We start from the raw sequence: 54,069 nt of genomic DNA on the forward strand, positions 1-54,069 counted from the left end.
TTATACATGTCGTAACGGACAGAAGTGAAAATAATCGGCATGGGGCGTAAGAGAGGAGACTTTCGTGAAGCTGTCCCGCGTGCACAAAATGTTGGCTGGTGTCCTGATCATCCTGACGGGAATTGGTCTCTTTTTAGATAGCTTGCATATCATCTCGTTCGGTCTGTTTGATTTGTGGCCCATGGTCCTGGTTTACTTTGGGGTTCGCCTGTGGGGACAGAACAAACGGATCGGCGGGGGTATTTTATTTTCTCTGGGTATCATCATTGCCCTGGAAATGTGGTTCGGCATCGGGATCGACGACTTGTTTCAACTGGTGATTCCGGTTTTGTTTGTCTATTTTGGCTTTAGGCTGATCAGGGGAAAGACTCGGGACAAAGAGCCCCGCGTAGGGCAAAGGTTCAGTTCAGGAGAACCCTCAGCTGAAGCAGCCCAGCATGAAGGGCAGAATATTCCTGATCCTGTGTCAGGGGACCCCGCAAAAGTCATGGAAAAGGAAAATGCGGCGATCCTCCGCTACGGAAAATCATTACCCAAAGATTCCCGCAGTTCGTTGATCGGAGACTTTCATCTTACTTCCGGCCGATTTGAGCTCAGTCATCTGCAGGTATGGCACGGGATCGGAGATGTGGTGATTGATCTGTCGCGCGCGATGCTGATGCAGGAGGAAGCTCTGCTTAGCGTGGAGGGCTGGATCGGAGACGTCACCATCTATGTGCCCGTCGATCTGCCGGTATCCGTCTCGGCAGAGCTTTCCGTCGGCGATCTGGAAGTGTTCAGTAACCGTCAGGGCGGGATCAACCGCAGCATCATGATTCGCTCGGATCACTATGATCAGGCGATGCAAAAAGTGAATTTGCATATCTCGCTGCTTGTCGGCGATATCAAAGTCAAGTACATCTAGGAGGTACTGGCGAATGCGTCGACAGCGATTAGCGAGTATACAATGGCAAAGTGTCCGATACGGCATGGGATTATCCCTGGCGACGGTCACAGTCGCGTTTGTTTGTTTCTTTTGGTTCCATTATTTATGGAAAGACGATCCAGGGATTCAGCGGTGGTACACGGGGCTGGTGCAGGACTCGCAGGTGAATCTGTGGGTGGGAGAGTATCTGGGAATCCAGCTGCCCGGGGAGCCTGATTGGGTCATCCAGTCAGTAGCGATAGCGGTCTCTCTGCCCATTGGCGCGCTAATGGGATTGATCACGTCTTACATTTACGGCAATCTGTTAAAAAAGCGCATCAGTGTGTTGTGGGAAGCCGCGATGAAATTGGGACGAGGCATGCTCTCCTATCGCGTGCCCGAGCTGGGTGTCGATGAAATCGGAGAGCTCGGCTGGCAGCTCAATCGGCTCGCGTCCCAGTGGGAAGAGCAGGTAGCCTCCCTGCAGCGCTTGTCCAATCACAATGCTGCCTTGGCAGAACAGCTCAAGCAGGCGGCCGTGACGGAAGAGCGGCAGCGTTTGGCGAGAGAGCTGCACGATGCAGTGAGTCAGCAGCTGTTCGCGATCGCGATGACGACGGCAGCGATGAAGCGTTTGATCGAAAAAAATCCACAGCGGGCAGCCCAGCAGATTGAATTGGTTGAGGAAATGGCGGCAGCGGCACAGGCGGAGATGCGTGCGCTGCTGCTGCATTTACGGCCTGCCACGCTGCAGAATAAATCATTGAAAGAAGCCATTTTGGAACTGCTGGATGAGTTGACACGTAAAAATACCATGGAGATCACATGGGAGATTGAAGCGGTCGAAGGCTTGCCCAGTGGCATCGAGGACCACTTGTTCCGCATCTTGCAGGAATCCCTCTCCAATACGCTCAGGCATGCCAGGGCGACGCAAATCGCGGTCAAGTTGTTTACCTTGCAGGATCAGGTGCGATTGCGCGTGACAGATGACGGAGTCGGCTTTGATCCGGATGGGGAAAAGCTGACTTCTTACGGGCTTCGCAGCATGCAGGAGCGGGTAACAGAAGTGGGTGGATCGATGGAGATTTACTCGGCGAAAGGAAAGGGGACGCAAATCGAAGTGCGGATTCCCTTGATGTCACAGACGGAACGGGAAGGGTGAGTAATCCGTGATTCGGGTATTACTGGTAGATGATCACGAAATGGTACGGATGGGCTTGGCCGCTTATTTGTCGACTGAGGATGATATTGAGGTCGTCGCAGAAGCAGGCAGCGGTGAAGAAGGAGTGCGTCTGACTGTGGAGCTGCGACCTGACGTGGTTTTGATGGATCTGGTCATGGATGGCATTGGCGGCGTAGAGGCAACGAGAAGGATTCGTGAGGCATGTCCGGTCAGCAAGGTCATCGTGCTGACGAGCTTCATCGATGACGAGAAGGTGTATCCCGTGATCGAGGCTGGGGCCTTTAGCTACCTGCTGAAAACGTCGCGTGCAGCTGAGATCGCCCGTGCGATTCGCTCGGCGGCTGCCGGAGAGCCCGTCCTGGAATCCCGCGTGGCAGGCAAAATCATGGCCCGTTTCCGTCACGGGCAGGAAGCGCAGCCGCATGAACAGCTCACACCGCGAGAGCTGGAGGTGCTCAAGCTGATCGGACAGGGCAAGTCCAATCAGGAGATTGCGGATGAATTAATCATCGGCATCAAAACGGTCAAAACGCATGTCAGCAACATTTTAGCCAAGTTAAACGTGGAAGATCGGACGCAAGCAGCGATTTATGTGCATACCAACAACCTTGGTTGACTGATCGAAGTGACTCACCCGGAATAGAGGGTGAGTTTTTTTCGTTTATGTGGTAAAGATAGTAAGTAATAGATTTGGAAAGGAGGGGACGGGCTATGAGGCACAAACCCCAAACGCGCTCCAAGGTGCTTTCGGCTGACAATGGCGTAGATTTCGTCGGTGATGTCCACGGTTGCTACGACGAATTTACGGAATTGCTGAAGCGGCTGGGCTATGAGCGAAGCCAGGACGGTACGTTTCGCCATCCCCAGGGCAGGAAGCTCCTTTCCCTCGGTGATATTACGAGCAGAGGTCCATACTCTATCAAGATGCTGCAATTTTTCATTCACCACATTTCCATAGGCGTAGCGGAGATGGTGGATAGCAATCACGGGTGGAAGGTCGCCCGTTGGCTGGATGGCAGACCTGTGACACTCGCACATGGCGATGAAAAGGTAGAGGAAGAATTTCGGGCCTACCAGCAGGAGTTCGGCCCCAAGAAAGCCACTTTGCTGCGAGAGCAGAGTCGCAGGCTGCTCTTTTCGTCACCCTCCCACATGATGGTCAAGACAGGGGAAAAGCTTGTTGCTGTCGCTGTCCATGCAGGGATCCGGGACGATTACATAGGGTTGGAATCACCGGCGGTATATACGTTTTGCCGTTACGGGGATGTTGCCGGCACAGGGCCGGATGGTCGTCCGATCCGCAGAGAATGGGCAAAGGAGAGAAAGACCCATGATCCTCTGATCGTCTGGGGGCACGACCCTCGGCCTGAGCCGGAAAGAAGAAACGGCACACTCAATATCGACCAGGGATGCGTGTTCGGCGGCAAGCTGACAGCCTATCGCTACCCGGAGGATGAAGTGGTGAGTGTGCCTGCAAGGAAGAACTATTCGGGACTGGCGGATACGCCGCTCACGCGTTACACGGCAGATTGAGAGTCTTGTTTTTTGGAGCTGGTGGACGATTTCCCCGTCCACTGCTCGAGGGTGTTTTTGGTCGATGAATGGATACCGACGCTGGCGAGTCCTGCGGTGACGCCTTCCATCAGGGCTGTTTTCCAGTCAAAGCTGGGGGAGTACAGCCATTGGTTCACCATGTACAACCCGATAATCAAGACCACCGCTACCCAGCCGCGCAGCTTTTTGGGAATGCGCAATACATCGGATATGGCCGCGGTGGCCGCCAGGGCGAATGCGATGATCAAGCCCAGATCAAAACCCACGCGGCACCATCTCCTGTCATGATTTCAATTTTTCGTACAAGCGCTTAAGGATCACGGCCTCTGCCCACAGAGGGAGCGGGGTGTCAGCCTTGTTTCTCCAATCCTCGTTGGTCAACAGTCCCTGCTCAAATAACCAGTCGATTGCTTCCTGTTTCCAGTCAGGCACGTCGCTGCCACCTCCAGTGCTCGGGATTCCGTTGCCGCTTCCGGGATTTGCATTTCCGCCGCCTCCTGCAGCAGGCGGATTTGTTTGGGGAGGGCGGTACGTCAGATTGGCGTATTCGCAAAAAGCGCGAATGACTGCTTCGGCGAGGCTTTGCCAGTCTTTGGCGATTTTGTCCGCATCGACCGGATTATCTGCAAACCCGTATTCGATGATCACCGTCTCGACACTGCCCGTCTCGCGATTCATGTAGTAATAGTCTTGCTTGGGATTGTTAGGAAGGGTACGGGTAAAGATTCGCCGATTCGGCACACCTTCCGCTTCGAGCTCTTCTGCGATCAAGCGTGGAAAGGCAGCAGAGCTGTAAATGGAGTAGATGACCTCCGTCCCTCGCCCGCCGCCGGAATTGATGTGGTTGCTAATGCAATAGCGCGCCCCGCTGTTTCTGACGACTGCGGTTCGGTCTTCACTCTGCAAGGTAACGTCTGACGATCTCGTCAACGCTGCCGGTATTTGCAGTTCTTGAAAACGACGGTATTGATAGAGGGAAATGTTCAGGGTCATCGCCTTTTCCGTAAACTGAGCGCTGTTTCCTCCGCCTGGATCGACGCCACCGTGCCCAGCGTCTATGATGACGATAGGAGCCATGTTTTCATCACCTCTTCTCATCAGCATATGCACGGGAGGGGAAACATGCTGAGGGCAGGGTCATCAATTTCTTAGGCGAGAATGTACTTATCGCCCATCTATGGTACAATGAAAGGGTTCGTAATTACGCAAAGAGGATGGTAATGTATTGATGGCTTGGTACAACTGGGTAATCCCGATCGTTACACTTTTGCTCGGCCTGGTAGGCGGTTTTGCCGGTGGGACTTATTATCTGAAAAAGCAAATGCAAAACATGCAAATGGATGAAAAGCAGCTGCAAGCCATGGCTCGCTCAATGGGTATGAACCTGAATCAAAAACAGCTGAAGCAAATGAGCCGCACCATGAAAAATATGAAAATGCCAAATAAATTCGGGAAATAAAAGCGGAGGGATGTCGCATGGGTCCGACCCGTCTGCGCTACACGATGATCGGCTTTATCTTGGGCGTGTTCCTCGTGTATTTGAAAGATCTGCCTCTCGGGGAAGGTACCCGATTTGCAGCACCTTTTTACGGAGCGGGCATCGGCCTGCTAATTGACGGCATCATTCTGCGGATGAAGCAGAGAAAAGGCAAGGAAGAGTAGAGAAGCTTGGCAGACGCCAGGCTTTTTTGTTTGGGGAAAAAGGATAATGCCTGAATGGAAAAAAGAGACTGTCCATAAGCGCACCTCGTGCGGCAAAGAACAGCCTCCATGCTTGTATGTTACGGGGTGAAGATCAGCTCGTAGACCATTTTCGTGATGAGTGTGATGGAAACGATCAAAAACAGTGGTCGAACGTAGCGCACCCCCGTCTTGATTGCCATGCGAGCGCCGAGTGAGGCACCGAGCAGCATGGCGACACCCATGACGAGACCAGTCACGAACACGACCTTGCCCTCGAGGGTAAATACCGTGAGTGCTGCGATGTTGCTCGCCAGATTGAGGATGCGCCCATTTCCTGCCGCGATCACGAAGTCGTAGCCAAAGAGCAGCACCATCAGGAAAACGAAAAAGGAACCGGTACCCGGTCCGAAGAATCCATCATAAAAACCGATGAGGAAGGTAAACGGGATGCCCAGACTGAGAGTGAACTTGGTGTAGCCCTTGAAATTGGCAACTTCCCCGAACCGTTTATTAAACAGCGTATAAACGAAAATGAGAGCCATCATAATAATCACGAGCACTTTCAAGAGCTCCTGCGGAACAAACAACACCGTCTTGGCTCCGAAATAGGCTCCGACCAGCGAGACAGGGAAGAGCATGAACATGAGCTTTTTGTCAAATTTGCCATTACGGATAAAAGTGACCGAGCTCGTAGCCGATGAGATGGTTCCCGCGAGCTTGTTCGTTCCGAGCGCGAGGTAGGGGGGCATGCCGAGACCGAGCAGAGCAGGGAGGGAAATCAATCCGCCACCGCCTACGGTACTGTCAATAAAGGCGGCAACAAAGCCAAACAATGCAAGAAAAAGTATGGTTGATACATCCATTTCCACGTTGATCACCTAGATTCTCATGTTTGTAATAATCCAAGTCTAGCACGGTCGATCGGGTTTGCAAGAAGGAAATATCTGAAAGAGAAAATTATAGATTTCGATACTTTGCAAACCGATTTGTTGTAAAAGTGCGCGGTTTGCATTATAATAAAGACGAAGCTTGACCACTACATATCATGAGGAGGAATGTAACAATGGCACATCAATTGCCTGCATTGCCTTACGCACACAACGCTTTGGAGCCACATATCGACGCTCAAACAATGGAAATCCACCATGGTCGTCACCATGCAACTTATGTAAACAACCTGAACGCAGCTCTGGAAGCTCACGCTGACCTGCAAGGAAAAAGCGTAGAAGAGCTGATCAGCAACATCGACGCTCTGCCAGAAGGCATCCGCACAGCAGTTCGCAACAACGGTGGCGGACATGCGAACCACACTCTGTTCTGGGAAATCCTGAGCCCGAATGGCGGCGGCGCACCAGCTGGTGAACTGGCTGACGCAATCAACGCGGCTTTCGGAAGCTTCGACAACTTCAAAGCTGAATTCGCAAAAGCAGCGACTGGCCGTTTCGGTTCCGGTTGGGCTTGGCTGGTAGCGGATGGAGGTAAAGTAGCAATCACTTCCACTCCAAACCAAGACAGCCCTGTAATGGAAGGCAAAACGCCTATCCTCGGTCTGGACGTTTGGGAGCACGCTTACTACCTGAAATATCAAAACAAACGCCCTGACTACATCGGCGCGTTCTGGAACGTAGTAAACTGGGATGAAGTAAGCAAACGTTTCGCTGCTGCGAAATAATAGCTGCTAATCACGAGAAAAGGCTTGTCGCTGCTCTGGCGACGAGCCTTTTTCTTTTCGTTTTCGTATAAATTTTAGAAAAAATTAAAAATGTAAGTGTTTTCATTGACAAAAATGTATAGGATGCCTATAATTCCCTTTAGAATAAATTGTTAATCGACTAATACAGTTCACATACGGTTAGGCGGAGAAAATGGAGAAAACCCTTACCCGTAAACACATGCCCCTCAGGGGAGCAGTGTGTTTATGCTGTGTAAGGGTTTTTTCCTTTTTGTGTCTATATCCCTGGTTCCATCGGGAGGGTCGATTAACAGAAAAGAATAGAGAGGGGTCTGACAAATGAAAAAGAACAAATGGTTTCACGGGGTTGCAACTGCGGCATTACTGACATCCGTCGTGCTTGCGGGTTGCTCTTCCTCTGAAGGATCATCGGCTGGGGGCAGCGCAGATGGCGGAGGAAAAAAAGAGCTGGGTTCCATCGCGTTTTATTCGCCAGAAACACCTGACATGACCAAAGAAATGGGACAGGCTTTTGAAAAGCTGAAGCCAGGTTCTTCTGTTAACGTGCAATACGCGGGTACCAACGTCCTCGTAAACCGCATGATCGCGGAGAAAGACAACCCGATGGCTGACCTATGGTATGGCGGGGGCGGCTTCTTGCCATTCGAATCTGCAAAGGACAAAGGGATCATCACCTCTTACACTCCTGAAGCCATCAAGGATTGGCCAGAAGTTCAAGACGGCATCAAAGTTCGCGACAAGGATTGGAAGTGGATCGGGGCCGAGGTATTCGTATTGGGCTTCGTTTACAACACAGATCTGGTGAAGCCGGAAGATTTGCCGAAAACGTGGGACGATTTGCTCGATCCGAAATGGAAGGGCAAAATCCAAATGCCAAACCCTGCCGCTTCGGGGACAGCTACCCTGCTGGTTCTTAGCCAGTTGATGGAAAAAGGCGAGGAACCAGGCTGGGAATACTTCAAAAAATTAGTGGAGCAGATGAGCGCGATGCCGGATTCAGGTTCCGCTCCTACGAAAGCGGTTGCAAAAGGGGAAGCTCTGATCGGAATTGGCTTTGACTTCATGGCGTATGAAAACAAGGCAAAAGGCGAGAAGGTGGATTTCATCGTTCCTGAAAAAACGCCAATCATCGTGAACCCCGTTTCCCTGGTAGAGAATGGCCCTAACCCAGACGGCGGGAAAGCATTCATCGATTACCTGCTGTCCAAAGATGGACAACAAAAATTGGCTGACTGGTACCACATTCCGATCTCCAAAGAAGTGCAGTCCAAGACTCCTCTGACCCTGGAAAAAGTGATTCCGCACGCACAGGAGCTGGATGTGGAGTGGGTCGTACAAAACTACGACCGCGTGCGTAACGAATGGCGTCAAAAATTCCAATAAGAGGGGGATCTTCCAATGGGATCGGTGAAGATAGAGCATTTAAACAAACAATTTAACGGAAACACCGCTTTGGAAGATGTCAATCTGGAGATCCGGGAAGGCGAGTTTTTCGCCCTCCTGGGTCCATCCGGATGTGGAAAAACGACTACCATGCGTTGCGTGGCCGGATTCGAGACGCCGACCTCGGGCAATATCTACATCGGCGATCGAAACGTAAACCAGATTCCGGCGAATCAGCGCAACTGCGGGATGGTTTTCCAAAGCTACGCCCTGTTTCCCCATTTAAACGTGTTCGAAAATGTAGCCTACAGCCTGAATATTCGCCGTTTTTACGAAGGCGGTCTGGGTACAAAGCTATCGACACTGGCTCATTTGCTGAACCGAAGACTCGGCAAGGTAGACCGGATTACGGAGCAAAAAGTCAGGGATGCTCTGGATTTCGTGGAATTGGGGCATTTGGCAGATCGATTGCCTGGCCAGCTGTCAGGCGGTCAACAACAGCGTGTCGCACTCGCTCGTGCACTGGTGATGGAACCGGCTGTATTGCTGATGGATGAGCCTCTCTCCAATCTCGATAAAAAGCTGCGCAACGTCATGCGTGTCACGATCCGTCAGATTCAGCAAAAAGTCGGGATCACGACGATCTTTGTTACCCACGATCAGGAAGAAGCCATGAGCATGGCAGATCGTGTCGCGGTCATGCACGGTGGGCGCCTGGTACAGGTGGATACCCCAACCGCTTTGTACAGCAACCCTGTAAACAAGTTTGTGGCAGATTTCGTAGGTTCGTCCAACATCTTGAATGGAATGGTCAAAGGGGTGAACGAATCGGGGGAAACCGTGATCCGGATTGATGAAAACAGGCAGCTTCGCACCACGTACCCAACGACGAAAAAAGATGTGGAAGTCATCATCAGGCCGGAAAGCATTCGTCTTCTGACGAGCGAACATGCAGCTAGCGATGAGAACATCTTGGATGGAACGATTGAACTATCCACTTATTTGGGCCCGACGATCCGATACGACGTCAAGGTGGGCGAGCTGCGCTTTGAGGTTGATACGGTGTTTGAAGCGGGAAGTCCAATCTTGCCATCAGGAACAGCGGTGAAGCTGCAAATTGATCCGAATCGCGTGGTGGCGTTATGATGAAGCGCCTATTCGCAAAGCTTAACGGCTTAACGGCTCTCAAGTGGTTCATCTATCTTTTTTTCTTTGTTTTCCTGCTTGTTCCGCTCTTTTCGATTTTGCTTGTCAGCTTTACGGGTCAACCGGTGAACATTTTCGGCAGCTTTACCAGCCAGAAAATATTTGCATCGACGATGAAGAAGCTTTCGAATCTTTCCGTGGAAGCCTACACGTCGATATTTAGTGAAGGAAACAGCTACTTCGCCGCTCTGATCAACAGCTTGAAGCTGGGAACAGGTGTCGCTGTGCTGGTAACCGTGATCGTGCTGCCGATCGCATACGCCTTCGCCCGCACGAAGATGCCGTTTAAGCCTTTCTTTGCGGCGTTGTGCACCATCCCATTGATCATGCCTACCTTCATCTCCTCCCATGCCTTTATCCTGATGTTCGGAAAAACAGGCTGGGTGACGCAGCTCTACCATAGCTTTGGAGGAGAAGGTGTCATTTTTGATGTGCAATCGATGCTGGGGATCGTTCTGGTTCAAGTCTTTTTCTTTTTCCCGTACGCATTGTGGCCGATGGTGGCGGCTTTCAAAATTTGCGATGTCACGTTAGAAGAGGCCTCGCAAAACCTGGGGGCAAAAAGCTGGTACACATTTTTGCGTGTCACGCTGCCGCTTGCCGTACCTGGCATTGTCTCCAGCATGCTGCTGATTTTCACGGTGAGCTTCTCCGATTTTGGAACACCGATTATTTTGGCGCCAAAGGAATTGAATCTGATCGTCGTAGAGTCGTACCGTGAAATCGCCGGATTCTTTAACTGGGCGGGCTCGGCGGTACTGACAGTCATCATGCTGCTTGTCGCGGCCTTCTTCTTCTGGCTGCAGCGTCTCGTGATCAAAGGAAGGGAATACGGCACGATCTCCGGCAAGCCGACCAAGCAAAAGCTCAATGACCACAAAGGAACCATTACCGGACTGACGATCTATACGTTTCTGATCATGCTCGTGCCGACGCTGGCTCTCGGGTCGATCTTTCTTTCCTCGATCGCGACCACATGGGGCCACCATGCGCTGCCTGACGGCTACACTTTGAGCCACTATAAGACGATCTTCAGCACGTCCGGCAAGAACATATGGAACAGTATGGTGCTCGCTGCGGGTACTCTGGTATTGAGCGTAGTCATTTCGACCTTTGTCTCTTATTTCGTGGTACGCCGCGGATCAGGAGGACTCGACTTCGTTTCTTCCATTCCCCTGATCGTACCTGGCATCGCTCTTGGGATTGCCTTGATCCAGACCTTTAACACAGCGCCTATTCATTTGACAGGAACCGCTCTGCTGCTGATCATCGCTTATACGATTCGCCGGATGCCCTACATGATCCGTTCGACGATGAGCTCGATGATGGCGATTCGCAAGGATATTGAAGAGGCGGCTGTCAGCTTGGGGGCATCCTCTTTGATCGCAGCGATCACGGTCATTGGACCCTTGATGCTGCCGGGGATTGCGGCAGGAGCCATCCTGGTTTTTGTCACGGTTATCAAAGAAACCAGCATCTCGATTCTTCTGGCTCCCACAGAGTGGGCGCCGATGAGCTTGGCTGTGTTCCAAAACCTGCTGCGCGGTGAATATTATACGGCATGCGCGATGGCGATCTTGATTATCGTGATCGTCATCATTCTCCAGGCTTTGGCGAAGAAGCTTACGAAAGATCAGCTCTACTGATGGTGGACAGAACAGAAGGCAGGAGTGTGTGAGGATGAAAGGATTTATTTTCGATCTGGACGGAACCGTCTACCTGGGAGACCAGCTCATTGATGGGGCGGTGGAAGCGATCCAAGCGTTGCGTGACAGAGGGGATAAGGTCGTCTTTCTCTCCAACAAGCCGATTGCCACCCGCCAGTCCTATGCGCACAAATTGACAAAGATGGGGATTCCGACGAGCGTGGATGATATTCTGAACTCATCGCTGATCGTTGCACGCTATCTCAAGAGCGTGTGTCAGGGCGAAGATAAAGTATTGGTGATTGGGGAAGAGCCGATCCGCGATGAACTGCGCGATCACGGCATAGCCATGAGCGACAATCCATCGGAAGTGAGCTACGTCGTTCTGTCGTGGGATCGTCATTTTACGTATGATCGACTCAATGATTTGTATCAGGCAGCCGTTCGCGGAGCCGTCGTGATCGCATCCAACCCGGATCGCACTTGCCCGCTTGAGGATGGACAGATTCCGGATACAGGCGCATTGATCGGTGCATTGGAAGGAGCGACGGGTCAGCCGATCCATCTGGTGGTCGGCAAGCCTTCCAGGATCGCGGCAGAGGCAGCGGTGCAGCACCTCGGTCTGGATTATTCAGCTTGCTACATGGTCGGAGATCGACTGGAGACGGATATCAAAATGGGCAACGACACGGGGATGAATTCGGTTTTGGTGCTGACCGGAATCAGTACCCGCGAGATGGCCGAAACCAGTGAATATAGCCCGCGCTATATTCTGAATAGTATTAAAGAGATCGTTAACCTCTAAGGTAAGCATGCTATAATACAGGGTAAGGATTCCAGTTCAATGGAGGTTAATGGAATGTACCCGATTGTTGATCTGGTTGAATGCCAGACAATTGCCGCCGTTCAAGACGAACAGCATTTGGAAATCGCGATCCAGAGCGAAGCGAACATTATTTTCTTGCTCACGGGATCGATTTTCAACATCAAGGAACTGGTGGATCGAGTCAAAGCCGTCGGTAAACACGTATTTTTACATATGGAGTTTATTGAAGGCATCGCAGCGGATAAAAGTGGTGTCGCGTATGTCGCCAAGAATATTGCACCGACCGGCATTATTTCGACGAGAAGCAACCTCATCCGGGTGGCGAAAGAGATGAATCTGATGGCCATTCAACGGATCTTCCTGATCGATCGCAATGCTGTGATCAAAGGGATAAAGGTCATCGAGCAATCTTTGCCTGATGCTGTGGAAGTAATGCCGGGTGTGATGCCCCGTGTGATTCAGGAGATGACAAATTTGACGCCTCTGCCGATCATTGCGGGCGGGTTGATTGATACCAAAAAAGAGATTAACGACGCGCTGGCAGCGGGAGCACTGGCTGTCTCCGTCGGAACAAATGAATTGTGGTCCTAGTACCCTAGCATTTTCATAAGGGAAGAGAACAGGAGAAACCCCTTTGGAGAAGCTGCAGCTTGACGTGTTCAAGTTGCTCTTTTTCATGGGGGTTTTTCTATTTTTTTGCACAACCAGTACATGGGAGAAGAGAGGGAGAGCGCAGATGGACACTCATTTTTCTGCGAATAATCGGGCTGCTGTCCTCACCAGAATGGCAGAAAAAGAATTGGACCTGCTCGTTATTGGAGGAGGGATTACGGGAGCGGGGATAGCACTGGATGCGAGCCAACGCGGGATTCGCGTGGGACTGCTGGAGAAGAACGACTTTGGATCAGGAACAAGCAGCCGTTCGACGAAGCTGATTCACGGCGGATTGCGTTATTTGAAGCAAGGAGATGTGAAGCTGGTGCAGGAGGTAGGCCGTGAACGTGCCATCCTGTACAAAAACGCACCGCATCTGGTTATCGCAGCGCCAATGCTGCTCCCTGTATACAAGGGAGGGACATACGGATATCTGGCATCATCCGTCGGTCTGTACATCTACGATTGGCTGGCAGGAGTCGAGCGAGGGGAACGGCGCAAGATGCTGAGCAGAGAAGAGACGCTGCGCCTGGAGCCTCTGCTGAAGGAAGAAGGGTTGAAGGGAGCCGGCTTCTATTACGAGTACCGGACTGACGATGCGAGACTCACGCTGGATATCATGAAGACGGCGTGGAGCAAAGGGGCATGCATCGTCAATTATGCAAAGATGACGGAGTTTATTTACCGCGGCCAGCAAGCTGTCGGGGTCAAGGCAGTGGATCGGCATTCCGGCAAGACGTATGAAATCTATGCGAAGAAAATCGTCAATGCAACGGGTCCTTGGGTGGATGACGTTCGCAAACTCGATAACTCGCTCAAAGGAAAGCGCCTTTATTTAACCAAAGGTGTTCATTTGGTCGTCGAAAAGGAAAAGCTGCCCGTTACGCAATCGGCTTACTTCGATACGCCGGATGGACGCATGGTATTCGTCATTCCTCGCGGCCATATCACGTATGTAGGCACTACGGATACCGGCTACAAGCTGGACATCGATCAGCCGCGTACGACGAAGGAAGATCGCGACTACCTCCTGAGAGCTGTGAATGCGATGTTCCCTGGCGTAGAGCTGGGAGAGAAAGATGTCGTCTCTCATTGGGCTGGGCTTCGTCCGCTCATCTATGAGGAAGGAAAAGGACCGTCTGAGCTGTCTCGCAAAGATGAGATGTTCATCTCGGATTCAGGGCTGATCACCATCGCTGGCGGAAAGCTGACAGGATTTCGAAAAATGGCGGAAAAAGTGGTGGATTTGGTCGCCGAGGATTTGTCAAAAGCGCAGGGGCGCCCATTCGGCGTTTGCAGTACGGATCAAATCGTGATCAGCGGCGGCGAGCGCATGGGCCACACCGACTATGCGGATTGCAAGCAAGGGCTTTTGCAGACGGGCATTTCCAAAGGGGTAGACGTCGCGACGGCACAAGAATGGATCGATACCTACGGAACAAACACGATGCGAATCTACAGCCGCTTGGAAGCGGTCCAAGAGAAGGGAAGACCGTTACAGGAAGAGCAGCTTCTCCGGGCACAGCTGTCGTACGCGATCGAAGAAGAGATGACTACTACTGCAGTCGATTTCCTGCGATTGCGTACGGGCTGGACTTATTTTCAGGTGAAAAAAGCGGAGGAGAAAGCAGATGCGGTCATTCGCCTGATGGGCGAAAAGCTCGGCTGGACCGAGGCTCATCTGGAAAAGGAACGTGCGGCTGTCGACGATTTGCTGGAGACGATTTACAAGCTCCCAGCAAATGAAGAGGAGATTGAACGGGAATCCACCCCCCATCCAACGAGAAAAGCATTGTAGGCAAGTTGTGGAGAAAAAGCACCCGAGGCAGTCAGGTTCTTTTTCTCCGCTTTTTTGCGGCCTCACCAAACAAGCTGACGAAATTTGTTTCAGGCATCATCAGGGAGGGAGTGAGCGGGATGAAGCAGACAGTGGGAACGAAATTGTTTGCCGGTTTTTTGTGCATGCTGGTCCTCATGGCCTCTTTAGGCTGGCTCGGGTTGCGAACGGAAGAACAAATCAACGGCAAGGCGGAAGAGATCAACGAGAGCTGGCTTCCCAAGACAATCGCCATCATGAATATCAAATATCAGACGGAGCATTTTTTTTCGTTGCAAATTCAATACGCGAGTACGACCGACTTGAGCAAAAAGGGCATTATCGACGCAGAGGCTCAGCAGACACTGGGGCAGATCCAAAAGCAATTTGAAGTGTATCAAAGCTTTCCGTTGAGTACAGAGGAAGAAAAGTATTTTCAGTCCTTGAAGGCTGCCTGGTTCAATTACCAGCAGGCGTATCAGACTCTGGTGGAGCAGTCGGGCGCAGTCTCGCTAGCGGATTTGCTCAGGGAAGCAGACACCATGTTCCAAGTGACGGAGGGGTATTTGGAAAACCTCGTACGCCTGTGTCAGGAAGGAGCGGCAGCTGCAACGAAGCAGGCTGCATCTCTGCATGAATCGGGGAGGATGCAAGCGCTGATCAGCATGGGGGTTTCGCTGCTTATCAGTCTGCTGCTCTCGGTCATGCTGACCAGGCACATCCGTCAGCCATTGCTGCAAGTCGTACAAGCCGTCAAGCTGGTCACGAAGGGACAGCTGGGCAAAGCGGATCTCGTCGTGAAAAACAGGGACGAGATCGGGGAATTGGCCAATCACGTCAATGAAATGCGTCACAAGCTGCGGGAATTTGCCATGCAGGTGCATGCAACCGCCGGACATGTTACATTCTCTTCCGACCAATTGAGCAGACACGCGCAGGAGACGCTGGAAGCGAGCAACCAAATAGCTTTTGCCATGGAGGAGATCTCTGCGGGGAGCGACGCCACTGTCGCCAGCGCTGAAGAGAGCGCAAAGGCTATGGAGGAAATGGCAGTAGGCATTCAGCGTGTAGCAGAATCGACCGCTCTGCTGGCAGAAACGTCTGTCTCGGCTGAGCAAGATGCGAGGAAAGGTATCCACTCATTGGTAAGAGCAACGGCCCAGATGAATGCCATCACTGCTGCGATGGACGAGTCTGTTAGCGTCATTCAGCAGTTGGGTGAAAGCTCGCAGCAGATTCAGCAAATCGTCGAGATGATCACACAGATAGCGTCTCAGACGAATCTGCTCGCCCTGAATGCCGCGATTGAGGCAGCACGTGCTGGGGAGCACGGGAGAGGATTTTCTGTCGTGGCAGAAGAAGTCCGGCAGCTGGCAGAGAGCTCCGACCGTTTTGCCAAGCAAATCGCCGCCCTGATCAAAAACGTGCAGGGTGAGGCGGATCAAGCCGTCGTTTCCATGCAGCGAATGGCCGGGGACGTTCATGGCGGCGCGGCAGTAGTAAAGGAGGCCGAGTCCGCTTTCGAGCAAATTACTCGCGGAATGGGCCAGATTGCGAGTCAGGTGCAGGAGGTGTCCGCGATTACGGAGGAGATGTCAGCGAGCGTCGAGCAATTGTCTGCCTCCTCGGCGCAGACCGCTTCCGTGGTAAGAGGGGGAGCAAAGCAGACGCATTTGATTGTGGGGGCCACGCAGACTCAGGTGCGGGCTTGCGAAGAAGTGACCTCCGCCACTCTGTCGCTAAAGACGCAGGCAGAGGAGCTGAAGCGGGCAGTGGAATGGTTTCGATAAGGAAAGTCGACCCTCAGGAGTTTCTTCTGAGGGTATTTTTGTGCAAGGCCATGAATACGAAAACAAAAGGAAAAGATAGAAATAGGAAAAGGGATAGGGTATAATACTTACTAAAAGTAACTAAGTTTAAAAAATAAAGAGGAGAGTGTTTCATGATGATGCCATCCCTGTTTATCGCTCACGGTGCACCTTTGCTCGCGATCGAAGACAATTCCTATACACAAGCGCTCAACCATTTGCCAAATCTGCTTCCTCGTCGGCCCCGAGCGATCCTGATGTTTTCTGCTCACTGGGAGTCGTTCACACAAGAAGTGGGGGTCATGGAGACGTTCCCGACCATTCACGATTTTGGCGGTTTTCCGCAAGCTTTGTACGAAATCCAGTACCCGGCAAAAGGGGATCGTGAAATTGCAGAGGAGACAGTAGCGTTGCTGCAAGCCGCAGGTGTCCCAGTCAGCCTGAATCAGTCGCGTGGACTCGATCACGGACATTGGGTCGTGCTGAAAAAAGTGTACCCGGATGCAGATGTTCCGGTCGTATCGCTTTCAGTGAACCCGAATTTGACCATCGAGCAGCAGTATGCCATCGGAAAAGCGTTAAGTCCCCTTCGCGCGAAAGACGTGCTGATCATCGGCAGCGGCAGCACGATTCACAACTTTTCCTACCTCGACATGCGGGAAACCTCCAATGGAGCGTTTGAATGGTCCCTGCAGTTCGAGGAATGGCTGAAGCATACATTGACCGATTGGAACGTAACGGATTTGGCTCAGTATCGCACCCTGGCACCCCACGCCGAAAAAGCGGTTCCCGCCTATGGCAGCGAGCACTTTGTTCCGCTCGTGTACGCGATGGGCGCGGCAGACGATGAGCGCATCGCCAATCGCCTGCACATGAGCTTCCGTTACGGCAGTCTGAGCCATACCATCTGGCAGTTCGGGCAAGCAAAATAATGACAGTGTGGATGGAGGATGTGTATCGACAGTACAAACCACTTCTGTTTACCCTTGCCTATCGCATGCTGGGATCGGTGGCAGAGGCCGAGGATATTGTTCAGGAGACCTTTCTTGCTTTGACACAGAGCGGCGTCGAGGACATCCACCATTTGAAAAGCTATTTGTGCAAAGCAGTCACAAATCGTTGCCTGGATACGTGGAAGTCAGCTCGCTGGAAGAGGGAGCAGTACGTTGGGGAATGGCTGCCGGAGCCGTTGGCAGATGGCTCTTTGGAGAATGATCCCCTTCAATCTGTCCTGATGGAAGAATCGATCTCATACGGACTTCTCGTCTTGCTGGAGAATCTTTCGCCGGATGAGCGGGCGGTTTACGTATTGCGTACGGCGCTTGGCTACGATTACCGGGCCATTGCCGAAATGCTCGACAAATCCGAAGCAGGGTGCCGCAAGCTGTTCAGTCGTGCCCAGCAAAAGCTCGATGGCGCAGGAGAGGGCTTGCAGGTAGCCGTACAGCCGGAGCGTTCAAAGAGATTGGTAGAACAGCTGATCGCGGCCATGTCCCGCGCAGATGCAGGAGCACTGGTGCAATTGCTGAGCCAGGATGCCGTACTCATCACAGATGGAGGCGGAAAAACCCGTGCAGCAATCCATCCGATTCGTTCCGATCAGCGCGTAGTCGCTTTCCTGACCGGCGTGTGGCGCAAGTGGGAGAAAAACGTCCAGATCCAGGTGGTATCCATTAATGGCCAGCCAGGCATTGTCGTCACAGCTGAAGGCCAGCCGACCAGAGTCATCAACGTGGTGCTGAATCCCGATGAGGATCGAATCGAACGGCTATACATGATGATCAATCCAGAAAAGTTGAAGCATTTTTCCCTGTGAGCACGTTTTTTGGTCACAAAAACGGAGCGTCACTCGTCTTGGAGATTGAAACGACATTCCAAACAGAGGGGAAAGATGATCATGAAAGCCAGAATGAACTATAGATCCGCCAATCCGGGAGCACTCAACGCGATGCTGCAGCTGGAGAAATTCGTCCAGGAGAGCGGATTGGACAAAAAGCTCATCGAACTGATCAAAATTCGCGCCTCCCAAATCAACGGCTGCGCCTTTTGTCTCGACATGCATACCAAGGACGCGCGCAAGCTGGGTGAAACCGAACAGCGCATCTACTTGCTCAATGCTTGGAGAGAAGCCGGGTTCTACACGGATGCGGAACGCGCGGTGCTGGCACTGACAGAAGCGGTTACCCTGATTTCAAAAGGCGGCGTATCTGATGAAATTTATGCAGATGTCCGCGAGCATTTCGATGAGCAGCAATATGTGTCCTTGATCATGGCGATCAACACCATTAATGCGTGGAATCGGATTGCGATCTCGACCGGGATGACGGCTCCATTTGAAATGTAGGCACCGAGCATGAAAAGAGTGGCAAGGGGAGGCGGGTTCTCCTCTCGCCGCTCTTTTTTGCGAAGGCAGCCGCCGTGCGTGACTTGCTGACATGTGCTACAATGATAGTAGGCGGGGTGAATACCCAGTCAGTTCAACGAGAAGGGTGTGTGTAGCGTGATTATCCAATTCATTCGTCTGCGCTAACTTGGTGTACACTCAAGGGCTCATTCATTTTTTGCGAAAAGTGTGTGGGTTTATTTGAGTTTGCCTTTTGTCAATTAGCGTGCAAATACGAATGAAATGGGGAATGATTCATGCAACGCGAAACCATCCATCCTATCAACGGAATTGAAATTTGTGCAGAGAGCTTCGGCAATCCCAATGATCCGGCCATCTTGCTGATCATGGGAGCCATGTGCTCGATGGTGTACTGGGATACAGAATTTTGCCAGCGTCTGGCGGATACGGGCCGTTTTGTCATTCGCTATGACAATCGCGATGTGGGACGCTCCACGACATACGATCCGGGAACATCCAATTACACGGTAGCGGATATGGCGAGTGACGCAGTGGGTGTACTCGATGCCTACCAGATCGAAAAGGCCCATTTGGTCGGGATGTCACTCGGAGGAATGATTGCCCAAGTGATCGCGGTTCATTATCCGCAACGTGTGCAGTCATTGACATTGGTTGCATCCGGCATTTTTGGCTCCGATCAGAACGACCGCAACCTGCCTCCCATGGATGAGAGCATTCTTGCGTACCATGCCAATGCTGGCAGCTTGGATTGGACGGACGAAAAAGCGGTTGCGAGCTATTTGGCGGAAGGATCGGCTTTGCTGTGCGGTCCCGCCCATACCTTCAACAAAGAGCGCGCTTTCGCCCAGGTCACTGCGGAGATCAAGAGAGCGAGAAACTTGCTCAGCATGTTCAATCACGCTCTGCTCGTGGGGGATGATGAATTTGAAGGCAAGCATGCGGATATAAAGGTGCCGACTTTGGTGATCCACGGTACACATGACCCGGTGCTTCCGTTCGAACATGCACGGGCTCTCGTGAGGGAAATCCCTGAAGCTGCCTTGCTGACCTTGGATGGGTCGGGACATGAGGTGCATGAGGACGATTGGGATACGATCATCCGAGCGGTAGCTGCCCACACGAAATAAGCGGAAACAAAAAAGGGTTACCGTCTGGCGATTGCCGGTGGTACCCTTTTTCTTCGTTTGGACAGGGACCCGATCAGTCTTGCTTTTTGCTGTCTTGCCCGATTGTCCGTCCGGGATAAAAGTGCTTGTCTTCAGGCAGCGGGTTTCCTTTGGCGGTGATGCTATCAGGCCTAATCCGAAACACGGCAGTCACGCTGTTCATGGATGAACGGTATTTGACTACATGCTGCAGGGAAAGCGGCTCCGGGTAGTAGCCGGGGACGTACTTGTCGAGCATGGCCTGCATGGCGTCGCGCATTTCTTCCGGGTCCTGTACGCGCTCGATTGTTCCCGACAGAAAGACGCTCATGTAAGCCGTGTCCGTATGAGCGGGGATCGGGTCGGCGATCGTTCCATATTCCTCGCAGACGCTGAAGCATACGCGGTTGTTGGCATTGATCAGATCCACCTTGCGTCCGGAGTCTGCGCCATGAAAGTAGATGTGGCCATTCCACCAGCAAAAATTCAAGGGGATGATGTACGGCTCTGTTCCATCGGTCAGACCCAGATTCCCTACCTTGGCCACTGCCAGAAAGGCGTCAATTTGGTCTTGATCGGTCAACGTACGTTTTGAATAGCGAATAGGTATCATCGTGGTCCCTCCATCTGACAAGCAGGTTTCCTTCGAATTTGCTAGCCTTATCGTAGCGGGATTTTGCCATGGTCAAAAGGGGCAGTTTTCAAGTGCTATGGCAGGTCAGACGAAAAAGCCGCCCAATCATGGATGGGCGGCGTGCGTATTATCCGAGCTGTCGGTTGGGGTCCATTTTTTTGGTCAATTGGTCTTCACCGCGATGGATCCAGCCAACGAACGAATCGCGGATTTCCAAATCATATCCGAGGTAAACCACGGCGACAAACATGTAGTGGCTCTTTCCTTGAAAACGCGAGCGGTAGCGCAAATCGATCCATTTCACCTCGTAGCCAAATGGTCTTTCGGTTGTCTCGACATGAACATGGTGAGTAAACGAGAGAAACGACTGCACCTTGCGACTCTTTTTCGCCGCTTCGATCACCTCTGTTTCAGGTTTGATCGAAAACGTGTCGAGAATGATCACATCACCGGAATGGATTTCCCCCACGTACCAATGATGCTCCGTTTTGGCTACGAAAGTCCAATGTGTCCACGAAATCGTGGGAATGATCGTGTAGACGCCCGCTTTTCCAATGCGCTGACGAACCAGCTCAGTGGTGCGCTTTTGTGCTTGGATGCGCCAGTAGTAATAGAACGCGATGATCACGTAAATCCACAAAAACAATCGGCCCGGCTCAAGCCCTGCAGCCCAAAGCATGAAGCCTACGAGATGAGCGGCGAATATGAACGGGTCAAAAATAAAAATGGCGTTGAGAGCGACCCATTTGTCTCGAAACGGATACAGCCCTTTGGTTCCATAGGAATTGAACAAGTCGACAAATACGTGCAGACAGACCGCCAGAAAGATCCAACCCAATAAGTGGAGCCACGAGGTTTGTGGCATAATGGCCTGAATGAGGGCAAACAGCGCACCTGTCCAGAGAAACAGCGCAGGAACAGAGTGTGATACGCCCCTGTGGTTGCGAACGTAAGCCGCGGTACCCCGCAGTCGGATCAGGCCATCCAGATCAGGTGCTTGCGATCCGATGACAGTTCCGAGCATGACGGCTTCCGCGAGTCCCGGAGTAGTTGCTACGACAGGATCGAGATAGGCGAGACCGGCCAATCCGAAGCCCATGGCAAAGTGTGTGGCAGTATCCATGGAATCGTCGTACTCCTCCTTTCCTCCTTGGCTGTATTGATTATTGTTTATTATAGCGCGCGTAGCAGGAGATTTCCCGCCCCATTTGAAAAAAATTGTGATCTTGTTCCGGTTTCCTCAAAAAAGTATGATGATAAAGGGTTGACCTCAAAAGGGGGACGTCATGGTGCTCACCGTATTCATGGAATATAAGCTGGATTCTGCCAAGCGGGCAAACGCTCTTTCGCTCCTTGCAGACATGTCCGATAAACTTGCGGCGATGGGTGCGACTGGGTACCGCTGCATGGAAGGTCTGGACCAGCCAGGGCTTTTTGTAGAAGCGTTTGAGGTCCAGGCAGTGGAACAGTACGAGAGAATCAAGGCTTGGCGACAGGCGGATGAAGCCTTTTGCGATTGTGTAGCGGGCGGAGCTGCCAAGCTGCACGTATGGGCGTTTCGTCCCGCTGAGCTATAACGAAAAGGAGCAAGAAAACGACAGATGGCAGCAAAAAAAGTGAAAGAATTACCCTATACATTACCGGAAGAATTTCACGTCTTCGGCTTCTCCTCCGATTTGCTGGCCTGGTACGATTCGCAAAAGCGGGATTTGCCGTGGAGAATCAACCGCGATCCGTACCGAGTCTGGGTCTCTGAAATCATGCTGCAGCAGACGCGTGTGGAGACCGTCAAACCTTATTATGCGAATTTCATGGAGAAATTTCCGACCCTAGGCGCATTGGCAGAAGCTCCCGAAGATGAAGTGCTCAAAGCGTGGGAAGGCCTCGGTTACTACTCGCGTGCGCGCAACCTGCAAGCGGCAGCTCGTGAGGTGCAGGCGCGCTACGGGGGAATCGTCCCGGACACGCCCGAGGAAATTGCAACGCTAAAAGGGGTGGGCCCTTACACGGCTGGAGCGATTCTGAGCATTGCCTACGAAAAGCCTGAGCCGGCAGTGGATGGCAACGTCATGCGCGTCTTTTCGCGCTTGCTCTATCTGACCGACGATATCGCCAAGCCGGCCACCCGCATCAAGATCGAGCATCTCGTCCGCCAGGTGATTCCTGCGGGAAGAGCGGGTGACTTCAATCAAGCCCTCATGGAGCTGGGAGCGATGGTCTGTGTACCGCGTTCACCGCAGTGCTTGACCTGTCCGGTATTCGACTACTGCATCTCCCGTCAGGAAGGCGTGCAGGAGGATCTGCCGATCAAAGGGAAGGCCAAGCCTCCGCGCCCTGTACATCTGCAGGTGGCCGTCATCATGCGTGAAGGACAGGTGCTGATCAACAAACGTCCGGAAACAGGTCTGCTGGCGGGCATGTGGGAGTTCCCGATGGTGGAAACAGATGTCAGCAGTCCTTCCGCCAAACAGGATATTCTGGCGAATGGCTTGTACGATCGTTTTGCCGTCGAGATTGAAGTGCTGGAGCCTCTGGGGGAGGTACAGCATACGTTTTCTCATTTGCATTGGAGCATGCAGGTATGGTCTTGTGACTGGATCGCAGGAAATGATCTTCCTCCCAACGCAAAATTTGTTTCCGTGGACGAGCTTGACACCTATACCTTTCCCATGGCTCATCACAAAATTCGTGAAATCATGCAGCAAAAAAGCGACCTCTCCTGATGGTCGCTTTTTTTTATGATGGATCGGTTTGGATTACTGAATGGACGATTACCGAATACAGTATTCCGGAAACTGCGCTGCGATTTGGTGCTTTTTTTCTTCCCACAAAGCAATGGCTTGCTCTTGTTGATACTTTGCCTCTTGCTGCTCAGGGGTTAATTTCCGTTTTTCGATTGTGATGGAGAAAAAGATCATTGGAATATACATGCTATATCCCTCCCATCTGTATGGAATTGGTCAGTCAGCCGCCGTCTATCGATTTGACTCCTGTAAATCTCATCATCTGACGCTTTCTTCTGTTATTCATAAATTCATCCCTCCAAGTGTTTTTTAAAATAGGCATTAGATGCGGCTCAACAGTTGTGCTGCTTCGAATGCGTGAGCCTCAGCGCGTTTTTCGAGGTAACGGGAGCGCACGTATTCAGCGTTTCGCTGGGAAGCAGATGCACGTTCAATTTTGATCGTGAAGAACAGGAAGTTCAGTACCATATTCAATCACCTCCTCTCAAGTAAATGGTAAAAAATGGATGCTGGATGACGCAGAAAAGACCGCAAACTACGGCCTGCGGTCTTGGAGAGCACAAAGAAAAGGAAAGACCACAAGCTACAACGCCTGCGGTCTGGTATTTGACGAATAGAGAATGTCGAAGATACGAATGTAACTACAATTCGTCTGTCCAGGAGGCGCTGTGATATTTAGTTGTATCGAGCATAAGACGATCAGAAAAAGCGCTGAGAACAATCTGTACAGTCATCATCATCTTATTGCAGCCTCCTTTCATTCGAGTAGTAGTTGTAAATCTTATCCTTAGGATATGGGAATTATTTCTTGATGTAAAGAACTTTTTGCCCAAATGTAAAAAGAAATTAAATTCTGACAAATGACAGCTAGAAAACCCGACCTGATCTTCTGAAGTCGGGCTTTGGGCTGGCATCAGGGGCAACAGACACTTTTACATGGCATCATGCTGAAACGAAACAGCAAAATGGAAAGCGTGTATCCTTATGAACTCAATCGTAGATGGGAGCAGAAGAGTGATCCCAGCCGCCTTTGTCTCCCCCGACAGGTCCGCGGGATTCGAGCTCGCGGATGACCTTTACGTGCAAGGAAGCGCCCTCTGTGCTCAGATAGGCCGCGAGCTGGGAAAAGATATGGTGGTGGTACATCAGTTCGTTGAGTTCCCACCGGTCGAGCGGAAGCATCGTCAATTCGGACAATTCCCGTCCTATGTACATGCGTCTTCCTCCTTTTTTACGGAGATCCGTAGAGGCGATTCATCTGTGAGTGATCCTTTCCATTTGCTCGTTTAGTATGTCTAGGGAATCGGAGAACCAAACATTCGACCTGCCTGTAGCGGGTAGCGCAAGCGAGGGGGGAGTTGTATAATTAATTTCTGGTGTAAAAAGATCATCGTCGGTGTGTCAGGACATGTGAGATCGGGAGAGGTAAGCGAACTGACGGACAAGACAAAGTCGGGCAAAAGGTGTACAATAGTACAAGAAGGCAACGAAGGAGGCAACGTATGCTGATTCGTCCGTTTCGACTCGGTGACTATTCGGCTATTACAAGCATCTGGCGGGAAACCGGTTTGGACCAATCGGAGACGGAGTCGTTGAACGATTTGGCCCAACAATTGGCATGGGACAGCGATTTAGTGATGGTTGCAGAAAAAGATGGTAATGTGGTCGGGGTTGTCGTCGGCACGATTGATGGTTCCCGCGCCTTTTTTTACCGATTGGCCGTTTTACCAAGCGAACAAGGCACAGGCATAGGCAGACAACTGGTGGAAGCGATCGAGAAACGATTCAAGCAGCGAGGCGTTAATCGAGTACTGATCATGGTGAATCAGGATAATCCAGAAGTTCTGCCATTTTACCATTCGCTTGGCTATGAAATGCAAAAATATGTTACACTTTCCAAGAAGCTCTCTTCTTAAAGGAGGCTTGTCCCCGTTCAAATAGAGAAGAGAAGAAAGGGGAGAGCCATGCCGCCAACTCCAGGCTCCAATATCCGCATTGAAAGTTATAAACATGACCATTCGTTGCACCGCATATGGGACAAATCTACTCTGATTCATACCAGTGATGCGGTGGTGATTGGGGGAAACGATCGGGTCAAAGTGACAGAAGCAGACGGGCGGGAGTGGCGTACGCGCGAGCCGGCTATTTGTACGTTTGGTCGGGGTCAATGGTTCAATACCATTGCCATGATTCGTGACGACGGCATTTACTATTACTGCAACATTGGTTCACCATTCAGCCTGAAGGGGCAACTGCTGAGTTACATAGACTACGATCTGGATGTGAAGGTCTATCCTGACATGACGTACTCCATTCTTGACGAAGAGGAGTTCCTGTTGCACAGCAAACAGATGAATTACCCTCCTGTTGTTGTGGAACAGGTACAGACTGCTTTGCGTGAAGTGCTTGATTGGGTGCGTGCGCGTCGCGGACCGTTTCAAAATGGATTCGTTCAGCGTTGGTACGAGCGTTATCTTTTAGTACGAGATGATGAGGAATAATCCCTTTCCCGATTACCGGGGGAGGGATTTCCTTGTTCCAAAGGAGTGTATTGCGATTGAGCATAAGGCGTTACTTATCCTATGTCATGCCTTACTGGAAACAGATACTAGGCACGATCCTGATCGGGATCATCAAGTTTTCCATCCCCTTGCTATTGCCGCTCTTGATCAAATACGTCATTGACGATCTGCTGCCAAGTCCCCTCCCTCAAGCGGAAAAGATGACGCAGCTATTTTGGCTGATGCTGGGAGCATTCTTGCTGTTTACTGTCGTTCGCGCCCCTGTAGAGTACATTCGCCAGTATTACGCGCAATGGGTATCCAGCAGAATACTGTTTGACATCCGCAATCAGCTGTTTTCCCATTTGCAGCGTCTCTCCATGCGATACTACAACAACACGAAAACGGGGGAAGTCATTTCCCGTGTGATCAATGATGTCGAGTCTACCAAGAGCTTTGTGGAAACAGGGCTCATGAATCTTTGGCTGGACTTGATTACGATCGTCCTCACGCTGGGGATTATGTTCTACATGGATCTCGAACTGACCATTGTGGCGATCATTGTGTTTCCGCTGTACAGCATCTCCGTCAAATACTTCTACAAGCGCCTGCGCCAGCTGACGAAGGATCGCTCGGCGGCACTGGCCAGACTGCAAGGACACTTGTACGAACGGGTGAACGGGATGTCGCTCATCCGCAGCTTCGCACTGGAAGAGCATGAAAGCAGGCAGTTCGCCAAGGAAAACAATCACTTTTTGGCAAAGGCACTGGCCCATACGCGTTGGAATGCAAACACCTTCGCGGTCGTCAATACGGTGACGGACATTGCGCCGCTGCTGGTGATCGCGTACGCCGGCTATCAGGTTATCGGCGGATCGATGAGCGTAGGGACTTTGGTCGCCTTTTACGCGTATCTCGATCGGCTTTACACCCCGCTGAGAAGATTGGTGAATTCCTCGACCGTGTTGACACAAGCGATCGCTTCTATGGATCGGATGTTTGAATTTATCGACGAATCGTATGACATTGTGGACCGGCCGGGAGCGCGTGAAATGCCTGTAGATCCGGTGACCAAGCGAATTCGCGGCGAGGTTCGCTTTGAAAACGTATCCTTCCGCTATCGGGAGGAAGGGCCGCTGGTGCTCGATCGGATCAACCTGACCATCGAGCCCGGTGAAACGGTTGCGATCGTGGGCATGTCGGGGGGCGGAAAATCTTCGCTGATCAGCCTTTTGCCCCGCTTTTGGGACGTGACGGATGGGCGGATCACGGTCGATGGCATGGATGTGCGGGACATCAAGCAACGGAATCTGCGGCACCACATCGGAATGGTCCAGCAGGATAACATCCTCTTTAGTGAGTCCGCGAAAGTGAACATCTTGATGGGGAATCCAGAAGCGGATGACGACGCTGTCGTGCGGGCAGCGCAGGCGGCCAACGCCCACGAGTTTATTTCCGACCTGCCAAACGGCTACGATACGGAATTGGGCGAGCGTGGCGTCAAGCTGTCTGGCGGCCAAAAACAAAGAGTAGCGATCGCGCGGGTGTTTCTTCGCGACCCGGGCATTCTGATTCTGGATGAAGCCACATCGGCGCTGGATTTGGAATCCGAGCACATGATCCAGGAATCGCTGGCCCGTCTGACCAAAGACCGCACCACCATCATTGTTGCCCACCGACTGTCGACCATCACGCACGCGGATAAAATTGTCGTGATGAAGGAAGGGCAGATCGTCGAGCAGGGCAAACACGAAGAGCTCCTGGAAAAAAGAGGCGTTTACCACAGCCTGTGGAGCGTGCAGGATTTGGGGACACTTCAAGAGATGGGATGATTGAGAAAACCAAGAGAACAGGTTTGCTTCGGCACGCAGGAAGAAAGACCGTAGCGTGCAGATGAGAAGGGAGGCGCTTCCGATGGAGACTTGGCGGCGTAATCTGTACGTATTGTGCGGCTCCTTGTTTATTGTCATGATCGGGATGAGCATGATCATGCCATTTTTGCCGCTGTACATTCAGCAGGACTTCGGAGTGAAAGATCCGCATGAGGTAACAGCTTGGGCGGGTATTATTTTTGGTGCCAACTTTTTGACCGCAGGCTTGGTTTCACCGATTTGGGGAAATCTTGCAGACAAGCACGGGCGAAAGATCATGATTTTGCGCTCTGGCTATTTTATGTCCATTACCGTAGCGCTGACGGGTTTTGCCGGGAGCTTATGGCAGCTTCTGGCCCTGCGCTTGATCAATGGATTGGTGGGCGGAATCATCCCTGCCAGTACGGCACTTGTCGCATCCTCTGTTCCGAAAGAAAAAATGGGGTGGGCACAGGGGATGCTGCAGTCGTTTGTGACGGCAGGAACCATCATGGGGCCGTTGTTCGGCGGTTTTTTGGCCGGGCATATCGGTTTTCGGATGATCTTCGTGATTACGGGCTGCTTGCTATTGCTCGCGACACTGGTCATTACGTTTACGGTAAAAGAGAACTTTGTACCGCCGGAAAAAAAGGACCGGTCCAATCTGCGGGAGGATTTTCGCATGATCTTCTCGTCCAAGGAGCTGCCGGCGCTCTTTTTTGTAACCGTGATGATTCAGTTCGCTTTATTCAGCATCGTGCCGGTGCTGCCGATCTATATTGCGCAGCTGCTGGGCTCGGAAGGAAGCAAGGTAGCGTTGTGGGCGGGGATTGTCCAGGCGGCCATGGGGGTGGCAAACGTATTTGCTTCCCCTCGCTTGGGGACCTTGGGTGATCGCTTTGGCTCGCAAAAAGTGTTGTTGTTTGCCTTGCTGGCAGCGTCCATTATCTTTATTCCACAAGGATTGGTTTCCACAGTCTGGCAGCTGATCATCCTGCGCTTTTTGCTGGGGCTTTCTTTGGGCGGGCTGCTTCCATCCGTCAACGCGCTCCTGCGCAGAGCGACCCCTTCGCACATGGTCAGCCGGGTATACGGCTACAACCAGAGCTTTGTCAGCATCGGCAGCATGCTCGGACCCATGATTGGCGGTTTTTTGGCGGGGTACGTGAGCATAGAGGGTGTGTTTTTCATGACGAGTGCATTTTTGCTGATCAATGCGGGATGGGTCTACTATACATTCTTTCGCAGCAATAAGCCTTTACAGGGAGAAGGAAGCTGACATATAATTGAGGAAATTTTCGGAAACGAGGTGTACCTCCATTGTGATCCTTTGTCGGGTAAGAGTGAGCCAAACAAGTTCATGAGTCTCGCACCGACGGGAGGTACCTTTCATGTGGAATAGAAGGTTTATTTGCCTCTGGGGTGGTCAGACGCTGGCCAACTTAGGGGATGTTTTTTATATTGTTGCGTTTATTTCAGCCATTTACGCGGTGACTGGATCTGTCATGTATACGTCATTGATTCCGGTAGTGATCATGACGGCACAATCCTTGGGAGGGCTGACGGCACCCCTGCTGTTCCAGCGGATGAGCCTGCCGCAAATGCTCGTCCTGTCCCAAGGGGTGAAAACAGTTCTGCTCGCAGTCGCAGCATTGGTCGTCCCGATCGCTGGGGAGTTCGTATGGATGTTGCTCGTTCTAGGAGCGGCGATCGCATTCATGGACGGATGGGCAAATCCAGCGAGGAACGCTCTCGTCCCTCAAGTGGTGGAGCCCGCAGAGCTGATGCGAGCCAATGGCTGGCTGGCGACGTCTGACCAAACCGTTTTTTTTGCAGGCTGGGCGGCAGGGGGCTTGCTCGTAGCCACGCTCGGCAATGGCATTGTATTATGGGGCACTGTCGTGGCTTACCTGGTTGCTACCATTGCGATGCTCGGGGTTGCTCCGCACAGGGACATGGAGAGGATTGAGCCTGTGCAAGCTAAGAGGGACCCTGCCAAAACGGATTGGTCGACAGGTTGGATGCTCATCCGGGATAACCGGCTCGTTCGGTTGATCACAGCGATGGATGTGCTTATCGGACTGTCCAGTGCGGTATGGATCGCGGCGATCATGCTGCCATTCGTCCTTCAGGAGCTGGGAAAAGGGGAAGAATGGTGGGGCTATCTCAATGCGAGCTACATGCTCGGCTCCATCGCAGGAGGGGCGCTGCTTTTGGCCCGTTCGCAAAAACTTCGCCAACGGCTGCCGCAGTGGATCATCACGGGAACGATCGGCGCTGGCGCGGTCACATTTTGCTTTGGCAGCAGTACGGATCCCTTGTTGGCTTTGTTCTTTTCCTTTGCCTTGGGTCCGATGTATCAAATGCAGATGATCTCCAAGCAAACCTTGCTTCAGCAAGCGACGGCTGCAGACAAACTCCCATACGTCCTGTCTGCCAAGGGTACGATTGATTCGCTGATCTTCGGAGGGTCGGCGCTGGTCATGGGGACCGTCGCGGAATGGCTCGGGACCCGGGCGGTTTACTTTCTGTCGGCAGGCTTGCTCGCTGCGGCTGTTCTGTTCGCTTGGCAGTTGCGACAGCAGCATCCCATGATCATGGAAGAAAAGGAGGGAATGGCATGAATGTCCTCGTCTTGTACGGGAGCTCGAGAGACAATGGAAATACAGAGCAATTGACACAGCTCGTCCTGGATGGAGTGCCTCACACCAGCATTCGCCTACGTGACAAGCACATCGAGTCTATCCACGATCAGCGGCATGAACCCGATGGATTTGCTTCGGTAGCCGATGATTATGACGAAGTGACCAAAGCTGTACTCGATCATGATGTGCTCATTTTTGCCACCCCGATCTACTGGTATGGCATGTCGGGGCACATGAAAAACTTCGTCGATCGCTGGTCACAGAGCCTGCGCGACAAGCGTTACAACTTCAAGCAGTCGATGGCACACAAGCACGCTTACGTGATCGCGACGGGGGGAGACGAGCCGCGTGTAAAAGGGCTTCCACTCATCCAGCAATTCCAGTATATTTTCGGCTTCGTAGGCATGCCATTTGAAGGCTACATCATCGGGGAAGGCAACAAGCCGGGGGATGTGCTGGAGGATAGGCGGGCGCTTGCAGACGCTAAAATCCTGAACGGGCTGCTGAAAAGCAGACAGTAAACACAGCCTGGGATGCAAAAAAAAGACCGGATGATGTCCGGTCTTTTTTCGTTACGGATTAGTTTCCTTCCAAGTGCTTGATGATCGCCATCAGGTCCAGGTCGCCCAGGCCTTCCTCCAGTGCGTGGCGGTAGCTTGCGCCTGCAGATTCAGCCAGTGGAGTGGACACGCCGGCTTCGCGAGCCAATCGCAAATCCTTTGCCATATGCTTTAGTGCGAATGCTGCCGGATAGTTGTCAGCCAGCAGAGATGCAGCCTTGCCGCGGATGAGCGGGGTACCGACGGCACTTTCCGAGATGATGTTCAGCATCTGCTCCGTGCTGATTCCCAGCGAGCGTGCGAAAAGCAAGGTTTCTGATACGCCCTGTACGGTGATGCCGAGCAGCAGATTGATAGCCAGCTTCGCAGAAGTTCCTGCGCCATTTGGACCGAGATGGAGAGCGACTTTGCCGAGCTTGTCCAGCAAAGGCTTTGCTTCCTCATAAGCATCCTTGTCTCCGCCCACCATGATCACGAGAGTCCCTTCCTTGGCAGGACCGACGCTACCCGAAACAGGAGCGTCAAGAAAACGGAAGCCTGCTTGCTGGCAGTGTTCTGCGAGAAAGCGAGAGGTATCTGGAGAGACCGTGCTCATATCGATTGCGAGCTTGCCTCTTCCTGGCGTAGCGAGAATGCCATCGGGACCGGTATAGATCTCTTTCACAGCAGCATCGTCACTGACCATTGTAAAGAGGATGTCAGCTTCGTCTACCAGCTGTGCGATGGTTGATGCACCTTTTGCTCCCAAGGCGATCAGAGGTTCCGCTTTTTCCGGGGTACGATTCCAGACAGAGAGCTCATGGCCTGCCGCGAGCAGATTGCCAGCCATCGGGATCCCCATATTGCCTGAGCCTATCCAGCCAATTTTCATCGTTGTGAACTCCCTTTCCCGTTATTGTGCTGAATTTTGTTGTTGAACGAGTTGTTTGAGCCTATCATGCTTGGATTCCGTCATGGCAAAGAGCTCATCGAATCCAGCGGGCAGCGTTTTATCGAGAACGCGCAGTCCCTCTTCCGTAATGCCGCCTTTTGTCGCGACACGCTCAATCAGCTGATCAAAGCCCAGCTGTTCTTTTTGAAGCAGCATGGCGGTTCCGAGCATGGTTTCTACCAGCATGTGACGCGCCAGATCGATGGAAAGCTCAGGGGTCTTGCGCACAGCCGCTTGGGCAAAGGATTCCAAGATCCCGGCAATCAGACCTGGGGCACTGCTCGTCAAGATCGTCGCCGTCTCAATCGCTTGCTCGGAGATTTCCTGCGGCACGCTGATGGAGGAGAGGAGAGTCAGGAAATGCTCCCGTTGCTCCGGCGTGAGACGCTGGCTGCAAGCGTACAAGGAAACGCCACGCAGCTCCTGTGACGTCACGGTCGGAATCACCTTGCTGACTGCCCCGGTATGTACACCCTCCAAATCCGCGATACTCACACCCGCTGCGACCGAAACGACATGAGTCCGGGCCGGAATGGTGAGCTCACGCAATAGCGGAAGGATGTCCAGCGGTTTTGTACAGACGAACACGACATCAGAGTGATCGCATACCTCTTGAGCGGTCTTTCCGATCGCCAGCTTATATTCTGCCTGCAGCTGCTCCGCCTTCTCCTGTGTGCGGTTGAAGACCATCAGTTTTTCCGGAGCTGCAGCGCCGCTTTTGCAAAAGGCTTTGACCAGCATTTGTCCGATACTGCCCAATCCGATAATTCCGATATTCATTGATCCAACCTCCCAGCTTTCATTGTAGCGCAGCCCAAGCAAAAAAGGTACAGCCCCCATGGCTAGGGTAGCTGCACCTTTTAGACAGTCGTATTAGTCTTCCTCGGAGCGGAAGATCATGATGTACTTCGCCAGCTCCAAAACAGAGATCAGAGCAGCTGCCACGTACGTGAGGGCGGCGGCGCCAAGCACTTTGCTCGCGCTACGCTCCTCGGTGTTGCGGATGAAGCCCATTTGCACCATCAGCTTTTTCGCACGGCTGCTGGCGTTAAACTCTACAGGCAGCGTGATCAGCTGGAAAGCGACAGCTGCGGAGAAAAAGATGATCCCGATCAGCAAGAGTCCAGCCATGTGGAAAAAGAATCCCGCCAGAAGCAACAGCGGAGCTACACCCGAGACGAGGTTTACCACCGGGAAGATCCGGTGACGGGCTACCAGCATCGGGTAGGAAACCTTGTGCTGGATCGCATGACCTACCTCGTGGCAGGCAACGGACAGCGAAGAAATCGAATTGCCAAAGTACACAGGATCGGACAAACGAACGACACGGGAAAGCGGATCGTAGTGGTCTGTCAAAGTACCTGGGATATGCTCGACTGGAACGCTGGTGAGGCCGTTTGCATCCAGCATCCTGCGAGCTGCTTCTGCACCGGTCATCCCGGAGGAAGCGGGCACATCAGCAAACTTGTTAAATGTGCCTTTCACCCGGAATTGCGCCCAGAGTGACAGCAGAAACGCAATAATGATGAGAAAGTCCATAGGATGGAAAAACATTCACAATCACTCCTTATTGTATTCGTCATCGACGACAAAATCGCGATTTTACTACTTGTAAGTGTGTCCTATATCTATGTATACGAATATGCCATCTGGCAGTTTCATTATTTATTGTACAATCCATGAAGTTGTTTGACAATATTACCGATCGCTTATGTGTGCATGGAAAAAGTACTCCCCCGTTTTAGCGGAGGAGTTATATGAAGAAAAAAACAGACACATCCGGCCAGGTGAATGGTGGAATGCGTCTGTTTCAAAAGGTTAGCGATCGTGATTTTGCGTCTTGTGATGTTCGGTTTTTCTCGGTTTTTGGAAACCAACGACTTCCATCATCTTGGAACTCATTTTGGGATCCATTGTTTTTTCAGGAGCTTGCGGATAGGTATTTTCACCTTTTGACACAAAGATCCCTCCTTATGGGTACCTGCAAAAGTAGCATTCCCATAAGAATGAAAGCGGACCCTGGGAACGCTTCCCTTGGTCACTTGGGACAATGGCTTATGCGTTCAAAGCGGCGAAGGAGCGGTCAACGGCAGCGATCGTCTCGCGGATGTCCTCTTCCGTGTGCGCAGTCGTGACAAACCAGGCTTCGTACTTGGAGGGAGCGAGGCAGATTCCCTCATCGAGCATGAGACGGAAGAAACGGGCGAACAACTCGCCGTCTGCCTTCTGCGCTGCATCATAATCGCGGACAGGCTCGTCTGTAAAGTAGACAGCCAAAGCGCCTTTGACTCGGTTGAGCTGAATGGTCACCCCGTGGGTTTTCGCAGCCTCACGAATACCTGCTTCGAGCATGGTGCCCAAGCGTTCGAATTCATCGTAAACCCCCTGCTGCTTGAGGACTTCGAGGCAGGCGATTCCGGCGCGGATAGACGCTGGGTTTCCAGCCATCGTTCCCGCCTGATAAGCAGGACCGAGCGGAGCGACTTGCTCCATGATCTCGCGGCGGCCTCCGTAAGCGCCGATAGGCAAACCTCCGCCGATGATTTTGCCCAGTGCTGTCAAATCTGGCTCGACTCCGAGCAGATTTTGCGCACCGCCATAGCAGAAGCGGAAGGCGGTGATGACTTCATCGTAAACAACCAGTGCGCCCGCTTCATGCGTGATGCGGTTTACGGCTTCCAGGAAGCCCGGCTCTGGCGTCACGATACCGAAGTTGCCGACGATCGGTTCGACGAGGACAGCAGCAGTCTCACTGCCCCAGCGCTTCATGGCGTCAGCGAATGCTTCGATATCGTTGAAGGGGACGGTGATGACTTCGTTCGCGATGCTTTGCGGAATCCCCGCACTGTCTGGAATGCCGAGCGTGGATGGACCCGATCCAGCCGCTACCAGCACCAGGTCGGAGTGACCGTGGTAGCAGCCGGCAAACTTGATGATCTTGACGCGTCCGGTATAGGCGCGAGCGACGCGGATGCAGGTCATGACAGCCTCCGTGCCGGAGTTGTTGAAACGAATGCGTTCCATGGAAGGGATCGCTTCACGGATCATCGTGGCGAATTGTACCTCCCACGGGGTAGGCGTGCCGTATAGGGTCCCATTCGCAGCAGCTTCGCAAATGGCTTTCGTCACATGCGGATGAGCGTGCCCGGTGATGATGGGGCCGTAAGCCGCCAGGTAGTCAATGTATCGATTTCCGTCCACGTCCCAGAAATACGCTCCTTGGGCGCGTTCCATAGTGACGGGCGCCCCGCCTCCTACCGCTTTGAAGGAACGTGATGGGCTATTGACTCCTCCCAGAATCACATCCGTCGCTTGCTGGTGCAGGTGTGCGGATTTTTCACGGTTCATGTTTTTTTCCCTCTTTCTGTCCAAAAGATCTTCATTATCTTACCACAGCCGGAAGTTCGGTGGGTATGCACGGAGATCTATGGCTGAAAAAAAGGAAAAATGATACAATTTCGGAGCAGCTGAATACGAGAGAGAAGGCGGTTGTCCCAATGAAAATGGAATGCATTTCTGTCGCCGGGAGCGGCAAAATGAATGAGGATGCCTACGCCACCAATCAGGCGGAGCATCTTTTTGCTGTCGTGGATGGAGTGTCCTCACTCGTTCCGTATGAAAATGCAGCGGGACAGACGGGAGGTGCGATAGCGGCACAGCTCGTGAAGCAGTATGTGGAGGAAGCGAATGGAGCGCAGAGCTTGACGGAATTGCTTGCAGATGCAAACCTAAAGCTCAGAGAATGCATGAAAGAAGAGCAGATTGACCTCACGAAAAAGGATGCGCTGTGGGGAGCCGCATGTGCGTTGGTTCGTGTAAGCGAGTCACACATTGAGTACGCCCAGACAGGGGACTGCATGGTTTTCGCCGTCTATGCGGACGATACGGTCCGGCCTCTGACGTATCCACAGGTGAGTCATTTAGAGCAGGCGGCGTTTGCGAAATGGGAATCGGGTATTCAAGACGGAATGCGTCAGCGCGTAGAGCTGATCGAGCACTGTCGCGATATCCTCGTCTCCAACCGCTATCTGGCCAATGTGGCGGGAGGCTACGGGGTGATCAACGGGGAACCAGCCTGTTCCGAATTTTTGGAGTCTGGCCGTATCAATCGGATCCATTTGCGCGCACTCGTCTTGCTGACAGACGGCTTGTTTACACCGCGGCCATATGGAGGTCCGGAACCGAAATGGGAGGATACGGTCCTGCCGATCATCCACAAGGGACTGCAGCGCTATACCGACGAGCTGCTCCTGCTTGAAAACGGGGACCCTGAATGTCTTCACTATGTTCGCTTCAAGAAATCGGATGACAAGACGGGCATGGTCCTGTACTTTTCCTAGCCGCTAACAGTTTCCAGCACATTGGTTTTTGCACAATCGCAGTGCCTCATATACACTAACAGGTGGAATACAACCGAATACAAAAGGAGTAAACCATGATTCAAGTAAATCATTTGCAAAAGGAGTTCCGTATCCACCAGTCCAGAGCCGGATTGGGTGGTGCTTTTCGCGATCTGTTCAGTCGTGAATACAAGACGGTGAAAGCGGTGGATAACCTGTCTTTCACCGTGGAAGAAGGGGAGATGTTCGCTCTCATCGGGGAAAATGGAGCGGGCAAATCCACAACGATCAAGATGCTGACGGGCATTCTTACTCCCAGCGACGGCCAAATTGAGATCAATGGTTACGTCCCCTTCAAGGAACGCGAGGATTACGTCCGTTCCATCGGCGTCGTTTTTGGGCAACGCTCTCAGCTCTGGTGGGACTTATCTCCGATGGAGTCGTTTCGTCTGCTCAAGAGCGTCTACAAGGTAGATGAAACAGAAGGTGAAAAGTGGTTGAACCGCCTGATCGAGGAGCTGGATATATCCTCGTTCGTCAGCCAGCCGGTTCGAAAGCTCAGCCTGGGCCAGCGGATGCGCTGCGAGATAGCGGCCTCGTTGATTCACAAGCCGAGATTGCTGTTCCTTGATGAACCGACAGTGGGATTGGATGTTTTGGTCAAACAAAAGATTCGGGAGTTTCTGCGGAATTTGAACGAAACGGAAAACATGACGATCCTGCTGACTACGCATGATGTGTCAGATATTGAGGCGCTGTGTAAACGGGTGCTTGTCATGGACAAAGGAAAGCTGATATTCGACGGGCTCCTCAGCGATTTGAAAGAGCGCTGGGGCAATGGTACCGAGGTGTCCTTCCAGATGAAGAAGCGCACATCTGCAGAGGAGCTCCGCCGCGTACTGGGTGAGATGCCCTGTGAGATCGAGCAAGTCAATGAATATACCTTGAGCGTGCAGGTGGCGCGGAGCCAGGAAATGCTGCCTTATGTCTTGTCCACGGTGATGTCATCCTTTGATGTGAGCGACGTCAAAATCATGGAGACGAGCACAGAGGATATCGTGCGCAACATTTACTCCACGGACAGCGAGGTAGCGAGTCATGCGTAAGCTCTACATGGAACTGATCCGCATGCGCTTTTTGACGATGCTGGCCTACCGGGTGAATTATTACAGCGGAATCATCATCTACGCCATCAATATCGGGGCGTATTACTTTTTGTGGGGCGCGATCTACGGCGGTCAGCAGCAGCTGGGCGGTCTCTCCGTCGAGCAGATGACCTCCTACGTGGCGATCGCGTGGATGTCCCGCGCCTTTTATTTCAACAACATCGATATGGAAATCGCCCAAGACGTCAGGGAAGGGAAAGTCGCCATTGAAATGATCCGGCCGTACAATTACCTTTCCGTCAAGACCGCGCAGGCGTTTGGGGAAGGCATCTTCCGCTTCCTGTTTTTCGCAGGGCCGGGGATCTTTTTGATCAGCTTGATTATCCCGTTCAGCTTCCCTGCGACGGCGCAAGGCTGGGGATTGTACTTAATGAGCCTGATGTTCGCCTTTTTCATCAACACACAGGTCAATTTGCTGACGGGACTCTTCACGTTTTTCCTGTTCCGCAATGATGGCATGATGCGTGCGAAGCGGGTCATTGTGGACCTCATGTCGGGTCTTGTTTTGCCTATCAGCTTCTTTCCGGGATGGGCGCAGACGATCATGGGCTTCCTGCCGTTTCAGGCGATCAATTACTATCCGAGCCTGATCTTTACCGGTGCGATCCCGGCTGGCAGAGCATGGGAGCTGATCGGCTTTCAGGTCATCTGGATGTTCGTGATCCTGGTCCCTATCCTGATTCTATGGCGAGTGGCCCGCAACCGGCTGGTCGTACAGGGAGGGTAAGACGGACATGCGGAATTTGAAACACATCTTCCATATTTTTGCTGACTACCTAGGCCAGTATTTCAAGACGAGGCTCGCCTATCGGGCAGATTTTCTCGGGGATTTGGCCTCCAATCTGATCTCTGAGCTGATCAACCTCGTCTTTATCATCGTCGTGTTCCAGCACGTGCCGCTCATGGGCGAATGGACGCGCGACGAGATCATCTTCATTTACGGGTTCTTTTTGGTGCCGTACGCGCTGTTCTCGATCTTCTTTGGCTTTTGGGATTTCAACGAGCGCTATATCATCCGCGGGGAAATGGACCGGATCCTCACCAGACCCGTGCACAATCTGGCGCAGGTCTGCCTGGAGTCCATCGCCCCTGACCGGATCTTCGGGGTGATTTCCGGCCTGATCATTATGGCGTATGCGGCGATTCAGCTGGATCTCGTCTTTTACTGGTACGACCCGATCATTTTCATCGTGCTGTCCATCAGTGGCGCGCTCATTTACGGAGGCGTGTACACGGCGATTTCCGCCATCAGCTTTTTCTCCGACTCGCGTACGGGCATCACGCCGATGATCTACAATATTCAGCAGTACGGGCGCTATCCGGTTGACGTGTACAACAAAGTCATTCGCTTTGTGCTGACGTACGTGCTTCCGTTTGCCTTTGTGGGTGTGTATCCAGCGGCCTACTTCCTCCGGAAAGAAACGTGGTACATCTATGCAGCGATGACCCCGGTGATGGCCGTTATCTTCTTTGGCATCGGGCTTCTGGTTTGGAATATCGGAGTGAGCAAGTATCGAGGAGCGGGTTCATAGCCCGCTCCTTTTCTTTAGGAAAGCCTGGTGACAACCGGCGTTATGGGAAATCAGCCCCTGACGTTTTGTGACCAGGCTATTTCTCTTTTTCACAGAAAAAATGCAACACGGAAAAAAGATGTGACCAAAGCTTGAGCAGGGGGATCTAATTACTGTAAATATCGAACAGAAAGGAGTGGAGAATGTGGAGCTAACCCAACAGGTGATCCTTGCCAAGCAAGGTGATCGGGATGCATTTATCCGTCTGATGAAGCACGTAGAGAGCCCTTTGCACAACACGGCCAAGTCCATCCTGAAAAAGGACGAGGATGTCGCGGATGCTCTCCAGGAAACGATCTTGCTTGCCTATAAATCTCTTCCTAGTCTTCGTGAGCCAAGCTTTTTTAAGACGTGGATATTTCGAATCCTGATCAATGCGTGCAAAAAGATAGCAGCAAGTCGGTCCCGTAACGTTTCGATGGCGGATATTCCTGTGGTGCAGTCTTTCTCCCCTGAGTACGAGGATGTCGACTTGAAGGAAGCCGTTGACAGGCTGGAGGAGCAGCAGCGCATGGTCGTTGTCCTCTTTTATTTTGAAGATATGCCTTTGCGACAAGTAGCGGAAGTATTGGAGATTTCGGAGAGCGCCGCAAAAATGAGGCTCAGCCGGGCGCGAAAAACGTTGCTGGACCATTTGATGCCAATCGGGAAGGGTGCGATGAACTATGGATCTATCTAAATTGGAAGTCGAACTGAAAAAATATAAATCTGCGGAAAATACGAGTATGTCATTACTTGTTCGATCTCGGCTTGATGAAACTTACGCTTCGCTCCCTGAAAGGCCTTGTCTACCAAAAGGAAGAGCACCCCGTCCGCGTCTTTGGAAAACGGCATCTGTTGCAGCTGCGGCCATCCTTTTGGGTGCTACGGTTTTTGCATCGGGCTTTATCTCGCCTGCCATGGCCAAATCCCTCAAGCAAATACCGGTGGTGGGCAGTCTGTTCAGCTCGATTGAAGCGGATCTTGGGTTGCGCGCAGCAGGAGAACAAGGTCTCACTGCCAAGGTCAATGCAGGCATCTCCTATCAGGACGTGAAGCTGGATGTAACGGAAACAGTCTACGATGGAACACGTGCCGTCTTTTTGCTCCGCGTAACCGCACCGAATTTGAAAGAAGGCATGTTTGATACGGGAGAAGAAGCCGTAAAGCTCAGCAACGCGATAGACAGCGTTGTATTCAAAGTCAATGGACAAGTAAAAGAAGGCGTCAATTATGCCTCTGCGGGAGCTGCCAACCCGAATGTCCTCGTTTTCGAGAATGTTTTGCCAGCGGTCGATCGGAATGCAACCACGACGATACCGGATCCTTTTCACGCAGAAGTATTGGTAAAACTGGCAGGTATCGATCATGAGTTTACCTTGGACGTTCCATTCCACAAAACGACGAAGGGCATCGTCAACTTGAAGCCGAATGCAAGCCGATCAAGCGATCAAGGGTCACTCACTGTCTCTGAGGTGAATGTAACTCCTGTGACGACGCGATTGGTGACGACGATCAAACTGGCTGATCAAGCATCGGAACGATTGTCCCATACTAGAGTTGCGGTGTATGATGACCAAGGTCGTCAGCTGCCAGCTCTCAACGGTGAGGGAACATTCGTAGAGAATGGCATTACCTTTGATGGGCGATATGCAACTACTGGAAAGACCAAGTATTTGATTATCAAGCCTTTTGAATACGAGGATGATTTCTCTGAAAAGGTGCGTGAGGATCAGTTTATCGAGGGCTTGGAATTGAAAATTGATCTCCCGTCTCAAAGCGAGCAATAGAGTACGGGCGGCTAAATGATTTCAAGAGCTGAGAGGATGCAAATCCCTCGGCTTTTTTCTATGAAGCGAAAAAAGTTGTGTACAAAAAAATCAAAAGGGCTCATTCCTATAATTCCTACAAAAAACATCGGAAAATGCCAAAATCGCATTTTCAACTATTGTCAAATCAAAAAACCGCAGTATAATATGCTGTATACAACAACAAACACATTCCTTCGGGGCAGGGTGAAATTCCCGACCGGCGGTGATCATGCTTTGATGCATGTAAGCCCGCGAGCCTCCCGAGCTGATCGCAGCAGGGAGTGCAGGATCTGGTGCGATTCCAGAGCCGACAGTACAGTCTGGATGGGAGAAGGATGACGACAGTACGTTACCACACGTGCTTGTTTACCTGTGCAAACGGGAAAAGGGGCCATTGCTCTTTCGCAGCCCTTTTGTTTCTCGTACTCATTTTTGCATCAGGATTTGTCATGCGCCTGCAAAAAAGCCCTGAGGATCTTTCTTTCCTCGGGCTTGTTTTCGTTTGCGCAAGGTTCAGGATGTGTGGGTTCACGATCACTGTTGCCATTCCTCAAGAAGGAGAAAAAGATGAGGAGATGGTACACATGAAAGAAACAGCATTACATTCCACGAGGTCAACCCAAAAGCTTGTGACGATTCCCATGCTCGCAGCGGTTGCCTTTATCCTGCAGTATTTGGAATTCCCCATTCCACTGATGCCGAGCTTTTTAAAGCTGGATTTCAGTACGCTGCCTGCCTTGATCGGCGGTCTGATGTACGGTCCAGTGGCAGGGATCATCGTGGAGGTTTTGAAAAATGCCCTGCACATGCTGTTTAAAAATACGGACGGACTTTTGATCGGGGAGCTGGCCAACGTGGTGGCGGGCGCCAGCTTTATCGTAGCGGCAGTCTCCATGCAGCGACTCGGCCAAGGCAAGAAAGGCTTTTTGACCGGCCTCGCTTTGGGTACCCTGCTGATGAGCGCCGTGATGGCTCTGGCCAACGCGTTCTTCCTGCTGCCTGCCTATGCCGTTCTTTATCAAATGCCAATGGATCAGCTGCTGTCGACCTTTGGAGCAGACAGCGTGTGGTCACTCGTCCTGTACGGAATCGTTCCGTTCAACATTTTCAAGGGTGCGATGCTCTCCCTGGTCGCTTATCCGGTGTACGTCAAGCTGGCGTCCAGATTGAACCCGCGTGCCACAAATTGACAATCGGAAAATGACTTGCTACTATATCTACAAATGAAAGGCTATGAAAGGACTCGCAGTGATTCGCCGCGTCCCAGAGAGTCGGCCCTTGTCTGGAAGGCTGATACTACGGCATGACTGCACCCCATCCTGAAGCCGCTGGCGATGAGCCACGCCGGATGCCCCGCCGTTATCGGGACTTTGAGCGGACTGCAGCCTTCAGCTGTGGTCAATCAGGGTGGTACCGCGGATGTTGATCCTCCGTCCCTATGTGGGATGGGGGATTTTTTGCATTCACTTATTCAAGAAAAAGGAGCTGTAGAAGGATGAAAGAGGAAAAGGCATTTGTGAAGGAAATCACGCCGCAATCGGAGGATTTCTCACGCTGGTACATCGATACGATCAAAAAAGCGGACCTGATGGACTACACGCCCGTTCGCGGATGTATCGTGTTCAAGCCGGAAGGGTTCGAGCTGTGGGAACGGATCCAAGAGGCGATGAACAAGCGCTTCAAGGAAACCGGACACCGAAACGCTTATTTCCCGATGCTGATTCCTGAGTCCTTCATGCAAAAGGAAAAAGAACATATCGAGGGCTTCAATCCTGAGCTGCCATGGGTGACAGAAGCAGGCGGAGAGCCTTTGGAAGAGCGTCTTGCACTGCGCCCGACGTCCGAGACCATCATCGGTCACATGTACAGCCAATGGATTCAGAGCTATCGCGACTTGCCCGTTCTCATTAATCAGTGGGCAAACGTATTCCGTTGGGAGAAGCGGACCATGCCGTTTTTACGCACCTCCGAGTTCTTGTGGCAGGAAGGGCACACAGCTCATGCGACAGAGGAAGAGGCGCGAGAGGAAACGATGCAGATGCTGGAGATCTATCGGGAAGTCGTCGAGCAGGAGCTGGCGATTCCCGTATGGAAAGGACAAAAGACTCCTAGCGAACGCTTTGCCGGCGCAGTCGATACTTACTCTATCGAGGCGATGATGAAGGATGGGAAGGCCGTACAGGCAGGCACATCCCACTACTTGGGCGACAATTTCGCACGCGGCTTTGAGATCAAGTTCCTCGATCGAGACAATACGTTCAAATACGTCCACACGACTTCCTGGGGAAGCTCAACCCGCTTGATCGGCTCGATGATCATGGTGCACGGGGATGACCGTGGATTGTCTCTGCCTCCGCGGATGGCTCCTACCCAAGTGATCATGATTCCAGTCGGTCCGATGAAGCTGCGGGAGCAAGTGATGCAGGCGTTCGATCCGCTCTTCGATACGATCAAGGCTTCCGGCATCCGCGTTCGTGCCGATCTTCGTGAGGAGACGCCAGGCTGGAAGTTCAATGAGTGGGAAATGCGCGGGGTACCTGTACGTTTGGAAATGGGGCCGCGCGATGTCGAAAATGGGCAAGTGATTCTGGCACGCCGCGATACGGGTGAAAAGATTACGGTGGCGCTGGAAGGCATCGTGGAGACGATCCGGAACCTGCTCGAGGAAATCCAGCAAAACATGTTCCAAAAAGCATTGGCTTTTCGCGAGGCGAATTCCCATCTGGGGATCGACAGCATGGAGCAGCTGGCGTCGCATATCGAGAAGAGCGAGCAGGACAATGCACCAAGTGGATGGGTGCTGGCTGGCTGGTGCGGAGACGATGCATGCGAAGCGAAGGTCAAGGAAGAGACCAAGTTTACCTCCCGCAATATTCCGTTTGACCCACCTGTACGAAAAGAAACATGCATTTGCTGCGGTGAAAAAGCACAGCACACGGTTTGGTTCGGCCGAGCTTACTAGGAGCTATTTTCCCAGCCTTGGAGCTGATCAAGCTGCAAAGAAAAAAGGCGTGCCCTCTGAAATGGAGGCATGCCTTTTTGTCTGTGGGCTGGCGAGGACAGTTTAGCGCCGGGCGGCCAGCACCCACTCCACGAAGCTTTCTACATCTGTAAACACATAATCCGGCTGTGGATCAAATTGCCCGGCCTTTTGGGTGACTGCGAGCCAATCGACCCCAACCGTCATCAGCCCGGCAGAGCGGCCTGCTTGCACATCCGCATCGCTGTCTCCCACATAGATGGTCTCGGCAGCCTTTGCGCCCAATCGCTCCATGGCAAGCAGAATGCCCTCCGGATGCGGCTTGGGATGGGTGACATCATCGCCGGTAATGACCACATGAAAATAAGAAGAAAGCTCCCACTCTTGCAGCGAAATGTCGGCACTCTGCCTGCCCTTTCCGGTGACGATCCCCATCTGGATGCCTGCCGCCTGCAATCGCTGGAGCATGCCCCCGATCTCGGGAGGGTTTTGCATACGCCCATGCTCGTCGGCATAGACAGTGAAGAAATGCTCGAGTGCTGCTACATGCGCGTGCACAGGCAGCTCCTTTTTCACGATTCCGGTCTCTGTCGGTCCAAATAAGGCGATGATCTGCTCATCTGTATAATGCTTTTGCAAAAAACGCTGAAACGTCGAGCGAAAAGCGGTGAAAATGAGCGGCAGCGTGTCCGCTACGGTCCCATCGAAATCAAACAGGATGGTTTTCATGTCGCAGCCCCCTTCCAGATCCAAACAATCCAAACAAAAAAGAAAACCATCTCAGCTGATGGTTTTCATGATGTCGGTGACAATTATGCGGCAAACGATTCTGTTATTCTTCGGAGTCCTCGAAAGGCTCGTCGGAATCATCAGAAGCTTCAGCTGGTGTCATAGGAAAGAGCACGTCAAAAAACTTGAACTTGCGGCGACCTGGCTCGCTTTTCAATGCTTTGTACTTGTGCAAAAGATCTGCGATTTCCTCGACGAACTGATTGCGTTCGTCCTGGCTGAGATGAAATTCGTGCAAGTTAAAAGCAAACGTGTTTTTGTACTCTTTACGTACGTCCTGATCACTGGCGACAAAACGGTTCAAGGTCCGCATGAGATCCTTTTCCGTCGTTCGAAAAGGAGTAAACATCACATCACTGAGTTGCTGTGCGTTTTCTTCAATCATGACTTGCAGCTTGACCTGAATCACTTTGGCTACCGGTTCATAGTACTTTTCCACGATAGACCCTTTGACGCGAGTATCCACCTGTTCCAGCAAACCGACACGAACCAGCTCCTTCACATGATAATGAAGGCGGGCAGCGTTTTCACCCAACTCGGTCGCGATTTGCTTGGCTGTCCGAGGCTCCAGATCTTCAAACAGTTCCAGGATCTTGACACGCTCGGCAATTGCGAGGGATTTTAGTGCTTCTGGGTCTGTTACTTCAAAAAACTCTTTCATGCCAATTCTCACCATCCAACTGACTAGGCCAAATTTTGATTTTTCGTCGTTCTCTATACTATCAATCAATTCTATCGTTTTCTGATAGAAAGCGCAACGTGTATACAGATGAAGTGCCTGTAAGCTTGTGGTAAAATCAAAGCGTACATAACAAGGAAAAGTCGGAACAGAAGGAAGGGATACGCATGACCGAAACTGGACAAGCCGCTCCTGATTTTACGCTGCAAGCAAACGAGAATCAAACCATCTCACTCTCCTCGTACCGGGGAAAGAATGTCGTTCTTTATTTTTATCCCAAAGACATGACGCCAGGCTGTACGACAGAAGCATGCGATTTTCGGGATTATCATCCTCAGTTCAAGCAATTGGACACGGTTGTTTTGGGAATCAGCCCCGATGAAGTGAAGTCGCATGATAAATTCGTGGCCAAGCACGAGCTGCCGTTTCCCCTTTTGGCTGACCCGGATCATCAGGTGGCAGAGGCGTATGGCGTGTGGGTGCTGAAAAAAATGTACGGCAGAGAATATATGGGCATCGAACGGACTACCTTTGTCATAGATAAGCAGGGAAAGATTGCGAAAGTATGGACGAAGGTGAAGGTAAAAGGGCACGTGCAGGAAGTGCTCCAATTTATTCAGGAAGAGCTGCAAGCATAGCTTCGTTTTCCTATCGAACAGGAGGATCTATCCAATGAGCGTATCAATCGAGTATGTCGTCGAATCGTTTTGTCAGCTGGCCAATATTCCGAGTCCTTCCGGCAACACCGTGAAAGTCATGGGCTGGGTGGCGCAGGAGCTCGAAAAGCTTGGCGTTTCATTCAAGCGAACCAATAAAGGCGCGATCGTTGCGACCGTTCCGGGAGCAAACGAAGAAAAGGCACGCCTGCTCACCGCGCATGTGGATACGCTGGGGGCGATGGTCAAAGAAATCAAGTCAAACGGACGCCTGAAGCTGGCCCTGATTGGCGGATTTGAGTTCAATGCCGTGGAAGGCGAGCATTGTGTCGTGGAAACAGGCAGCGGGCGATTGGTTACGGGAACCATCCTTTCAACCAAGGCCTCCGTGCACGTGTATGGACGGGAAGCTGGCAAGGCAGAGCGCACGGATCAAAACATGGAAGTCCGTCTGGATGAAAAGGTGACGAACAAGCAGGAAGTCCAGGCGCTGGGCATCTCCGTAGGTGATTTCGTTTCGTTTGATCCGCGCGTGACAGTGACCGAGAGCGGTTTCGTCAAGTCGCGCCACATCGATGACAAAGCGAGCGTCGCCATTTTGCTGGGCGTGCTCAAGGAGCTGCAGGAATCCGGCACAAAGCTCCCGTACACCACCCACTTTTTCATCAGCAACAACGAAGAGATCGGCTATGGGGGCAACTCCAGCATCCCGGCCAATGTCGTCGAGTATTTGGCAGTCGATATGGGAGCGATCGGCGATGGACAGACGACTGATGAATATTGCGTTTCCATTTGCGCAAAAGATTCCTCGGGGCCGTACCACTACGGATTGCGCAGCCATCTGACCAAATTGGCTGAAGCGAACAGTCTCAACTACCAGGTAGACATTTATCCCTACTACGGTTCGGATGCGAGTGCGGCGCTGAAGTCCGGCTACGATATCGTTCACGGCTTGATTGGTCCTGGGGTGGATGCATCCCACTCGCACGAGCGCACTCACCGTGAAGCGCTGGATAACACGGCTAAACTGGTTATGGCGTACCTCCAATCGGAGCAACTGCAAGCATAGGAGTGTCAACATGAGCAATATGTATCAATGGGCAGATTACTATGATTTGACGCAGCGCGGCGTTGCCGGAGATGTGGCGTTTTACTTGGAACAGGCAAAGCAGGCGGGGGGAGCCGTATTGGATCTCGCGTGTGGGACGGGACGCATCAGCATTCCGATGGCCCAGGCGGGAATCGATGTGACCGGACTGGATCTCTCTGCGGACATGCTGGGCAAGGCCAAGCAAAAGGCGAGCGAGGAAGGTGTCGCTGACTCGCTCCGTCTGCTGCAGGGGGATATGCGCAATTTCGATCTCGGGCAGACCTTTTCGCTGATCATGATCCCGTTCCGTTCCTTCTTGCACCTGCTGCAAATCCATGAGCAGATGAAGGCGTTGACCAGCATCCGCAAGCATTTGGCGCCCGGCGGCAAGCTCGTCATGAATGTATTCGTGCCGAAAATCAGCCACTTTCATGAGGAAAACGAAAAGATGTCGCTGCGTGGAACGTATCGACTGGAAAACAGCGATGAGGTAGCCATGTGGGATTACACGCGCTACGATCATTTTCAGCAATTGTGCGAAGTGACGAGGACATATGAACGCACCGATGCGACAGGCTTGGTCAAGGAACGCGTAACTGGCAGGTTCACTTTGCGCTACATATTCCCTGCAGAGCTGCACCACCTTCTCCGGTTAAACGGCTTCAAGGTAACGCAGCGGTACGGAAACTTTGCCAAGGGAGCGTTTGACGCCAGCAGCAACGAATTGATTGTGGTAGCCGAGGCACTGTAGCTTGTCGATTTCCAGGGAAATAAGGGGATTAGAGGGGGAGTCTGGGTGAAAATTTACACGAAAACAGGAGATAAAGGCGAGACTTCATTGGTAGCCGGTGTCCGAGTGCCCAAATTTGCAGATCGGGTAGAAGCATACGGCACGTGTGATGAGGCCAATTCTCAGATTGGGCTCGCCCTGTCTCTGCTGCCTGAAGCTGTCGATTGGACAGAGCTTCGCAAAGTGTTTCACGTCATTCAAACCAAGCTGTTTCACGTAGGAGCGGAGCTTGCGACACCAGAGGGGAAAAAGGTAGGCTGGCCGATTGGAGAAGAGGATGTCTCTTTCCTGGAGGGGGAAATTGACAAGCTGGATGCTGATTTGCCACCGCTTACGAACTTCGTATTGCCTGGTGGACATCCGTCAGCAGCGGCGTTCCACGTCTCGCGCACCGTTGTCCGTCGAGCAGAGCGCAAAGCCGTCCATGTAGCCACCCAGGAGCAGGTGAATCCATCTGTTGTCAAATATTTGAATCGGCTCTCGGACTATTTGTTTGTCGTAGCTCGTCACGTCAATCAACAAACCTCTTCGGTTGAGCAGACGTTGCACGAATAGCTGCCTGAACGGCATAACCAGTAGTTAGTTTAGAGAGAGGAGCGGTGACCGATGACTGCTGGAATCGGAAAATGCCTGCGAACGATGGATTTTGCCCAATCATTGCGTCATTATGATCGAGTATTGGAGTTTCAGGTCGAGCAGGTAGATGAGTCGAGAGAAGTCGCGGTCGTCGTTGCTCCCGCTGGCGAGCCGATTGTGCTCGCCGGCCTCTCGGCGGGTGATCTGTCGGAATATTTGGCAGATAGATGTGATGCACCGCAGCCAGGTCAAAGCCTGTATCTCGGAGCACCTGATGGGTTTCATGCCTATCGGGATCGTCTTTTGGCCAGAGAGGACGCGCAGGGAGCGTGGTACGAAACCGAGTGGGGCTGGGAGAAGCTCACGACGGTTGACCCTACTGGTTACGTTCTGACCTTTTGGGGAGGGCGTACGCTCACGGATGAACAAATTCTTCACTATTACGATATAGGCTGCGAGCGTCTTCAGGCGGCACTGGCTGGATTGGAGGAACATCAGCTCGATCTGGTCCGTTCACCGGGAAAATGGTCCATCCGTCAGCTTGTTTTGCATCTGGTTGATTCCGAGGCAACTTCTTTGGCAATGGCCAAGTTTGCATTGGCTGAGCCGGGGAGGGATTTTAACGGGAATGCCTATGATCCAGATGTGTGGGCAGCGGGGCTGGATTATGCCGGACGCAGCATTGCCGCCGAGGTAGCTCTGTTTGGCGCGATCCGCAGTCATATGAGCGGACTCCTGCGTCACCTTCCTGCTGCATGGGATCGCTCGGTAAGGCTATCTTCCGGGCAGACGGTAACGGTTCGCCAACGAATAGAGCCGCTGATGGGTCATGCGCTCCATCATATCGAGCAGATTTGGGAGACCCGTCGCGCACACGGGCTCTCTTAACAAACGCAAACCGGCAGGAGGCTTTCATGAATCTGTTGTCTATCGTCGAACAATCGGATCTTGCCTACAAGCAAGCTTTTTCCGAAAGGGAAGTGCGGGAATGGGGCTCTGTATTTTGGAATGAGGCCAATCCGAATCATTATGACGCCAATCATGCACATGTCGCGATTCCGATCGTCGATACCCGTCAGGCAAGCGCAATCATCGAGGAAGTCGTCCCCTTCTTTGAGGAGAAAGGGATCTACCCCCGATTCTACCTCTATGATCAAGAGAAGCAGCAGCTGCTCATAAGGGAGCTGGAAAGTCAGGGATTTCGGTCGGAGCTGTTGCCCTCCCCCATCCAAATCTGGCGGGGAGAGCTCGCTGCCGTGCAAGAAGCACATGGGATAGAGATCGAGCCGGTTACAAAGGCCAATTACGAAGACTGCTTGCGGGTAGAGTCTGTCCCTGAATTTGGCGGGAAGGAAGTCCGTGAAAAAGCATTCGCAAAAGAGTTTGCGCATCCCAGCTTTCGGCATTTTCTGCTTCGGGTAGAGGGTGAACCGGCTTCGTCTTTGTGTCTCCTGCAAGCGGGTGATATCATGCGAATCGAAAATGTGGCGACTCTGCCTGCATTTCGGGGAAAAGGGTTGATCGGTCACTTGATTCGCCATGCGCAGGAGCAGTTTGTTCGTTTTGGGGGCGCTCAGCTGTGGGTGTGCCCGATCAATGAGCGGGTGGAAAAGGTGTACAGTCGATATGGTTTTGAGACGGTGGGAGTGATCCCGTTCGCACATGTTTTTCGCGGCGGTAAAGGCGTATTGGAAATTCGTTAGCTATGGGATCTGACAGATGACAAAGAGCCTCTGCTTGTATGCAGGGGCTTTTTGCTTTTGCTTTTATGGATGTCGGGAGCTTGCATTTACCGCAAATAAGTGGATATTCCTTGAAGGAAGTCGATTTTTTGAGTATCAAATATACGATAGAGCTGATCGCCGTCCTGGCAGGCATTGCCCTCAAGGAGCATGGTCAATTGCGTATGGGTGATCGGAAAGAATGGAAAGCCTTCCATCGCTGTAATGACCGGCTTCATCAAGGCGATCGGGATATGGATTTTGCGAACGTGCCGCTTTCCGAGGGCAGTCCCGATACGGTCGAGAATCTGCCCGTAGGTGATCGGTTCGGGACCTCCTGTTTCATAGGTTTGATTGGCTGCAGCAGGGTTCGACAATGCCTGGACGAAGACATCCGCTACCGTATCCCGCGCGACTGGCTGCAACGGGTAGGAACCGTTTCCGAGTACTGGTGTCACGGGCATCTTGACCAGATCAGCCAGCATGTTGACGAATTCATCACCGGGCCCAAATATGACGGAGGGGCGAAAAATCACGAAAGGAATGCCGCTTGCCTGCACGAGCTTCTCAGCTTCGAATTTGGTCCGATGGTACGCGCTCGTGGCATTTTCCCTGGCTCCCAGCGCGCTCATGTGCACAAAGCGTCTGATTCCCGCCTGCTTGGCTGCTTCTACCACGTTTTTTGTGCCTTCGGTATGAATGCGCGAAAAAGTGATTCCTTTTCCCGGCTGCTCCCGGATGATTCCGACCAGGTGGATGACGGCCTCACATCCGTTCATGGCCTTCAGCAAGGAGCTTTGATCAAAGAGATCGCCGTTTACATAAGTGATTTCCCCTTTCTCAGCCTGAGTCTGCTGCCTTTTTCTTTCAGACCCGGGCCGTACGAGGCACACGGTGTGGTGCCCTTCCTCGCAGAGCTTTGCCAATATGCCCTTCCCTACAAAACCTGTCGCACCGGTCAAGAATACTTTCACGTTCATCTCCCCCGTTAAATTCTTCCATTCTAATAGTACATGACGTCAGCTGCGCATGCTACCTTTCGGCTGATTGCTGAGTTGACGCTGCGCGGTATAATGGAGAAAAAGGGGGATATATCTATGGCGCAACGCAAAGTACCCGTTGATGAGATTTTGGATACGCTGCACCAGCTGTATCCGGACGCGCATTGTGAATTGAATTATACGACCCCGTTTGAGCTGCTGATTGCCACCATCCTGTCCGCACAGTGCACAGATAAACGGGTGAATGAAATAACGGCACCGATGTTTGAGAAACTAAACCAGCCGGAGCACTACCTTCATTTGACGCAAGAAGAGATGGAGGAGCATATAAAAGGACTCGGGTTGTATAAGAATAAGAGTAAGAACATTTTAGAGACCTGTAGAATCCTCTATGAACAGTACAACAGCGAAGTACCTCAAACGCACGAGGAGCTCGAGGCCCTACCCGGTGTGGGGAGGAAGACAGCGAATGTCGTGCTGTCCAACGCTTACGGTATTCCTGCGATAGCCGTAGACACGCATGTGTTTCGCGTCGGAAATCGATTGGGACTGGCCAAAAGCGATAATGTGGATGAAGTCGAACGTCAACTGATGAAGCGTATTCCCCGGGAAAAATGGTCGGATGCGCATCATTGGCTCATTTGGCACGGCAGACGGATCTGTTCTGCGCGCAATCCGCAATGCGGGGTATGTCCGCTTCAATCGATGTGCAAGCATGCCATTGCGGAAGCGAAAAAGGCGGAGAAGAAAACGAAAGCAAAGACGAAAGCGCAGGCGTAATTCACCGCTTCCAGTTTCTTCATTGCCTAATTCGCTGGAATGGATATTGACAGTTTTCGCTAAGTAGACGTACACTTATTTATATTAATTCTAATCAATGACATGAGAAACGTTCGTTCTTTTGTCTTTGCGAAGGACTGTGGGGTGCAACGAAATGACACAGCGTGTAGAAAAAGCTGTAGAAATCCTGAAGAACACCGGGGTTCGAATGACACCTAAACGCCATGCAATTTTGACCTATTTGCTGGAGACGATGACTCACCCGACCGCTGACGAAATATACAAAGCTCTCGAAGGCAAATTCCCCAATATGAGTGTAGCTACGATTTATAACAATTTGCGCGTTTTTAAGGATGCGGGATTAGTTGTTGAATTGACTTATGGGGATGCGTCCAGCCGGTTTGATGCAAATGTGGAGGAAGATCACTATCACGCCATCTGCTCGAAGTGCGGATCGATCAGCGATTTTCATTTCCCTTATTTGCGGGACGCGGAAGAATCAGCAGCGAAAGACATCGGCTTTCACGTTACGGGCCATCGCATGGAAGTTTACGGCATCTGTGATGCCTGTCAGAAGAACACCCACTGAAATCACTTTCATTCTGAGAAACACCTTCTGAATCAACGGAAAACAGTTGAGGCGGAGGGTGTTTTTTGGTATAGGGTGAGAACGGATAGGATTCGCCACGAAGTCTGTGCCGAAGGGGCGGCATAGCCAAGTTTTCGACAACCTGTAACGTTTTGTCGTTTCAAACGTCTTTGTTCAATGGAGCGCATGTAAAAGTGCTCAGTATGTCAGAAGGTTGTGAATGGTTTGAACCTACGAAATGTGATCCCTTGTGGACAATATAGATCGACGGACGATCGTTCGAGAGTCCGACTGGTTGGGAGGAGGTCGCAGCCATGAGTCTGGAATTGGGGATGGCACCTCGTCCCAAGAAAAGGAGAAGGCGAGCGCTTCAGTTTTTCTTCATGCTCATGCTCTTTATGGTTGCCGTATTCGGCGCTATTTACTGGTTCTTCATGCTGAGGGCGTCCACGGAGCACGTCCAGCCGTATGAAGGTCAGAAGCAGGTCATCGTGTTTGAAGGAGCGCGTACATCCACGCCGTATCTGATTGATTCCAATCAGGTTTTACTGCCCTTTGAATTTATCAAGGAAAAAATCGATCCCGCCATTTTTTGGGACGAACCCACTAAATCGGTCATCATCATCACCAAGGACAAGGTTTTACGTATGGAAAGCGGGCAAGTCGTTGCCTACCTGAACAAGAAGCCTGTGAATTTGCAGGTTCCCGTCAAAGAAGTGGATGGCGTGCGATACGTTCCCATGGATCCGCTGGAAAAGCTGTACCCGTACGCCTTCGTGCAAAAAACGGATTCCGGTGTTCTCACCGTCGAAAAAGACGGGTATGCCATCCAGCAGGCAAAAGTGATCGCGGATGATGAGCCGCAGCTTGTGCGCACAGGTGCATCCTATCGAACGCCGATAGTCGCAGAATTGGCTGCAGGGGCTCCTGTCGATGTGCTGGGAGAGGCAGACAAGTGGTACCGTATCTTGACAGCTGATGGCATCGCCGGCTTTTTGCCAAAGGAGAGCGTGACATTGACGCAGGTTCGCAAGGTCAGTCTGGATCTTCCGACGCCATCAAAGGCAGAGCAGCAGACTGCGTGGAAGCCGTTGGGACAAAAGATCAATCTCGTGTGGGAGCAAGTCACGAACAAGAATCCGAATGTCGAAGGTATCGGCGCCATGCCAGGGGTCAATGTCGTCTCCCCTACCTGGTTTGAGCTGAAGGATCCGGAAGGGACGCTCTTGAACAAAGCAGACTCCGGTTACGTAAAATGGGCGCATCAGCGCGGATACAAGGTGTGGGGACTTGTCACCAATGGCTTCAACCCGGACTGGACCAAATCCATACTCAGCAGCTACGACAAGCGGGACAAAGTGATTGCGCAGCTGATCCATTACGCCAACCTGTATGATTTGGACGGAATCAATATCGACTTCGAGAATGTGTATTTGGATGAGAAGCCAAAGCTGGTCCAGTTTGTTCGGGAGCTGACGCCGTATCTGCATGAGCAAGGGCTGACGGTCTCGATCGACGTCACGATCAAATCGACAGCTGAGACTTGGTCGATGTTTCTTGACCGCGCTGCGCTCGGACAGGTGGTTGACTACATGGCGGTGATGACGTACGACGAGCATTGGGCGTCGAGTCCAAAGGCTGGCTCGGTAGCTTCCCTGCCATGGGTCGAAAACGGATTGAAGGGTGTCATGGAAGAGGTGCCGCATCAAAAGCTGCTGCTGGGTGTTCCGTTCTACACGCGTCTGTGGACGGAGAGCAAGCAGGCGGATGGCAGTGTGAAGGTGAGCTCCAAAGCTCTGTCGATGCCCCGGGCCCAGGAG

Annotated in this window: 60 protein-coding genes and 1 riboswitch (2 of these 61 only partly in view); of the genes, 44 read left to right on the forward strand and 16 right to left on the reverse strand. The window is 52.1% G+C overall.

Annotated features, from left to right (window positions below; genetic code table 11):
• The 5 genes from JNE38_RS04760 to JNE38_RS04780 form a co-directional block, all read left to right on the forward strand.
• Positions 1 to 28, forward strand: the final stretch of a protein-coding gene (locus JNE38_RS04760) for a class I SAM-dependent methyltransferase (protein WP_203355490.1). 530 nt of this gene lie to the left of the window's left edge; the window shows 28 of its 558 coding nt (coding positions 531-558); its start codon lies beyond the left edge, outside the window; the stop codon is at positions 26 to 28.
• A 36-nt stretch (positions 29 to 64) separates the two neighbouring features.
• Positions 65 to 904, forward strand: coding sequence for a cell wall-active antibiotics response protein LiaF (gene liaF, locus JNE38_RS04765; RefSeq protein WP_203355491.1), 840 nt, complete (start codon positions 65 to 67; stop codon positions 902 to 904).
• A 13-nt stretch (positions 905 to 917) separates the two neighbouring features.
• Positions 918 to 2,066: a HAMP domain-containing sensor histidine kinase gene (locus tag JNE38_RS04770; RefSeq protein WP_203355492.1), complete on the forward strand. Its 1,149-nt coding sequence runs from the start codon at positions 918 to 920 to the stop codon at positions 2,064 to 2,066.
• Between the two features lie 7 nt (positions 2,067 to 2,073).
• Entirely contained in the window at positions 2,074 to 2,703 is a 630-nt protein-coding gene (locus JNE38_RS04775; RefSeq protein WP_203355493.1) for a response regulator, read from the forward strand.
• Between the two features lie 95 nt (positions 2,704 to 2,798).
• Entirely contained in the window at positions 2,799 to 3,620 is an 822-nt protein-coding gene (locus JNE38_RS04780) for a bis(5'-nucleosyl)-tetraphosphatase PrpE (RefSeq protein ID WP_203355494.1), read from the forward strand.
• Here the strand turns inward: JNE38_RS04780 and JNE38_RS04785 are convergent.
• Together JNE38_RS04785 and JNE38_RS04790 are read right to left on the reverse strand one after the other, a co-directional pair.
• Complete coding sequence (locus JNE38_RS04785) at positions 3,605 to 3,907, reverse strand: hypothetical protein (RefSeq protein WP_203355495.1); 303 nt, start codon at positions 3,905 to 3,907, stop codon at positions 3,605 to 3,607. The genes JNE38_RS04780 and JNE38_RS04785 overlap by 16 nt on opposite strands.
• Before the next feature lie 16 nt (positions 3,908 to 3,923).
• Positions 3,924 to 4,718 (reverse strand): N-acetylmuramoyl-L-alanine amidase family protein, encoded by a 795-nt coding sequence (locus tag JNE38_RS04790; protein ID WP_203355496.1) that lies wholly within the window; start codon positions 4,716 to 4,718, stop codon positions 3,924 to 3,926.
• A gap of 151 nt (positions 4,719 to 4,869) precedes the next feature.
• Here JNE38_RS04790 and JNE38_RS04795 point away from each other — a divergent pair, with 151 nt between their 5' ends.
• Entirely contained in the window at positions 4,870 to 5,100 is a 231-nt protein-coding gene (locus JNE38_RS04795) for a YneF family protein (protein ID WP_092267036.1), read from the forward strand.
• 17 nt (positions 5,101 to 5,117) lie between these two features.
• Positions 5,118 to 5,303, forward strand: a complete 186-nt coding sequence (locus JNE38_RS04800; RefSeq protein ID WP_203355497.1) for a hypothetical protein — start codon at positions 5,118 to 5,120, stop codon at positions 5,301 to 5,303.
• A gap of 119 nt (positions 5,304 to 5,422) precedes the next feature.
• Here JNE38_RS04800 and JNE38_RS04805 read toward each other — a convergent pair whose 3' ends face one another.
• Entirely contained in the window at positions 5,423 to 6,193 is a 771-nt protein-coding gene (locus JNE38_RS04805) for a TSUP family transporter (RefSeq protein WP_203357417.1), read from the reverse strand.
• A gap of 194 nt (positions 6,194 to 6,387) precedes the next feature.
• Between JNE38_RS04805 and JNE38_RS04810 the strand changes: the two genes are divergently transcribed.
• The 12 genes from JNE38_RS04810 (at position 6,388) to JNE38_RS04865 (ending at position 19,848) form a co-directional block, all read left to right on the forward strand.
• Positions 6,388 to 6,996 carry a superoxide dismutase gene (locus JNE38_RS04810; RefSeq protein ID WP_203355498.1) on the forward strand — a complete coding sequence of 203 codons (609 nt, stop codon included), beginning with the start codon at positions 6,388 to 6,390 and terminating at the stop codon, positions 6,994 to 6,996.
• 339 nt (positions 6,997 to 7,335) lie between these two features.
• Positions 7,336 to 8,400 carry an extracellular solute-binding protein gene (locus tag JNE38_RS04815; RefSeq protein WP_203355499.1) on the forward strand — a complete coding sequence of 355 codons (1,065 nt, stop codon included), beginning with the start codon at positions 7,336 to 7,338 and terminating at the stop codon, positions 8,398 to 8,400.
• 15 nt (positions 8,401 to 8,415) lie between these two features.
• Positions 8,416 to 9,546 carry an ABC transporter ATP-binding protein gene (locus JNE38_RS04820; protein ID WP_203355500.1) on the forward strand — a complete coding sequence of 377 codons (1,131 nt, stop codon included), beginning with the start codon at positions 8,416 to 8,418 and terminating at the stop codon, positions 9,544 to 9,546.
• A complete protein-coding gene (locus JNE38_RS04825; protein ID WP_238933556.1) occupies positions 9,543 to 11,252 on the forward strand; it encodes an ABC transporter permease in 1,710 nt (569 codons plus the stop codon). Before JNE38_RS04820 ends, JNE38_RS04825 begins: the two co-directional genes overlap by 4 nt.
• Positions 11,253 to 11,286: 34 nt before the next feature.
• Positions 11,287 to 12,057, forward strand: a complete 771-nt coding sequence (locus JNE38_RS04830; protein ID WP_203355501.1) for an HAD-IIA family hydrolase — start codon at positions 11,287 to 11,289, stop codon at positions 12,055 to 12,057.
• A gap of 54 nt (positions 12,058 to 12,111) precedes the next feature.
• On the forward strand, positions 12,112 to 12,669 hold the full coding sequence (locus tag JNE38_RS04835; RefSeq protein ID WP_203355502.1) for a glycerol-3-phosphate responsive antiterminator: 558 nt from the start codon (positions 12,112 to 12,114) through the stop codon (positions 12,667 to 12,669).
• Between the two features lie 145 nt (positions 12,670 to 12,814).
• Positions 12,815 to 14,530, forward strand: a complete 1,716-nt coding sequence (locus JNE38_RS04840) for a glycerol-3-phosphate dehydrogenase/oxidase (protein WP_203355503.1) — start codon at positions 12,815 to 12,817, stop codon at positions 14,528 to 14,530.
• A gap of 119 nt (positions 14,531 to 14,649) precedes the next feature.
• The gene (locus JNE38_RS04845) at positions 14,650 to 16,338 is read left to right on the forward strand and encodes a methyl-accepting chemotaxis protein (protein ID WP_203355504.1); all 1,689 of its coding nucleotides are present in this window, start codon (positions 14,650 to 14,652) and stop codon (positions 16,336 to 16,338) included.
• Positions 16,339 to 16,493: 155 nt separating this feature from the next.
• Positions 16,494 to 17,288, forward strand: coding sequence for a dioxygenase family protein (locus JNE38_RS04850; RefSeq protein ID WP_203357419.1), 795 nt, complete (start codon positions 16,494 to 16,496; stop codon positions 17,286 to 17,288).
• A complete protein-coding gene (locus JNE38_RS04855) occupies positions 17,288 to 18,172 on the forward strand; it encodes an RNA polymerase sigma-70 factor (RefSeq protein WP_203355505.1) in 885 nt (294 codons plus the stop codon). The genes JNE38_RS04850 and JNE38_RS04855 overlap by 1 nt, the downstream gene beginning before the upstream one ends.
• Positions 18,173 to 18,253: 81 nt before the next feature.
• Positions 18,254 to 18,700: a carboxymuconolactone decarboxylase family protein gene (locus tag JNE38_RS04860; protein ID WP_203355506.1), complete on the forward strand. Its 447-nt coding sequence runs from the start codon at positions 18,254 to 18,256 to the stop codon at positions 18,698 to 18,700.
• Between the two features lie 296 nt (positions 18,701 to 18,996).
• Positions 18,997 to 19,848: an alpha/beta fold macrolide esterase gene (locus tag JNE38_RS04865; protein WP_203355507.1), complete on the forward strand. Its 852-nt coding sequence runs from the start codon at positions 18,997 to 18,999 to the stop codon at positions 19,846 to 19,848.
• A gap of 73 nt (positions 19,849 to 19,921) precedes the next feature.
• Here JNE38_RS04865 and JNE38_RS04870 read toward each other — a convergent pair whose 3' ends face one another.
• Positions 19,922 to 20,479, reverse strand: a complete 558-nt coding sequence (locus tag JNE38_RS04870; RefSeq protein WP_203355508.1) for a pyridoxamine 5'-phosphate oxidase family protein — start codon at positions 20,477 to 20,479, stop codon at positions 19,922 to 19,924.
• A 148-nt stretch (positions 20,480 to 20,627) separates the two neighbouring features.
• On the reverse strand, positions 20,628 to 21,623 hold the full coding sequence (locus JNE38_RS04875) for a metal-dependent hydrolase (RefSeq protein ID WP_203355509.1): 996 nt from the start codon (positions 21,621 to 21,623) through the stop codon (positions 20,628 to 20,630).
• Positions 21,624 to 21,786: 163 nt separating this feature from the next.
• Between JNE38_RS04875 and JNE38_RS04880 the strand changes: the two genes are divergently transcribed.
• The gene (locus JNE38_RS04880) at positions 21,787 to 22,077 is read left to right on the forward strand and encodes a hypothetical protein (protein ID WP_238933557.1); all 291 of its coding nucleotides are present in this window, start codon (positions 21,787 to 21,789) and stop codon (positions 22,075 to 22,077) included.
• Positions 22,078 to 22,101: 24 nt separating this feature from the next.
• A complete protein-coding gene (mutY, locus tag JNE38_RS04885) occupies positions 22,102 to 23,223 on the forward strand; it encodes an A/G-specific adenine glycosylase (protein WP_203355510.1) in 1,122 nt (373 codons plus the stop codon).
• 48 nt (positions 23,224 to 23,271) lie between these two features.
• Here the strand turns inward: mutY and JNE38_RS04890 are convergent, their stop codons facing one another.
• The 3 genes from JNE38_RS04890 to JNE38_RS04900 all read right to left on the reverse strand — a co-directional run bounded on the left by JNE38_RS04890 (position 23,272) and on the right by JNE38_RS04900 (position 24,459).
• Positions 23,272 to 23,430 carry a YrzI family small protein gene (locus JNE38_RS04890; RefSeq protein ID WP_203355511.1) on the reverse strand — a complete coding sequence of 53 codons (159 nt, stop codon included), beginning with the start codon at positions 23,428 to 23,430 and terminating at the stop codon, positions 23,272 to 23,274.
• A gap of 135 nt (positions 23,431 to 23,565) precedes the next feature.
• The gene (locus JNE38_RS04895) at positions 23,566 to 23,712 is read right to left on the reverse strand and encodes a hypothetical protein (protein WP_203355512.1); all 147 of its coding nucleotides are present in this window, start codon (positions 23,710 to 23,712) and stop codon (positions 23,566 to 23,568) included.
• A gap of 522 nt (positions 23,713 to 24,234) precedes the next feature.
• Positions 24,235 to 24,459 carry a hypothetical protein gene (locus JNE38_RS04900; RefSeq protein ID WP_203355513.1) on the reverse strand — a complete coding sequence of 75 codons (225 nt, stop codon included), beginning with the start codon at positions 24,457 to 24,459 and terminating at the stop codon, positions 24,235 to 24,237.
• A 287-nt stretch (positions 24,460 to 24,746) separates the two neighbouring features.
• Here JNE38_RS04900 and JNE38_RS04905 point away from each other — a divergent pair, with 287 nt between their 5' ends.
• The 6 genes from JNE38_RS04905 to JNE38_RS04930 all read left to right on the forward strand — a co-directional run bounded on the left by JNE38_RS04905 (position 24,747) and on the right by JNE38_RS04930 (position 30,761).
• Entirely contained in the window at positions 24,747 to 25,160 is a 414-nt protein-coding gene (locus tag JNE38_RS04905) for a GNAT family N-acetyltransferase (protein WP_203355514.1), read from the forward strand.
• Positions 25,161 to 25,208: 48 nt separating this feature from the next.
• Positions 25,209 to 25,745 carry a DUF402 domain-containing protein gene (locus JNE38_RS04910; RefSeq protein ID WP_203355515.1) on the forward strand — a complete coding sequence of 179 codons (537 nt, stop codon included), beginning with the start codon at positions 25,209 to 25,211 and terminating at the stop codon, positions 25,743 to 25,745.
• A 56-nt stretch (positions 25,746 to 25,801) separates the two neighbouring features.
• Positions 25,802 to 27,577 (forward strand): ABC transporter ATP-binding protein, encoded by a 1,776-nt coding sequence (locus JNE38_RS04915; RefSeq protein WP_275296681.1) that lies wholly within the window; start codon positions 25,802 to 25,804, stop codon positions 27,575 to 27,577.
• A gap of 82 nt (positions 27,578 to 27,659) precedes the next feature.
• Positions 27,660 to 28,874, forward strand: a complete 1,215-nt coding sequence (locus tag JNE38_RS04920; RefSeq protein ID WP_203355516.1) for an MFS transporter — start codon at positions 27,660 to 27,662, stop codon at positions 28,872 to 28,874.
• A 112-nt stretch (positions 28,875 to 28,986) separates the two neighbouring features.
• Positions 28,987 to 30,219 (forward strand): MFS transporter, encoded by a 1,233-nt coding sequence (locus JNE38_RS04925; RefSeq protein ID WP_203355517.1) that lies wholly within the window; start codon positions 28,987 to 28,989, stop codon positions 30,217 to 30,219.
• A complete protein-coding gene (locus tag JNE38_RS04930; protein WP_203355518.1) occupies positions 30,216 to 30,761 on the forward strand; it encodes a flavodoxin family protein in 546 nt (181 codons plus the stop codon). The genes JNE38_RS04925 and JNE38_RS04930 overlap by 4 nt, the downstream gene beginning before the upstream one ends.
• 58 nt (positions 30,762 to 30,819) lie before the next feature.
• Here the strand turns inward: JNE38_RS04930 and JNE38_RS04935 are convergent, their stop codons facing one another.
• The 5 genes from JNE38_RS04935 to JNE38_RS04955 all read right to left on the reverse strand — a co-directional run bounded on the left by JNE38_RS04935 (position 30,820) and on the right by JNE38_RS04955 (position 35,079).
• Complete coding sequence (locus JNE38_RS04935; RefSeq protein WP_203355519.1) at positions 30,820 to 31,671, reverse strand: NAD(P)-dependent oxidoreductase; 852 nt, start codon at positions 31,669 to 31,671, stop codon at positions 30,820 to 30,822.
• Between the two features lie 21 nt (positions 31,672 to 31,692).
• On the reverse strand, positions 31,693 to 32,511 hold the full coding sequence (locus JNE38_RS04940; protein WP_203355520.1) for an NAD(P)-binding domain-containing protein: 819 nt from the start codon (positions 32,509 to 32,511) through the stop codon (positions 31,693 to 31,695).
• 93 nt (positions 32,512 to 32,604) lie between these two features.
• Positions 32,605 to 33,285, reverse strand: a complete 681-nt coding sequence (locus JNE38_RS04945; protein WP_203355521.1) for a zinc metallopeptidase — start codon at positions 33,283 to 33,285, stop codon at positions 32,605 to 32,607.
• 264 nt (positions 33,286 to 33,549) lie between these two features.
• Positions 33,550 to 33,690, reverse strand: a complete 141-nt coding sequence (locus JNE38_RS04950) for a hypothetical protein (RefSeq protein WP_203355522.1) — start codon at positions 33,688 to 33,690, stop codon at positions 33,550 to 33,552.
• Between the two features lie 96 nt (positions 33,691 to 33,786).
• Positions 33,787 to 35,079 carry a glutamate-1-semialdehyde 2,1-aminomutase gene (locus JNE38_RS04955; RefSeq protein ID WP_203355523.1) on the reverse strand — a complete coding sequence of 431 codons (1,293 nt, stop codon included), beginning with the start codon at positions 35,077 to 35,079 and terminating at the stop codon, positions 33,787 to 33,789.
• A gap of 149 nt (positions 35,080 to 35,228) precedes the next feature.
• On the opposite strand from JNE38_RS04955, the gene JNE38_RS04960 reads away from it, so the two are divergent.
• The 8 genes from JNE38_RS04960 (at position 35,229) to proS (ending at position 43,560) form a co-directional block, all read left to right on the forward strand.
• The gene (locus tag JNE38_RS04960) at positions 35,229 to 36,071 is read left to right on the forward strand and encodes a protein phosphatase 2C domain-containing protein (RefSeq protein WP_203355524.1); all 843 of its coding nucleotides are present in this window, start codon (positions 35,229 to 35,231) and stop codon (positions 36,069 to 36,071) included.
• A 95-nt stretch (positions 36,072 to 36,166) separates the two neighbouring features.
• Positions 36,167 to 37,177: an ABC transporter ATP-binding protein gene (locus JNE38_RS04965; protein WP_203355525.1), complete on the forward strand. Its 1,011-nt coding sequence runs from the start codon at positions 36,167 to 36,169 to the stop codon at positions 37,175 to 37,177.
• The gene (locus tag JNE38_RS04970) at positions 37,170 to 37,964 is read left to right on the forward strand and encodes an ABC transporter permease (RefSeq protein ID WP_203355526.1); all 795 of its coding nucleotides are present in this window, start codon (positions 37,170 to 37,172) and stop codon (positions 37,962 to 37,964) included. The genes JNE38_RS04965 and JNE38_RS04970 overlap by 8 nt, the downstream gene beginning before the upstream one ends.
• A gap of 7 nt (positions 37,965 to 37,971) precedes the next feature.
• Entirely contained in the window at positions 37,972 to 38,769 is a 798-nt protein-coding gene (locus tag JNE38_RS04975; protein ID WP_203355527.1) for an ABC transporter permease, read from the forward strand.
• A 184-nt stretch (positions 38,770 to 38,953) separates the two neighbouring features.
• Entirely contained in the window at positions 38,954 to 39,487 is a 534-nt protein-coding gene (locus JNE38_RS04980; RefSeq protein WP_203355528.1) for an RNA polymerase sigma factor, read from the forward strand.
• A gap of 46 nt (positions 39,488 to 39,533) precedes the next feature.
• The gene (locus JNE38_RS04985; protein ID WP_275296713.1) at positions 39,534 to 40,577 is read left to right on the forward strand and encodes a DUF4179 domain-containing protein; all 1,044 of its coding nucleotides are present in this window, start codon (positions 39,534 to 39,536) and stop codon (positions 40,575 to 40,577) included.
• 207 nt (positions 40,578 to 40,784) lie between these two features.
• Positions 40,785 to 40,938: riboswitch (FMN riboswitch) on the forward strand.
• Positions 40,939 to 41,182: 244 nt separating this feature from the next.
• The gene (locus tag JNE38_RS04990; protein ID WP_203355530.1) at positions 41,183 to 41,788 is read left to right on the forward strand and encodes an ECF transporter S component; all 606 of its coding nucleotides are present in this window, start codon (positions 41,183 to 41,185) and stop codon (positions 41,786 to 41,788) included.
• A 305-nt stretch (positions 41,789 to 42,093) separates the two neighbouring features.
• Complete coding sequence (gene proS / locus JNE38_RS04995; protein ID WP_203355531.1) at positions 42,094 to 43,560, forward strand: proline--tRNA ligase; 1,467 nt, start codon at positions 42,094 to 42,096, stop codon at positions 43,558 to 43,560.
• Positions 43,561 to 43,662: 102 nt separating this feature from the next.
• Here the strand turns inward: proS and JNE38_RS05000 are convergent, their stop codons facing one another.
• Together JNE38_RS05000 and JNE38_RS05005 are read right to left on the reverse strand one after the other, a co-directional pair.
• A complete protein-coding gene (locus JNE38_RS05000; protein ID WP_203355532.1) occupies positions 43,663 to 44,307 on the reverse strand; it encodes an HAD family hydrolase in 645 nt (214 codons plus the stop codon).
• Between the two features lie 103 nt (positions 44,308 to 44,410).
• Positions 44,411 to 45,028 (reverse strand): winged helix-turn-helix domain-containing protein, encoded by a 618-nt coding sequence (locus tag JNE38_RS05005; RefSeq protein WP_203355533.1) that lies wholly within the window; start codon positions 45,026 to 45,028, stop codon positions 44,411 to 44,413.
• 185 nt (positions 45,029 to 45,213) lie between these two features.
• Between JNE38_RS05005 and bcp the strand changes: the two genes are divergently transcribed.
• From bcp to JNE38_RS05035, 6 genes are read left to right on the forward strand one after another with little or no spacing between them, the layout of a single operon-like run.
• A complete protein-coding gene (gene bcp / locus JNE38_RS05010; protein WP_203355534.1) occupies positions 45,214 to 45,684 on the forward strand; it encodes a thioredoxin-dependent thiol peroxidase in 471 nt (156 codons plus the stop codon).
• Between the two features lie 34 nt (positions 45,685 to 45,718).
• Positions 45,719 to 46,771 carry a M42 family metallopeptidase gene (locus tag JNE38_RS05015; protein ID WP_203355535.1) on the forward strand — a complete coding sequence of 351 codons (1,053 nt, stop codon included), beginning with the start codon at positions 45,719 to 45,721 and terminating at the stop codon, positions 46,769 to 46,771.
• A 10-nt stretch (positions 46,772 to 46,781) separates the two neighbouring features.
• Entirely contained in the window at positions 46,782 to 47,543 is a 762-nt protein-coding gene (locus JNE38_RS05020) for a class I SAM-dependent methyltransferase (protein ID WP_203355536.1), read from the forward strand.
• 45 nt (positions 47,544 to 47,588) lie between these two features.
• A complete protein-coding gene (locus JNE38_RS05025) occupies positions 47,589 to 48,137 on the forward strand; it encodes a cob(I)yrinic acid a,c-diamide adenosyltransferase (RefSeq protein ID WP_203355537.1) in 549 nt (182 codons plus the stop codon).
• 51 nt (positions 48,138 to 48,188) lie between these two features.
• On the forward strand, positions 48,189 to 49,046 hold the full coding sequence (locus tag JNE38_RS05030; protein ID WP_203355538.1) for a VOC family protein: 858 nt from the start codon (positions 48,189 to 48,191) through the stop codon (positions 49,044 to 49,046).
• Positions 49,047 to 49,072: 26 nt separating this feature from the next.
• Complete coding sequence (locus JNE38_RS05035) at positions 49,073 to 49,861, forward strand: GNAT family N-acetyltransferase (protein WP_203355539.1); 789 nt, start codon at positions 49,073 to 49,075, stop codon at positions 49,859 to 49,861.
• An 86-nt stretch (positions 49,862 to 49,947) separates the two neighbouring features.
• On the opposite strand, the gene JNE38_RS05040 is transcribed toward JNE38_RS05035, so the two are convergent.
• On the reverse strand, positions 49,948 to 50,853 hold the full coding sequence (locus tag JNE38_RS05040; RefSeq protein WP_203355540.1) for a complex I NDUFA9 subunit family protein: 906 nt from the start codon (positions 50,851 to 50,853) through the stop codon (positions 49,948 to 49,950).
• A 123-nt stretch (positions 50,854 to 50,976) separates the two neighbouring features.
• Here JNE38_RS05040 and nth point away from each other — a divergent pair, with 123 nt between their 5' ends.
• From nth to JNE38_RS05055, 3 genes are all read left to right on the forward strand, one after another.
• On the forward strand, positions 50,977 to 51,660 hold the full coding sequence (gene nth / locus JNE38_RS05045) for an endonuclease III (RefSeq protein WP_203355541.1): 684 nt from the start codon (positions 50,977 to 50,979) through the stop codon (positions 51,658 to 51,660).
• Positions 51,661 to 51,814: 154 nt separating this feature from the next.
• The gene (gene perR, locus JNE38_RS05050; protein WP_203355542.1) at positions 51,815 to 52,249 is read left to right on the forward strand and encodes a peroxide-responsive transcriptional repressor PerR; all 435 of its coding nucleotides are present in this window, start codon (positions 51,815 to 51,817) and stop codon (positions 52,247 to 52,249) included.
• A 314-nt stretch (positions 52,250 to 52,563) separates the two neighbouring features.
• Positions 52,564 to 54,069 carry the 5' portion of a glycosyl hydrolase family 18 protein gene (locus tag JNE38_RS05055; RefSeq protein ID WP_203355543.1) on the forward strand. Its footprint extends 258 nt past the window's final position, so the window shows 1,506 of its 1,764 coding nt (coding positions 1-1,506); the start codon lies at positions 52,564 to 52,566; the stop codon falls past the right edge of the window.

The sequence above is a fragment of the Brevibacillus choshinensis genome (assembly GCF_016811915.1).
In the GTDB taxonomy this organism is placed as follows: domain Bacteria; phylum Bacillota; class Bacilli; order Brevibacillales; family Brevibacillaceae; genus Brevibacillus; species Brevibacillus choshinensis_A.

Coding starts and splice junctions, on each gene's coding strand:
- JNE38_RS04770 (WP_203355492.1), top strand. CDS start 918: ATGCGTCGACAGCGATTAGCGAGTATACAATGGCAAAGTGTCCGATAC.
- JNE38_RS04780 (WP_203355494.1), top strand. CDS start 2,799: ATGAGGCACAAACCCCAAACGCGCTCCAAGGTGCTTTCGGCTGACAAT.
- JNE38_RS04790 (WP_203355496.1), bottom strand. CDS start 4,718: ATGGCTCCTATCGTCATCATAGACGCTGGGCACGGTGGCGTCGATCCA.
- JNE38_RS04795 (WP_092267036.1), top strand. CDS start 4,870: ATGGCTTGGTACAACTGGGTAATCCCGATCGTTACACTTTTGCTCGGC.
- JNE38_RS04800 (WP_203355497.1), top strand. CDS start 5,118: ATGGGTCCGACCCGTCTGCGCTACACGATGATCGGCTTTATCTTGGGC.
- JNE38_RS04810 (WP_203355498.1), top strand. CDS start 6,388: ATGGCACATCAATTGCCTGCATTGCCTTACGCACACAACGCTTTGGAG.
- JNE38_RS04815 (WP_203355499.1), top strand. CDS start 7,336: ATGAAAAAGAACAAATGGTTTCACGGGGTTGCAACTGCGGCATTACTG.
- JNE38_RS04820 (WP_203355500.1), top strand. CDS start 8,416: ATGGGATCGGTGAAGATAGAGCATTTAAACAAACAATTTAACGGAAAC.
- JNE38_RS04825 (WP_238933556.1), top strand. CDS start 9,543: ATGATGAAGCGCCTATTCGCAAAGCTTAACGGCTTAACGGCTCTCAAG.
- JNE38_RS04830 (WP_203355501.1), top strand. CDS start 11,287: ATGAAAGGATTTATTTTCGATCTGGACGGAACCGTCTACCTGGGAGAC.
- JNE38_RS04835 (WP_203355502.1), top strand. CDS start 12,112: ATGTACCCGATTGTTGATCTGGTTGAATGCCAGACAATTGCCGCCGTT.
- JNE38_RS04840 (WP_203355503.1), top strand. CDS start 12,815: ATGGACACTCATTTTTCTGCGAATAATCGGGCTGCTGTCCTCACCAGA.
- JNE38_RS04845 (WP_203355504.1), top strand. CDS start 14,650: ATGAAGCAGACAGTGGGAACGAAATTGTTTGCCGGTTTTTTGTGCATG.
- JNE38_RS04850 (WP_203357419.1), top strand. CDS start 16,494: ATGATGCCATCCCTGTTTATCGCTCACGGTGCACCTTTGCTCGCGATC.
- JNE38_RS04855 (WP_203355505.1), top strand. CDS start 17,288: ATGACAGTGTGGATGGAGGATGTGTATCGACAGTACAAACCACTTCTG.
- JNE38_RS04860 (WP_203355506.1), top strand. CDS start 18,254: ATGAAAGCCAGAATGAACTATAGATCCGCCAATCCGGGAGCACTCAAC.
- JNE38_RS04865 (WP_203355507.1), top strand. CDS start 18,997: ATGCAACGCGAAACCATCCATCCTATCAACGGAATTGAAATTTGTGCA.
- JNE38_RS04870 (WP_203355508.1), bottom strand. CDS start 20,479: ATGATACCTATTCGCTATTCAAAACGTACGTTGACCGATCAAGACCAA.
- JNE38_RS04875 (WP_203355509.1), bottom strand. CDS start 21,623: ATGGATACTGCCACACACTTTGCCATGGGCTTCGGATTGGCCGGTCTC.
- JNE38_RS04880 (WP_238933557.1), top strand. CDS start 21,787: ATGGTGCTCACCGTATTCATGGAATATAAGCTGGATTCTGCCAAGCGG.
- mutY (WP_203355510.1), top strand. CDS start 22,102: ATGGCAGCAAAAAAAGTGAAAGAATTACCCTATACATTACCGGAAGAA.
- JNE38_RS04890 (WP_203355511.1), bottom strand. CDS start 23,430: ATGTATATTCCAATGATCTTTTTCTCCATCACAATCGAAAAACGGAAA.
- JNE38_RS04895 (WP_203355512.1), bottom strand. CDS start 23,712: ATGGTACTGAACTTCCTGTTCTTCACGATCAAAATTGAACGTGCATCT.
- JNE38_RS04900 (WP_203355513.1), bottom strand. CDS start 24,459: ATGTACATAGGACGGGAATTGTCCGAATTGACGATGCTTCCGCTCGAC.
- JNE38_RS04905 (WP_203355514.1), top strand. CDS start 24,747: ATGCTGATTCGTCCGTTTCGACTCGGTGACTATTCGGCTATTACAAGC.
- JNE38_RS04910 (WP_203355515.1), top strand. CDS start 25,209: ATGCCGCCAACTCCAGGCTCCAATATCCGCATTGAAAGTTATAAACAT.
- JNE38_RS04920 (WP_203355516.1), top strand. CDS start 27,660: ATGGAGACTTGGCGGCGTAATCTGTACGTATTGTGCGGCTCCTTGTTT.
- JNE38_RS04925 (WP_203355517.1), top strand. CDS start 28,987: ATGTGGAATAGAAGGTTTATTTGCCTCTGGGGTGGTCAGACGCTGGCC.
- JNE38_RS04930 (WP_203355518.1), top strand. CDS start 30,216: ATGAATGTCCTCGTCTTGTACGGGAGCTCGAGAGACAATGGAAATACA.
- JNE38_RS04935 (WP_203355519.1), bottom strand. CDS start 31,671: ATGAAAATTGGCTGGATAGGCTCAGGCAATATGGGGATCCCGATGGCT.
- JNE38_RS04940 (WP_203355520.1), bottom strand. CDS start 32,511: ATGAATATCGGAATTATCGGATTGGGCAGTATCGGACAAATGCTGGTC.
- JNE38_RS04945 (WP_203355521.1), bottom strand. CDS start 33,285: ATGTTTTTCCATCCTATGGACTTTCTCATCATTATTGCGTTTCTGCTG.
- JNE38_RS04955 (WP_203355523.1), bottom strand. CDS start 35,079: ATGAACCGTGAAAAATCCGCACACCTGCACCAGCAAGCGACGGATGTG.
- JNE38_RS04960 (WP_203355524.1), top strand. CDS start 35,229: ATGAAAATGGAATGCATTTCTGTCGCCGGGAGCGGCAAAATGAATGAG.
- JNE38_RS04965 (WP_203355525.1), top strand. CDS start 36,167: ATGATTCAAGTAAATCATTTGCAAAAGGAGTTCCGTATCCACCAGTCC.
- JNE38_RS04970 (WP_203355526.1), top strand. CDS start 37,170: ATGCGTAAGCTCTACATGGAACTGATCCGCATGCGCTTTTTGACGATG.
- JNE38_RS04975 (WP_203355527.1), top strand. CDS start 37,972: ATGCGGAATTTGAAACACATCTTCCATATTTTTGCTGACTACCTAGGC.
- JNE38_RS04985 (WP_275296713.1), top strand. CDS start 39,534: ATGTCATTACTTGTTCGATCTCGGCTTGATGAAACTTACGCTTCGCTC.
- JNE38_RS04990 (WP_203355530.1), top strand. CDS start 41,183: ATGAAAGAAACAGCATTACATTCCACGAGGTCAACCCAAAAGCTTGTG.
- proS (WP_203355531.1), top strand. CDS start 42,094: ATGAAAGAGGAAAAGGCATTTGTGAAGGAAATCACGCCGCAATCGGAG.
- JNE38_RS05000 (WP_203355532.1), bottom strand. CDS start 44,307: ATGAAAACCATCCTGTTTGATTTCGATGGGACCGTAGCGGACACGCTG.
- JNE38_RS05005 (WP_203355533.1), bottom strand. CDS start 45,028: ATGAAAGAGTTTTTTGAAGTAACAGACCCAGAAGCACTAAAATCCCTC.
- bcp (WP_203355534.1), top strand. CDS start 45,214: ATGACCGAAACTGGACAAGCCGCTCCTGATTTTACGCTGCAAGCAAAC.
- JNE38_RS05015 (WP_203355535.1), top strand. CDS start 45,719: ATGAGCGTATCAATCGAGTATGTCGTCGAATCGTTTTGTCAGCTGGCC.
- JNE38_RS05020 (WP_203355536.1), top strand. CDS start 46,782: ATGAGCAATATGTATCAATGGGCAGATTACTATGATTTGACGCAGCGC.
- JNE38_RS05030 (WP_203355538.1), top strand. CDS start 48,189: ATGACTGCTGGAATCGGAAAATGCCTGCGAACGATGGATTTTGCCCAA.
- JNE38_RS05035 (WP_203355539.1), top strand. CDS start 49,073: ATGAATCTGTTGTCTATCGTCGAACAATCGGATCTTGCCTACAAGCAA.
- nth (WP_203355541.1), top strand. CDS start 50,977: ATGGCGCAACGCAAAGTACCCGTTGATGAGATTTTGGATACGCTGCAC.
- perR (WP_203355542.1), top strand. CDS start 51,815: ATGACACAGCGTGTAGAAAAAGCTGTAGAAATCCTGAAGAACACCGGG.